The organism is Candidatus Eremiobacteraceae bacterium, from assembly GCA_035314825.1.
GTDB lineage: Bacteria > Vulcanimicrobiota > Vulcanimicrobiia > Eremiobacterales > Eremiobacteraceae > JAFAHD01.
Genome location: DATFYX010000002.1, coordinates 55335 through 112030, shown reverse-complemented (window position 1 = coordinate 112030; position 56696 = coordinate 55335). Strand labels below are relative to the sequence as shown.

At 66.5% G+C, this 56696-nt stretch carries 61 protein-coding genes (1 of these 61 only partly in view); 41 read left to right on the top strand and 20 right to left on the bottom strand.

All coding sequences use genetic code 11. From position 1 onward, the window contains the following. The 4 genes from VKF82_01550 to VKF82_01535 all read right to left on the bottom strand — a co-directional run. The coding region (locus VKF82_01550; GenBank protein HME80742.1) for a hypothetical protein at positions 1–1845 on the bottom strand (1845 nt) is incomplete at its 3' end. 78 nt (positions 1846–1923) lie between these two features. Beyond that, positions 1924–2304, bottom strand: coding sequence for a VOC family protein (locus VKF82_01545; GenBank protein HME80741.1), 381 nt, complete (start codon positions 2302–2304; stop codon positions 1924–1926). Beyond that, the gene (locus tag VKF82_01540) at positions 2301–3515 is read right to left on the bottom strand and encodes an acyltransferase (protein HME80740.1); all 1215 of its coding nucleotides are present in this window, start codon (positions 3513–3515) and stop codon (positions 2301–2303) included. The genes VKF82_01545 and VKF82_01540 overlap by 4 nt, the downstream gene beginning before the upstream one ends. Next, complete coding sequence (locus VKF82_01535; GenBank protein ID HME80739.1) at positions 3508–4719, bottom strand: acyltransferase; 1212 nt, start codon at positions 4717–4719, stop codon at positions 3508–3510. Before VKF82_01535 ends, VKF82_01540 begins: the two co-directional genes overlap by 8 nt. A gap of 179 nt (positions 4720–4898) precedes the next feature. Here VKF82_01535 and VKF82_01530 point away from each other — a divergent pair, with 179 nt between their 5' ends. From VKF82_01530 to VKF82_01510, 5 genes are read left to right on the top strand one after another with little or no spacing between them, the layout of a single operon-like run. Further along, entirely contained in the window at positions 4899–5168 is a 270-nt protein-coding gene (locus VKF82_01530) for a DUF4342 domain-containing protein (protein HME80738.1), read from the top strand. Between the two features lie 52 nt (positions 5169–5220). After that, the gene (gene rsmI, locus VKF82_01525) at positions 5221–6081 is read left to right on the top strand and encodes a 16S rRNA (cytidine(1402)-2'-O)-methyltransferase (protein HME80737.1); all 861 of its coding nucleotides are present in this window, start codon (positions 5221–5223) and stop codon (positions 6079–6081) included. A gap of 1 nt (position 6082) precedes the next feature. Continuing rightward, positions 6083–6847, top strand: coding sequence for a TSUP family transporter (locus VKF82_01520; protein ID HME80736.1), 765 nt, complete (start codon positions 6083–6085; stop codon positions 6845–6847). A gap of 21 nt (positions 6848–6868) precedes the next feature. Further along, positions 6869–8410 (top strand): methionine--tRNA ligase, encoded by a 1542-nt coding sequence (gene metG, locus VKF82_01515; protein ID HME80735.1) that lies wholly within the window; start codon positions 6869–6871, stop codon positions 8408–8410. Then, positions 8407–9192: a TatD family hydrolase gene (locus VKF82_01510; protein ID HME80734.1), complete on the top strand. Its 786-nt coding sequence runs from the start codon at positions 8407–8409 to the stop codon at positions 9190–9192. The genes metG and VKF82_01510 overlap by 4 nt, the downstream gene beginning before the upstream one ends. A 23-nt stretch (positions 9193–9215) precedes the next feature. Here VKF82_01510 and VKF82_01505 read toward each other — a convergent pair whose 3' ends face one another. The 3 genes from VKF82_01505 to VKF82_01495 form a co-directional block, all read right to left on the bottom strand. Continuing rightward, positions 9216–9374 (bottom strand): hypothetical protein, encoded by a 159-nt coding sequence (locus VKF82_01505; protein HME80733.1) that lies wholly within the window; start codon positions 9372–9374, stop codon positions 9216–9218. A gap of 139 nt (positions 9375–9513) precedes the next feature. Next, on the bottom strand, positions 9514–10218 hold the full coding sequence (locus VKF82_01500; GenBank protein HME80732.1) for a DUF4386 domain-containing protein: 705 nt from the start codon (positions 10216–10218) through the stop codon (positions 9514–9516). A gap of 35 nt (positions 10219–10253) precedes the next feature. Then, on the bottom strand, positions 10254–11159 hold the full coding sequence (locus VKF82_01495; protein HME80731.1) for a phospholipase D-like domain-containing protein: 906 nt from the start codon (positions 11157–11159) through the stop codon (positions 10254–10256). Between the two features lie 85 nt (positions 11160–11244). Between VKF82_01495 and VKF82_01490 the strand changes: the two genes are divergently transcribed. From VKF82_01490 to VKF82_01460, 7 genes are read left to right on the top strand one after another with little or no spacing between them, the layout of a single operon-like run. Next, positions 11245–11991, top strand: a complete 747-nt coding sequence (locus VKF82_01490) for a ubiquinone/menaquinone biosynthesis methyltransferase (GenBank protein HME80730.1) — start codon at positions 11245–11247, stop codon at positions 11989–11991. Then, positions 11988–12995 carry a polyprenyl synthetase family protein gene (locus VKF82_01485; protein ID HME80729.1) on the top strand — a complete coding sequence of 336 codons (1008 nt, stop codon included), beginning with the start codon at positions 11988–11990 and terminating at the stop codon, positions 12993–12995. Before VKF82_01490 ends, VKF82_01485 begins: the two co-directional genes overlap by 4 nt. A 55-nt stretch (positions 12996–13050) precedes the next feature. Then, on the top strand, positions 13051–13296 hold the full coding sequence (locus VKF82_01480; protein ID HME80728.1) for a twin-arginine translocase TatA/TatE family subunit: 246 nt from the start codon (positions 13051–13053) through the stop codon (positions 13294–13296). Between the two features lie 41 nt (positions 13297–13337). Further along, entirely contained in the window at positions 13338–14081 is a 744-nt protein-coding gene (tatC, locus tag VKF82_01475) for a twin-arginine translocase subunit TatC (protein HME80727.1), read from the top strand. Further along, positions 14078–15493, top strand: a complete 1416-nt coding sequence (locus tag VKF82_01470; protein ID HME80726.1) for a cytochrome c biogenesis protein ResB — start codon at positions 14078–14080, stop codon at positions 15491–15493. Before tatC ends, VKF82_01470 begins: the two co-directional genes overlap by 4 nt. Next, positions 15486–16436, top strand: a complete 951-nt coding sequence (ccsB, locus tag VKF82_01465; protein HME80725.1) for a c-type cytochrome biogenesis protein CcsB — start codon at positions 15486–15488, stop codon at positions 16434–16436. Before VKF82_01470 ends, ccsB begins: the two co-directional genes overlap by 8 nt. Before the next feature lie 6 nt (positions 16437–16442). After that, positions 16443–16724, top strand: a complete 282-nt coding sequence (locus tag VKF82_01460; GenBank protein HME80724.1) for a hypothetical protein — start codon at positions 16443–16445, stop codon at positions 16722–16724. 4 nt (positions 16725–16728) lie between these two features. On the opposite strand, the gene VKF82_01455 is transcribed toward VKF82_01460, so the two are convergent. Beyond that, positions 16729–18378: a glycosyltransferase family 39 protein gene (locus tag VKF82_01455; GenBank protein ID HME80723.1), complete on the bottom strand. Its 1650-nt coding sequence runs from the start codon at positions 18376–18378 to the stop codon at positions 16729–16731. Positions 18379–18480: 102 nt separating this feature from the next. Here VKF82_01455 and hemC point away from each other — a divergent pair, with 102 nt between their 5' ends. The 9 genes from hemC (at position 18481) to VKF82_01410 (ending at position 26691) form a co-directional block, all read left to right on the top strand. After that, entirely contained in the window at positions 18481–19431 is a 951-nt protein-coding gene (hemC, locus tag VKF82_01450; GenBank protein ID HME80722.1) for a hydroxymethylbilane synthase, read from the top strand. 8 nt (positions 19432–19439) lie between these two features. Further along, positions 19440–20459 carry a porphobilinogen synthase gene (hemB, locus tag VKF82_01445; GenBank protein ID HME80721.1) on the top strand — a complete coding sequence of 340 codons (1020 nt, stop codon included), beginning with the start codon at positions 19440–19442 and terminating at the stop codon, positions 20457–20459. Between the two features lie 14 nt (positions 20460–20473). Next, on the top strand, positions 20474–21091 hold the full coding sequence (locus VKF82_01440) for a molybdenum cofactor guanylyltransferase (protein HME80720.1): 618 nt from the start codon (positions 20474–20476) through the stop codon (positions 21089–21091). Continuing rightward, on the top strand, positions 21088–22374 hold the full coding sequence (gene hemL, locus VKF82_01435; protein ID HME80719.1) for a glutamate-1-semialdehyde 2,1-aminomutase: 1287 nt from the start codon (positions 21088–21090) through the stop codon (positions 22372–22374). The genes VKF82_01440 and hemL overlap by 4 nt, the downstream gene beginning before the upstream one ends. After that, on the top strand, positions 22358–23002 hold the full coding sequence (locus tag VKF82_01430; GenBank protein ID HME80718.1) for a redox-sensing transcriptional repressor Rex: 645 nt from the start codon (positions 22358–22360) through the stop codon (positions 23000–23002). The genes hemL and VKF82_01430 overlap by 17 nt, the downstream gene beginning before the upstream one ends. A gap of 4 nt (positions 23003–23006) precedes the next feature. Beyond that, the gene (locus tag VKF82_01425) at positions 23007–23477 is read left to right on the top strand and encodes a hypothetical protein (protein HME80717.1); all 471 of its coding nucleotides are present in this window, start codon (positions 23007–23009) and stop codon (positions 23475–23477) included. Positions 23478–23601: 124 nt separating this feature from the next. Further along, positions 23602–24930, top strand: a complete 1329-nt coding sequence (gene hemA, locus VKF82_01420) for a glutamyl-tRNA reductase (GenBank protein HME80716.1) — start codon at positions 23602–23604, stop codon at positions 24928–24930. Positions 24931–24939: 9 nt separating this feature from the next. Beyond that, positions 24940–25701, top strand: a complete 762-nt coding sequence (locus VKF82_01415; GenBank protein ID HME80715.1) for a uroporphyrinogen-III synthase — start codon at positions 24940–24942, stop codon at positions 25699–25701. A 132-nt stretch (positions 25702–25833) separates the two neighbouring features. After that, positions 25834–26691 (top strand): class I SAM-dependent methyltransferase, encoded by an 858-nt coding sequence (locus VKF82_01410; protein HME80714.1) that lies wholly within the window; start codon positions 25834–25836, stop codon positions 26689–26691. On the opposite strand, the gene VKF82_01405 is transcribed toward VKF82_01410, so the two are convergent. Genes VKF82_01405 through VKF82_01395 form a run of 3 tightly spaced genes read right to left on the bottom strand, consistent with a single transcriptional unit; the run spans position 26688 to position 30219 of the window. Next, positions 26688–27860, bottom strand: coding sequence for a branched-chain amino acid ABC transporter substrate-binding protein (locus VKF82_01405; GenBank protein HME80713.1), 1173 nt, complete (start codon positions 27858–27860; stop codon positions 26688–26690). The genes VKF82_01410 and VKF82_01405 overlap by 4 nt on opposite strands. Positions 27861–27874: 14 nt before the next feature. Beyond that, a complete protein-coding gene (locus VKF82_01400; protein ID HME80712.1) occupies positions 27875–28753 on the bottom strand; it encodes a UbiA-like polyprenyltransferase in 879 nt (292 codons plus the stop codon). Continuing rightward, positions 28750–30219, bottom strand: coding sequence for a menaquinone biosynthesis decarboxylase (locus VKF82_01395; protein ID HME80711.1), 1470 nt, complete (start codon positions 30217–30219; stop codon positions 28750–28752). Before VKF82_01395 ends, VKF82_01400 begins: the two co-directional genes overlap by 4 nt. Positions 30220–30503: 284 nt before the next feature. Between VKF82_01395 and VKF82_01390 the strand changes: the two genes are divergently transcribed. Both VKF82_01390 and VKF82_01385 read left to right on the top strand, forming a co-directional pair. Then, a complete protein-coding gene (locus VKF82_01390; protein ID HME80710.1) occupies positions 30504–30848 on the top strand; it encodes an STAS domain-containing protein in 345 nt (114 codons plus the stop codon). A gap of 105 nt (positions 30849–30953) precedes the next feature. After that, positions 30954–32330 (top strand): TolC family protein, encoded by a 1377-nt coding sequence (locus VKF82_01385; GenBank protein HME80709.1) that lies wholly within the window; start codon positions 30954–30956, stop codon positions 32328–32330. A 13-nt stretch (positions 32331–32343) separates the two neighbouring features. Here VKF82_01385 and VKF82_01380 read toward each other — a convergent pair whose 3' ends face one another. The 3 genes from VKF82_01380 to rpsO form a co-directional block, all read right to left on the bottom strand. Next, entirely contained in the window at positions 32344–32913 is a 570-nt protein-coding gene (locus tag VKF82_01380; GenBank protein ID HME80708.1) for a hypothetical protein, read from the bottom strand. A gap of 21 nt (positions 32914–32934) precedes the next feature. After that, the gene (gene pnp, locus VKF82_01375) at positions 32935–35055 is read right to left on the bottom strand and encodes a polyribonucleotide nucleotidyltransferase (protein ID HME80707.1); all 2121 of its coding nucleotides are present in this window, start codon (positions 35053–35055) and stop codon (positions 32935–32937) included. A 134-nt stretch (positions 35056–35189) separates the two neighbouring features. Then, the gene (gene rpsO, locus VKF82_01370; GenBank protein HME80706.1) at positions 35190–35459 is read right to left on the bottom strand and encodes a 30S ribosomal protein S15; all 270 of its coding nucleotides are present in this window, start codon (positions 35457–35459) and stop codon (positions 35190–35192) included. Positions 35460–35632: 173 nt separating this feature from the next. Between rpsO and VKF82_01365 the strand changes: the two genes are divergently transcribed. Further along, positions 35633–36499 (top strand): hypothetical protein, encoded by an 867-nt coding sequence (locus VKF82_01365; protein HME80705.1) that lies wholly within the window; start codon positions 35633–35635, stop codon positions 36497–36499. On the opposite strand, the gene VKF82_01360 is transcribed toward VKF82_01365, so the two are convergent. Together VKF82_01360 and VKF82_01355 are read right to left on the bottom strand one after the other, a co-directional pair. Beyond that, on the bottom strand, positions 36493–36933 hold the full coding sequence (locus VKF82_01360) for a universal stress protein (GenBank protein ID HME80704.1): 441 nt from the start codon (positions 36931–36933) through the stop codon (positions 36493–36495). The two genes, VKF82_01365 and VKF82_01360, sit on opposite strands and share 7 nt — an antisense overlap. Before the next feature lie 90 nt (positions 36934–37023). Further along, entirely contained in the window at positions 37024–37320 is a 297-nt protein-coding gene (locus tag VKF82_01355; GenBank protein HME80703.1) for a LysM peptidoglycan-binding domain-containing protein, read from the bottom strand. Between the two features lie 214 nt (positions 37321–37534). Here VKF82_01355 and lexA point away from each other — a divergent pair, with 214 nt between their 5' ends. From lexA to VKF82_01330, 5 genes are all read left to right on the top strand, one after another. Then, positions 37535–38149, top strand: coding sequence for a transcriptional repressor LexA (lexA, locus tag VKF82_01350; GenBank protein ID HME80702.1), 615 nt, complete (start codon positions 37535–37537; stop codon positions 38147–38149). Between the two features lie 112 nt (positions 38150–38261). After that, entirely contained in the window at positions 38262–39014 is a 753-nt protein-coding gene (locus VKF82_01345; GenBank protein ID HME80701.1) for a gamma-glutamyl-gamma-aminobutyrate hydrolase family protein, read from the top strand. A gap of 13 nt (positions 39015–39027) precedes the next feature. Next, complete coding sequence (locus VKF82_01340) at positions 39028–40335, top strand: PTS transporter subunit EIIC (GenBank protein HME80700.1); 1308 nt, start codon at positions 39028–39030, stop codon at positions 40333–40335. Then, positions 40332–41597, top strand: coding sequence for a methionine gamma-lyase family protein (locus VKF82_01335; protein ID HME80699.1), 1266 nt, complete (start codon positions 40332–40334; stop codon positions 41595–41597). The genes VKF82_01340 and VKF82_01335 overlap by 4 nt, the downstream gene beginning before the upstream one ends. A gap of 36 nt (positions 41598–41633) precedes the next feature. Next, complete coding sequence (locus VKF82_01330) at positions 41634–41984, top strand: PilZ domain-containing protein (GenBank protein HME80698.1); 351 nt, start codon at positions 41634–41636, stop codon at positions 41982–41984. On the opposite strand, the gene VKF82_01325 is transcribed toward VKF82_01330, so the two are convergent. Further along, positions 41970–42191 carry a hypothetical protein gene (locus VKF82_01325; protein ID HME80697.1) on the bottom strand — a complete coding sequence of 74 codons (222 nt, stop codon included), beginning with the start codon at positions 42189–42191 and terminating at the stop codon, positions 41970–41972. The genes VKF82_01330 and VKF82_01325 overlap by 15 nt on opposite strands. 166 nt (positions 42192–42357) lie before the next feature. On the opposite strand from VKF82_01325, the gene VKF82_01320 reads away from it, so the two are divergent. Genes VKF82_01320 through VKF82_01285 form a run of 8 tightly spaced genes read left to right on the top strand, consistent with a single transcriptional unit; the run spans position 42358 to position 49048 of the window. After that, positions 42358–42693, top strand: coding sequence for an FHA domain-containing protein (locus tag VKF82_01320; protein ID HME80696.1), 336 nt, complete (start codon positions 42358–42360; stop codon positions 42691–42693). A gap of 4 nt (positions 42694–42697) precedes the next feature. Next, entirely contained in the window at positions 42698–43540 is an 843-nt protein-coding gene (panC, locus tag VKF82_01315) for a pantoate--beta-alanine ligase (protein HME80695.1), read from the top strand. After that, positions 43537–44760, top strand: a complete 1224-nt coding sequence (coaBC, locus tag VKF82_01310; protein HME80694.1) for a bifunctional phosphopantothenoylcysteine decarboxylase/phosphopantothenate--cysteine ligase CoaBC — start codon at positions 43537–43539, stop codon at positions 44758–44760. Before panC ends, coaBC begins: the two co-directional genes overlap by 4 nt. 2 nt (positions 44761–44762) lie before the next feature. Next, a complete protein-coding gene (locus VKF82_01305; GenBank protein ID HME80693.1) occupies positions 44763–45557 on the top strand; it encodes a type III pantothenate kinase in 795 nt (264 codons plus the stop codon). A gap of 1 nt (position 45558) precedes the next feature. Continuing rightward, a complete protein-coding gene (locus VKF82_01300) occupies positions 45559–46122 on the top strand; it encodes an NAD(P)H-dependent oxidoreductase (protein ID HME80692.1) in 564 nt (187 codons plus the stop codon). Positions 46123–46138: 16 nt separating this feature from the next. Beyond that, complete coding sequence (locus VKF82_01295) at positions 46139–47053, top strand: dienelactone hydrolase family protein (GenBank protein HME80691.1); 915 nt, start codon at positions 46139–46141, stop codon at positions 47051–47053. A 13-nt stretch (positions 47054–47066) separates the two neighbouring features. Then, a complete protein-coding gene (locus tag VKF82_01290; GenBank protein ID HME80690.1) occupies positions 47067–48371 on the top strand; it encodes an FtsX-like permease family protein in 1305 nt (434 codons plus the stop codon). Then, entirely contained in the window at positions 48368–49048 is a 681-nt protein-coding gene (locus tag VKF82_01285) for an ABC transporter ATP-binding protein (GenBank protein HME80689.1), read from the top strand. The genes VKF82_01290 and VKF82_01285 overlap by 4 nt, the downstream gene beginning before the upstream one ends. Here the strand turns inward: VKF82_01285 and VKF82_01280 are convergent. Genes VKF82_01280 through VKF82_01270 form a run of 3 tightly spaced genes read right to left on the bottom strand, consistent with a single transcriptional unit; the run spans position 49045 to position 52161 of the window. Then, positions 49045–49809 (bottom strand): alpha/beta hydrolase, encoded by a 765-nt coding sequence (locus tag VKF82_01280; protein HME80688.1) that lies wholly within the window; start codon positions 49807–49809, stop codon positions 49045–49047. The genes VKF82_01285 and VKF82_01280 overlap by 4 nt on opposite strands. A 55-nt stretch (positions 49810–49864) precedes the next feature. Further along, positions 49865–51043, bottom strand: coding sequence for an amidohydrolase (locus VKF82_01275; protein ID HME80687.1), 1179 nt, complete (start codon positions 51041–51043; stop codon positions 49865–49867). Next, positions 51040–52161: a YCF48-related protein gene (locus VKF82_01270; GenBank protein HME80686.1), complete on the bottom strand. Its 1122-nt coding sequence runs from the start codon at positions 52159–52161 to the stop codon at positions 51040–51042. The genes VKF82_01275 and VKF82_01270 overlap by 4 nt, the downstream gene beginning before the upstream one ends. A 79-nt stretch (positions 52162–52240) precedes the next feature. Here VKF82_01270 and dusB point away from each other — a divergent pair, with 79 nt between their 5' ends. From dusB to VKF82_01250, 4 genes are all read left to right on the top strand, one after another. Continuing rightward, positions 52241–53269, top strand: coding sequence for a tRNA dihydrouridine synthase DusB (gene dusB, locus VKF82_01265; protein HME80685.1), 1029 nt, complete (start codon positions 52241–52243; stop codon positions 53267–53269). Between the two features lie 92 nt (positions 53270–53361). Next, positions 53362–53994, top strand: a complete 633-nt coding sequence (locus VKF82_01260; GenBank protein ID HME80684.1) for a hypothetical protein — start codon at positions 53362–53364, stop codon at positions 53992–53994. Positions 53995–54103: 109 nt separating this feature from the next. Beyond that, complete coding sequence (locus VKF82_01255; protein HME80683.1) at positions 54104–55177, top strand: SPFH domain-containing protein; 1074 nt, start codon at positions 54104–54106, stop codon at positions 55175–55177. A 43-nt stretch (positions 55178–55220) separates the two neighbouring features. Further along, positions 55221–56696, top strand: partial view of a PQQ-binding-like beta-propeller repeat protein gene (locus VKF82_01250; protein HME80682.1) — the 5' portion only. It continues 87 nt past the right edge of the window; 1476 of the gene's 1563 nt are visible here — the first part of the coding sequence; it begins with the start codon at positions 55221–55223; the stop codon falls past the right edge of the window.

Genomic DNA, 56696 nt, shown 5'->3' with positions numbered 1-56696 from the left:
GAAATCCGGCGGCGGGCCGCCCGCTTGGGAAGGCAGCCCGGTGAAGTTCGCATACCGCAATTGGACGAGCAGCGCGGCATGCGATGACTGCGCGATCTGCGCGCCGATGAACTCGATGTCTTGGCGATAGTCGACGTTGGTGAACGCGCCGAACGCCCACGAACCGCGCATGGCAAAACTGCCATAGCCGATATCCGCGACCGCGCCTTTGCCGAACGGATGCGCGTACGTGAACACCACTTGCGGCGCCTGATACGAGACCGCGTCTTGAGGATTGGCCGGCGTGAAGTCGCGGTGCTGGGTGTCGGCGACGTAGTCGAGCGTCAGGTCCCCGAAGGCCGGATGCCACGCCGTCCATAGCGCGTACTGATGGCCTTCGCCCAGCGTTCCTGAGTTGTCATACTGGGGCAAGAAGAATCCCTCGACAAAGCCCACCTGGTTGATGGTGCTGTACACCGCCGGCGTGATCTGCTGGAAGCGCGCGTACGCCGCGTGGATCTCGACGGGACCCCTGTCGAGCGAGTAGCGCATCCGGAAACCCTGGCGGTTCGAGCCGATCGTGGTGTTGTCGTTGAGCTGATAGGTGGACTTGAGCCACACGCCCGGCCACGACCAGGCGACGCTCCACACGTTCTCGGGCGCGCCGTACGGCAAGATCGCGCTCGCGTAACGCCCTTCGAAACGATACGCGTCCACGCCGACCGATGCGCGTCCGAAGGGGTGGTCAAGGCCGATATGATAATAACCGCCTGGCGCTTGCGTGCCGGGCTCGAGGACCTGTTGCGCATCGTACCAGGCACGGCCGATCGCGATCGTCGCGTCGAGTCCGTGCGCCGCATGAAATGCGCCGCGCACTCCCGCAATAGTCTGCTGCTGGCCGCCGAGCTGGCTTTGCGGCAACGGTCCTTGCGGGCCCGGGTTCGCGACGGCGCCCGCGCCGTACATCGTCGTAGTGGAGAGCATCACGCCGCCCGTGCTCGCGTGAAGCAGATCAGCCGACCAGCGCGTCCCTTCGCCGTGATCGAGCACGAGCGAGCCGAGCACGAGTCGCGCGGCAGTGCCCGGCAACGCCGGCAGCGACGCGTCGGTCAGCTCGAGCGTCGCGACGCCGCGGCGCGCGACCAGATCGAGACCGTCAAGCGGTAGGCCGGCCGGAGCCGAAGGCCACGAATCCAACGCGGCCGGGCCGTTGCCGAGCGATTCGGCGGGCTGCAGTCCGATGTTCGGCGTGACGTTCGTCAGCGGCGGCTGCACGAACACGAACTTGTCGTTCTGCACGAGGTCGAACCAGCCCGCGCGCAGGTTCAGCGCGCCGTCCGCCGTGCCGATGGAGCCGGACAACAACGAGATGCGCGCGGCGCTGCCGTCGTCGAAGCCGGCGTGGGTGGGAAACGCGATCTGATACGGCAGCGCCTGCGATCCGAGATGCGGATTGAGCGTTGGCATCAGATTCTCGGTCCAATACGCCGCGTTTTGAACGCTGCCGGTCGCGTATCCGGCGCCGAGCGTCGCCGATGCGAGGAACTTCGATGTCGAGTAATCGCCGCGCAGTTCGAATTGCGCGATACCCGCCACGCCCGGCGTGTTCGGCGCGCTCGAGAAGACGTCGTACGGAGTCATCGGCGAAAGCGGCGCGCCGGCGGCAAAGCCCGGCCCCTCGGGCGGCGTGAGACCCGGTCCATTCTGCGCCTGATCGATGAACGAGACGAACCCGTCGCCGCTCAGACGCAGGCCCGGCTGCGACGTGGGCGCCGGCGATGGGCTCGGCGTCGCCGCCGCGTCTGCGGGCACCGGCTGGATCGACCCGGCCGCAATCCACGCCAGCGCGAAGAGGACGAATCTCATCGGTCGACGTGGCACCCCCGCGCGCCGTGACACCAGAAGACCGCCGATGCTCCTCCCGCGCGAGCCGGCAACCCTTCTTTAGCGCCGGCAGCAGACCTCGAGCTTGTTGCCCTCTGGGTCTTCGAAGAACACCGCGTAATAGGGTTGGATGTAGTCCGGGCAGTCCTCTGGGCCCTCGATCGCGCGCGCGCCCGCCGAGTGGAGCAAGCCGCCGATACGGTCGACATCCGCGCGCGTCGCCGCCGCGAACGCGATGCGCGTCTCGCTCGGCTGATGATGCGCGATCTCGTCCAAGACGAAGAACTGGCTCGCCCGATCCGGACAGTAGTATTCGAACGAGCAGCCGCAATCTTCTGTCTGCGTGTAGCCTAGCGCCGGCATGAGCACGTCATAGAACGGCCGCACCGCTGCGAGGCTGCGGACACGATGATCGATGTGGTCCAGCGGAAAGCGGCTCACGTCTGCGTGCTTCGGCCGTTCGTCGGGGCGCTTGCGATCGGCGCGCGCCTCGAGAACAGCTCGGTGATAGGGCGAAAGCCGTTCTTGAGCAAGGGGCGTTCGAAGAGGTACGTGATGACCGACGCTACGGCGACCGAGATGACGACCGTGATCACGAGATACGTCCACTGCCAGAGGCGATCGTCCTGGAAATCCTGCGTACGCGGCAGCGGGAACGAGTGACGCGCCAGATACGTCGCGATGAGTTGATGCCACAGATACAGATTGTAGGAGATGACCGACAGGAACACCAGCAAGCGGTTGGCGAGCACCGCTCGCCACCACCCCGCCGCTAAGCACGACCCGACGGTCAGCAGCACGAAGGTCAGCCCGAGGAGCGTGAGATGGCTGTTGCCCCACACGTATTGCCAATTGGGCTCGATGCGGATCAGGAACAGGCCGTAGAGCAGCCAGCCGTAGAGCGCGAAGCCGGCGATCGCGAGCACGGTCCACAGATGTTGCCAGCGCGCAGGATCGGGCGTACGCGCGCGCAGCCACACGAAGAGCCATGCGGCGAGCATCCCGCTTCCGAAGAGGTCGAGGAATGCGGGCATCTGCGTCATCACCACGTAGTCGCCGATACAGCACGGCGAGTAGAACAGCCGATAGCCATTGGCGATCGCCAGCATGCCGGCGAACGTCGCCAGCGGCCAGCGCCGGAAGCACCAGCACAGCAGCGGGAAGACGACGTAGAACTGGACCTCCACCGCGAGCGTCCATAGCACGCCGTTGACCGTGCCGAACGTGTCGTGGAACCAGTTATGGATGAAGAGCAGATGGGTGACGTACACTTTGAGCAGCGTGATCCCCGAGAACGCTGCGACGATCCATGGCGTCAGGATCAGCAGTTGGAGGTAGTACGACGGCACGATCTTGATGAAGCGCCGGTATGCGAAATGCTCGATGGTCTGGAGGGGCTTGCCCTCGAACACGTGGCGCGCGTAGGGATAGAACAGCACGAAGCCGCTGATGAAATAGAAGAGGTCGACGCCGGTGAACCCGGTCTCCGGGATGACCTGCAGGTTGATCGTGTGCCCGAACAGGTGGAAACGCGAGTCGAGCCAGTTCCACTCCCAGACGTGATACCAGAGCACGACGAAGATCGCGATGCCGCGCAGTCCGTCGAGGACCGCGAGATGGGCTTGCGGCGACGCGCGCGGCGTCTCAACCATCGTTGACGACCGCCACGGGAGGGTGCTCGGCGACGGGTGCGCGGCGTTTGAAGAGGTCGCCGATCGCGCCGAAGCCTCTCTTGAGCAGCGGCCGCTCGATCGCATACGTGACGAAGATCGAGACCGCGAAGGTGATCGCGAGCGATGAGATCGTGTAGGCCCATTTCCAACGCTCGTCGGCGTGCGGATCGGCCGTGCTCGGTGCCGGGAAGCGGTGTTTGAGCATCCACAGCATGAGGACGTTGTGCCACAGATACATGTTGTACGAGATCACGCCCATGAACACGAAGAAGCGGTTTGCGATAATCGCATGGAGGGGGCGATACGAGAAGAGCGCGGCCACTGCGAAGACCGCGAGCAGACCGCCCCAGTACAAGCGGTTCGCGGCTTGCCAGGGCGCGTATTGGTTCGGCTCATACAAGTGCGTGAACATCGCGCCGAGCATCGCGCACAGGCCTGCGGCCGCGCCGACGGCGACGAGCGTCGCCAGCCACTCGAAGCGCTCGACGGGCAGGTGACTGCGCATCCACACGAATATCCACGCCGCCAGCATGCCGTCGGCGAAGAGATCGAGATAGGCCGGCATCTGGCCCATCAAGACGTAATTGCCTACATCGGTATGCGCGGCGAACAGCCGATAGCCGACCGCGATCGCGACCATCAACAGATACGTCATCATCGGCTGCCGGCGGAAGAGCCAGCACAGGGCGGGGAAGATCAGATAGAATTGGATCTCGACGCCTAAGCTCCACAGCACGCCGTTGACGCCGACCCAGGTGTCGACCCAGAAGATGTGGATGAAGAGCAGATGCGTCACCACCTGCCTGATGACGTCTTTGAACGTCGTGAATTCGCCGATCAGGATGGCCGCCGCCACGAGCGCGATGACGTAGGACGGCACGATCTTGATGAAGCGCCGGTACGCGAACTGCCTGACCGTCTGCAGCGGGCGGCCTTCGAACAAGTGCCGCGCGTATGGATAGAACAGCACGAACCCGCTGAGGAAGAAGAACAGCTCGACGCCCATCAATCCGGTGCCCGGCACCATGACGATCGGGATGTCGTGTCCGAAGAGCGTGAGGCGCGGCGTCAGCCACGAGAACAGCCAAAGATGCCACCACACCACCATAAGGATGGCGATGCCGCGGAGACCGTCGAGCACGTCGAGGCGCGCTTCGGATGGCAGACGGGCCGTTGAAGCCATGCTGTTAGTATCGGGCGATTTCGGCACGCGCCGCTGCGCGGCCTAGGCGCTCGCCGCCAAGCGACTTTCCGCGCACGCATCTCGGACTTTGCCCTCGCCTTTATCGACGCTTCACGCCGCCTTCCCGCAGCGCGGGTACGATGAGAACTGACATGATCGCTTTGACAAAGGAGACATCCATGGTAGACACGACGACAACCGAGAAAGCCGGTCCGTGCCGCGAGGAATGGAAGATCAGAGGCGAGGATCTGCTCAAGAAGATCAACGAGATCATCCGCGAGGGGAACGTGCGGCACATCTCGATCAAGGACAAGACCGGCAAGACGCTGGTGGATCTGCCTTTGACCGTCGGGGTGGTGGGCACGGCCCTCGCTCCGGTGCTAGCCGCGGTCGGCGCGATCGCCGCCCTCGTCAGCGAGTGCACGATCTCGGTTGAGCGGCAGGCGTAGCCGCACTCGACGCGCCGAGGGATGACCGGACACCCCCCGAAGTCCGCGTCAAGTGACGCATTCGACGCAGGCCGGCCGCCTTGTGCTGTGTCCGACGCCGCTCGGCAACCTTGAAGACATCACCGCGCGCACGCTGCGCGCGCTGAATGAGTGCGACGTCGTCGTGGCCGAGGACACGCGCGTCACGGGCGGGCTGCTGCGTCATTTCGACATACGCAAACCGCTCCGTTCGCTGCACGAACGGGTTGAAGCGCGACGGCTTGCGGAGGTGCGCGGACTGCTGGCGGCCGGCAAGACGGTCGCCTTCGCAAGCGACGCCGGCATGCCCGGCATCTCGGATCCGGGGGCAGCGCTCGTCGCGTGCGCGCGCGCGGTGGGCGCCGCGATCGAGGCCTTGCCCGGCCCGACCGCATTCGTCGGCGCGCTCGTCCTCAGCGGTTTCGACATCAGCAGGTTCAGATTCGACGGCTTCCCGCCGCGCAAGAGCTCCGAGCGGCGTGCCTATCTGCGTTCGCTGCGCGACGTCGAGTATGCCGTCGCGTGGTATGAAGCGCCGACGCGCGTCATCGCGCTGCTCGACGACGTCGGACGCGAGTTGCCTCAGCGTCGCGTATTCGCGTTGCGCGAATATACCAAGATGTTCGAGCAGCAGGCGCTGGGATCGGCGGCGCAGGTGCGCGCGCAGATCGAACAGCCGCCGCGCGGCGAGTTCACGATCGTGCTCGAGGGCGCGCGCATTGAGCGCGTGCCGGCCGGCGCGCGAGCTATCCCGGATGAGGTTCGCGACGCGCTGCTGCGCTTGATCGAGCGCGGCACCGGCGCTCGCGATGCGGCCGAAGCGATTGCCGGGGCGACCGGCCTGCCCAAGAACGCTTTGTACAAACTCGCATTGCAGCGCGCTCAGCGGCGTTAGCGTGCACGTCGAACCATGGGTGCTGGTCGCGCTCGGCGCGACCGCGTTCGTCGCCGCCGCCGTCGATGCGGTGGTCGGTGGCGGCGGGCTCATCAATCTGCCGGCGCTGCTGCTCACCGGCATGCCGGTCTCGCTGGCGCTGGGCACCAACAAGCTGTCAGGTATCGCCGGCACGGCGACGGCGACCGCCACCTTCGCGGCCGCGCGCCAGATCCGTTGGCCGATCGTCACGGCAAGCGCGCTTGCGGCGTTCGCCGGCGCGCTGCTGGGCGCACGCACCGTGCTGCTGCTCGACCCAAAACTGCTGCGCGTCATCGTGTCGGCGCTGCTGCTCGTCGTCTCGGCGGTCGTCGCGCTGCGGCCGCAACTTGGAGCGCGGTTTACTGGCGCGGTGGTTCAGCGCTCGGTGTGGCGTTCCGGGGCGATCGGTTTGGCCACCGGATACTACGACGGCTTCTTCGGGCCCGGCGCGGGCGTGTTCATGATCTTTCTTTTCGTCGCGTGGCTGGGCGTCGATTTCTTGGCAGCCTCGGGCCTGGCCAAAGCGACCAACTTCGCGTCGAATCTCGGCGCCATCATCGTCTTCGCGCTGGCCGGCACCATCGATTATCAAATCGGCGTGGTCATGGCCGTCTGCGCGGTCGCGGGCAGCTTCACCGGTTCGCGTCTGGCGATCGTCCGCGGCGCAGTCTTTGTCCGGTTCGTCTTCCTGGCCGTGGCATGGATGGTCGCGGCGCGGCTGCTCTGGCAGGCGCTCCACCGCTAGCGCGCAAACAACCGCTGATATATGGCCAAAGACACGTTCTATCTCACGACGCCGCTGTACTACACCAACAGCACGCCGCATATCGGGCACGGCTACACGACCATCGCGGCCGACGTCCTCGCGCGCCTTCATCGCGTGACCGGCGACGGACGCGCATGGTTTCTGACCGGGACGGACGAGCACGCGCAGAAGATCGCCGACGCGGCTGCGGCGCAGGGCAAAACCCCCAAGCAGTTCGTCGACGAGATCGTCGAGCGCTGGAAGGCGCAGTGGCGCGAACTGAACATCAGCTACGACCAGTTCATCCGCACCACCGATCCCGAGCACGAGAAAGCGGTGCAGCGCATCTTCACCGTGCTGCGAGACCGCCGCGATATCGAGCCCGGCAAGTACGAAGGCTGGTATTGCCGTACCGATGAGACCTTCTGGGTCGAAAGCAAGCTCATCGACGGGCGCTGCCCCAATCCCGAATGCGGGCGGCCGGTGGAATGGGTGTCCGAAGACGCATGGTTCTTCCGGCTCTCCGCCTATCGCGATCGCTTGATCGAGCATTATCGCGCGAATCCGCATTGGGTGCGCCCGCAAAGCGCCTACAACGAGATGATGGCGATCCTGCAGGGCGGGCTTGAGGATCTGTGCGTGTCGCGCCAAAGCGTCGAGTGGGCGATCTCGATGCCCGGCAGCGCGGGCACGACGATCTACGTCTGGTTCGACGCGATCTGCAACTACATCACCGCGGCCGGCTATCCGCACGACATGGCCAAGTTCGAGCACCTATGGCCCGCCGACGTGCAGCTCATCGGCAAAGAGATCGCGCGCTTCCACACGATCATCTGGCCGGCGATCCTGATGGCGCTCGATCTGCCGCTGCCGCGCCACGTATTCGCCAACGGCTGGATCACGATGGAAGGCACGAAGATAAGCAAGAGCCTCGGCAACATCGTGACGGCAGACGAGCTCATCGCGCAGTACGGCGTGGACGGCGTGCGCTATCTGCTGTTCGCCCAAGCGGCCTTCGGCACCGATTTCAGCCTGAGCCCAGAAGGCTTGCAGCGCCGCTATAACGCCGATCTCGCGAACGACCTCGGCAATCTCGTGCAGCGCACGTTGTCCATGCTCGGGCGCTATCGCGCTGGCACGGTTCCCGCCGCGCACACGCGCTCGTCGCTTGCGGCTGGCTTTGAGTCGGCGCGCGACTCTGTGATCGCCGCGATGAGCGAACTGGACTACCGCGGAGCGCTTGGCGCGATCTGGGAGCGCGTCGGCGCATTGAACTTGCACGTCGAGCAGAGCAAGCCGTGGGAGCTGGCCAAGCGCGATGACGGCGCAGCGCTCGACGACGTGCTTTACGAACTGTGCGAAGGAGTGCGCTGGATCGCGGCGTTCATCTATCCGTTCATGCCGGCCACGGCGCAGACCGCGTGGCGTGCTCTTGGACAAGACGGCGTTCCCGGACAACGCTGGGAAGAGCAATTGCAATGGGGCAAGCTTGCGCCGGGCACGGCGACGAGCGTGCCGCCACCGCTCTTCCCTCGCCTTGAGGCGCACGACGCGACGTCGTGACCCTTGCTGACACGCACGCTCACCTCGACGGTCCGGAGTTCAGCGCCGATCTGCAGGACGTGCTCGCGCGTGCCGATGCCGCGGGCGTGCGTGCGGTCGTCTCGGCAGGCCAAGACGAGGCGACGAGCCGGGCGACGCTCGCACTAGCTGGAGCGAACCCGGCGATCGCGCCCGCGGTCGGCGTGCATCCGCACCTCGCGAAAGACGCAGGCGACATGCGCTGGCTCGAAACGCTGCTCGACGATCCGCGCGTCGTCGCCGTCGGCGAGATGGGCCTTGACTATCACTACGATCATTCGCCGCGCGACGTCCAGCGCGAGGTCTTACGACGCCAGCTCGACATGGCGGCGCGGCGCGATCTTCCGGTCATCCTCCACTGTCGCGAGGCAGAAGACGATCTCGCAGCGGTCTTGCGCGAGCATTTCGCTCGTGGCCGGCTCGGCGTCGTGCACTGCTTCACGGGCACATACGAGTGGGGGATTCGGCTCATCGACGAGTTCGGCGTGTTCCTCGGAATCGGCGGCGCGGTGACGTTCAAGAACGCGGTGGAGCTGCACGACGCGGCAGCGCGCTTGCCGCTCGAATCGCTCGTGCTCGAGACCGACTGTCCGTTCATGGCGCCCGCGCCTAACCGCGGCAAACGCAACGAGCCCGCCAATATCGCGCTCACCTGCGCGCGGCTTGCCGAACTGCGCGGCGTCGATCCGGCACGGATCGCCACCGCGACGACCGCCAACGCGCGGCGCCTCTTCCCGAAGCTGGACGACCGGCTGGGCGGCTGACCCGAGCCGGTCGCCGTTCTACTTCAGTTCGCGCGTGCCGCTGAAGCGGTGACGTTGTGCACGTGGGCGGTGGCGTTCGTCTGCGGCTGGTATATCTGCGTGACGAGCAGCGGAACGACCAGCACCGCGATGCCGATCACCGCACAGGCGGCGTCGATGATGAGTTGTGTTGAGAAGCGCATGGTCCAAACCTCCCTGAGAGCGAGTGATGACACTCGTATGGTAGCTCAGGGGCTGGACTCCGGGCTTCGTGGGAAACACCGAAAGAGTGTACGCGGCGGTACGGATATTAGTGCGGGACGCCGGTCAGGGACGTATGCCTCACGATGACATAGGCGGAGTCACGACGGGTCGTTCTTTTGCTCCCATGACGATCAGCCATATCACGATCGCAACTTCGCCGAGCTGGAACGGGAACGCGACGTTACCCACAGCATCCGCATACCGCGGCAGCAGTACGCCGGCAAAATTCTGAGCGAGGTAGGCGAAGCCGTTCAAAACAAGCCACACGCCGAGAATGCGCGGAAGAAAACCCGACTTGTAGACGAGGATACCGAACGGCAGTAACCAGAGCCCCCAAAACACTTCGTTGACGACAACCCCATAGTCGTGCAGATTGAGATACTGCATGACCATCGCGTATTGCTGTGTTTGCCCGAATGCCGACAAGAAATCCCCTCCGCGCGCGAATAGCAGCGCCCCGAAGTCGTTCAATGTGTTGACGAAGTAGATCGGAACGTCAGCGATGCCCAAGATGACCATGGTCGTAGCGAGAGTCCGGTCAACACCATTGAGCAATCGGTAAAGCGCAAGCATGACGAAGATCTCCATCGTCGCCGACAGTAGATCCGTATAGATGCCGATGCGGAATAGGTGTTCGTGCGAAGCGATGTTGTGCGCTGTAGCGGCCGCGTCTCCCGTCACGAATAACACGCTCGGGATGTATTTCAAACGAACGGGCCCAAGCAGGACCACCGCTAGATACAGGAGTCCGGCGATTCTCGCGTTCCTGCTGAGCGAACTCACACGGCCTACTTAGCGAATCGTGGCAGCGCGCCTCTTCAGAGCGGCTGCGCCGAACGCCACATGCTCGCGAACTCCGCCCGCAGCGCGGCGCCGCCGTCGTCGAAATCAGATGTCTTTGCGATGATGCCGATCTCGCGCGCTTCATCGAGTCCGTTCCTCGTGAGGTTCGCTGAGCCGATGTAGAGCCGGTCGCCCGCGTCGATGTACTTGGCGTGCAGGTATGCGCCCGGCAATGTGCGCACCGCGACGCCCGCCGCGGTCAGCTCCTGGATGCAATCCATCCGCGTGCGTCGCTCGCGCTTGACGAGCACTTCATCGTGTCGCCCATGCTTGGCACGCGCCTCCAACGCATCGAGGATCAGCGGATCGGACAGATCCTCGATCGCGATGCGTTCATCCACCGGCGCGTCCAGCAACGCGGCGATGCGCGCGCGCTGACCTGGGTCTGGACCGTTGACGATCCGACCGGTCTGCGCGTCGCGGTCAAAGATCGCGCGCCTGACCGCTGCGACATCCGCCGGCAGGTCGTCCTCGACGAGGAAGTCGCCTGGCTCACCGAAGCCCGCTCGATTCGGATTCGCCGTGGCGATGAAGGCGCGCCGATCGTCGACCACAGCGGCCTTCGCGTGCTCGAGCACCAGCGGGTCATCTTCGACGACGACATGGATGCGTTTATCCAGCATGCGGGCGTAGCGCGCGAACGACACTCGACCAGGGTCGTCCCTGGGCCGCTCTGAGCGCTTGCGGTCGTAGCGGTGCACGTCGCCCTCGAGATGTAATGTCACGTCGACGCCGCGCGCGGCCGCAGCATTGAGCGCGGCAACCACATCGGCATCGCCAAGGCTGTGGAACTGCGCGCGGATCGAGCTGCGAGCGGCCGCAAATGCGTCGCACAACACGCTGCGCGATGCGCTGCCGATGCTGACATGCAGATCTGCCACGGTGTGACTAATCACGCGGTTGCGCGCGCGCGTCTAGCGCCGTGCCAGGAAAGCCCGGAAAGCCGTCCGAAGCGCACATCGTTTCATGAGCATAAATAAAGGAAGCGTCGTGCGCGAGCTGTTCGACCGTATCGCAGCCCGCTACGACCGCGCCAACACGGCCATGACCGGCGGCCTCGACGAGCTGTGGCGCATGCTGGCCGTCAACCAGCTCCACGTGGCCGATGACGGCCACCTGCTCGACCTGTGCTGTGGCACCGGCGCCCTGGCCCGGATGATCGCCCGGCGCGTTCCAGAGGGCCTGGTCGACGCGATCGACTTCAGCCCGCGCATGCTCGACGTCGCCAGAGCGCACGCGACGCCCGCGAACATCACCTACCATGAAGGCGACGTCCTCGCGCTGCCGTTCGACACCGGCGTCTTCGACGGCGCCGCGATGGGCTACTCGATGCGCAACATCGTGGACATCGGCGCCTGCCTGCGCGAGGTCGCGCGCGTGCTCAAACCCGGCGCCTCGTTCGTCAACCTCGAGATCAGCAAGCCGCCCAACCCGCTGTGGCGGCGGCTGTTCTATCTCTACTTCTATAATATGCTGCCGGTGATCGGGCGGGTCGCCGGGGGAGACGCGGCCGCGTACCGCTATCTGCCCCAATCGCTGGTCAACTTCCCGGACGCCGACGGCCTGGCCGCGCTGTTCCAAGGCAGCGGCTTCGCGCACGTGCGCTATATCCGGCTGATGGGCGGCGCCGTCGCGCTCCACATCGGGACCAAAGAACGCGTGCGGGCGAACGCCTCTGCCGAGGTCCCTCTGACCGCGGACCTGCTCGCATGATCGAGGAATCGAGATCGCCGATCCATGCGGTGGTCGAACAGTTCGTGCGCGAAGAGCTGTCGCAGGAGAACGCGCACATCGCCGGCGCCGTCTGGAGCATGCTCGATGCCGGCGGCAAGCGCTTGCGCCCGCGCATCACCATGCTGGCCGGCCGAGCGGTCAACGCGTCGGCGCCCGACGATCCGGTGCTCGCGTCCTACATGGAGCTGATCCACGTCGCCACGCTGATCCACGACGACGTGCTCGACAACGCCGACACGCGGCGCGGACGAGAATCCACCAATCGCGCCTTCGGCAACCGCTTCTCGGTGCTCGCGGGCGACTATCTGTTCTCGTGGGTGTTCAAGAAGATCACGCTCGGATACGCGCCGCCCGTGCCGACCATCCTCGCGGCGATGCTGGCCGAGATCTGCAACGGCGAGGTCAAACAGCTGCGCGCAGCCGGCGATCTGGCGATGACGCCCCAGCGCTATCTCGAGATCATCGGCAAGAAGACGGCCGAGCTGTTCGGCTCGTGCGCCGAGGTCGGCGCCATCAACGCGCTGCTGCATGCGGGGCGGACCCCTGGGGCCGCGCTGCGCGAGGATCCGCAGGTGCACGCGCTGCGCGAGTTCGGACGGCTGTTCGGTCTCGCATTCCAGATCCGCGACGACTTGTACGATGCGATCGCCGATGAGAAGCAGCTGGGCAAACCGGCGGGCAGCGATCTGCGCGAGAAGAAGATGACCCTGCCGCTGATCAACGCATTAGCAAACGGGGGCACGCAGGCGCGCGAGCGCGTCGAGGCGCTGTTCGCCTTCGAAGACGCGGGGTCGGCCGCAGCCCGGCCGGCGCTCGAGCGCGTGGTCGAGCTGTTGCGCGAACGCAGCGTGATCGACCAGACCACCGCGCCCATGCGCCGTTACGCCGACGAGGCGCTCGCCGCCCTGGGGCCGCTGCCGCCCTCAGCCGCCCGCGACGAACTGGCAGGCATGGCCCGCACTCTTAGCGCCTTTTCATCCTAAGCGCGGGGGACGGTTTTCGCGCTTCGCGAACCTGTCCCACGGAAGGAGTCCTACCATGTCGCCCGTTTATGCAATCATCGACGCGCCCATCATCGCCGTCATCATCGGCGCCGCCATCATCCTGTTCGGCGCAGACCAGATACCGAAGCTGGCGCGCTCGATGGGCCAGGCCAAGAAAGAGTTCGACGCCGCGGTATCCGCCAAGAACCCGCCGGACGCACCGGTGCAGGACGCGTCGGTGCCGCCGAAACCGGCCGCGCCGCCGGCTTCCGATCCGTCCGCCGCAGCGCCGCCGCAATAGCGCCACTCATTCAGACGTCGCAGCAAGACGCTTCGCCGATCGTGCGCCGGTCCGACGACGCGGAGATGACGTTCACGGAGCACCTCGGGGAGCTCCGCACGCGTCTGATCATCTCGATCGCGACGGTCGGCGTCGTCTCGCTGGTCGCGTTTCCGCTCATGCCAAAACTGCTCGTATTGCTCGAGCGTTTTTTCATCCCCGGCATCCAGCTGCACGTGTTCTCGCCCGCTGAGATCATCCGCGTGTATATCAAGCTGTCGCTGCTGGTCGGGCTGGTGGTCGGTTTTCCGGTCGTGCTCTACGAGCTGTACGCGTTCGTCGCGCCCGCGCTGGATCGCCGGCTGCGCTCGCGCGTCGTGTGGTATGCGGTTCCGTCATTGCTGATGTCGCTCTTGGGCATCGCGTTCTGCGGCTTGATCGTCTTGCCGCTCGTGCTGCGCGCACTGCTCAATCTCACGCAAAGCTCCGGCCTCATCGGCACGTATCAGCTCGATCCGACGATCGGATTCATCGTCATCCTGCTGGGCATCTTCGCGGTGATGTTCCAATTGCCGATCGTGCTGTCGGTGCTGGCCAGCGTCGGCATCGTCAACTCCAAACTGCTGGCGGATAAGTGGCGGCACGCCATGATCGCCATCCTCATCTTGGCAGGCATCGGCGCACCGGACGGCAATCCACTCACAATGCTGCTCCTCGCCGCACCGCTCGCCGGACTGTACCTGCTCAGCATCATCGTGGTGCGGCTGACGGAGCCGAGGATCGTGCCTGAGGGCAGCCCGGCATGAGCCCGGCCGCGAACGCAGGCGCGCTCCGCGAGCGCAGCCTCTACGATCAAACGCTCGACGTGCTCTCGAACGTCATGTTCCCCGTCGTCGTGTTCGGCATTTGGGCGGTGCTGACGATCGTCGGCACCAGCGTCGATCAGAACCAGCCGCCGGAGCGCTACTACATCGAGTACGGCGCGCCGATGGCCAACGCGATCCTGCGCCTGCATCTCACGAACATCTTCCATTCCTGGCCGTACATCACGCTGGTGCTGTTGCTGCTGATCTCCATGTCGGTGTGCACGTTCCGCCGCGTGATCCCCAGACGGTTTCCGAAAGACCGCCCGGTGGCGGTCGAGAACTTCGGGCTGCACGCGCAGCGCCGCTCAACGCTCGACTACGACGCGACCTGCCGCGCCGTCGACGACTACGCGCGCCGGCGGGGTTTCTCGGTACGCACGCAAGACCTTGACGGCACGCATTGGCTGTTCGCGGACAAACAGAAATGGGCGCGCTACGGCGTGCTGGTCGCGCACGTGGGGTTCGCCGTCATCGCCATCGGGGTGTTCGCCGGCTGGCTGTGGGGGTATCGCGGCCAGCTGCAGATCTTCTCCGGCCAAACGGCGAGCGTGCCGCAGGCCGGCTTGAACGTCACGTTGTCGCGCTTCATCGGCCGCTTCGAGCCCGTGCAGACCAAAGAAGGGTTGATGTATCAAGCATCGCGCTTCCAGTCGGACGTGCACGTGGCCGGCGGCGACACCGACGCGGACGCAAGCATCCTCGTCAACCATCCCTTCGTCACCGCCGACCACGTCTATCTCTATCAAGCCTCGTACGGTTTCGGCGGGAACCTCCAGATATTGCGCCAGGGCAAGCCGCTCGCATTGGAAGGCATCGACGGCAGGCTTGGGCCGCAAGACGTCGTCTATCTGCCTGGAACCAGCCGGGTCATCGAGTACGGCACCATGCTCGGCCCGTCAGACCCCTCGCAAGCGCCGATGGGCGTGCCGCTGCCCAGGGTCGACACCTACGCGCTGTGGGTCTTCCACGATCAGATCCCGATCACGCAAAAACCGATCTTGCTGCCGGTCGGCGCCAGCTTTGACGCCGGCGACGGCTACACGATCAAAGCGCTGCCGCCGGTCGCCTGGTCCGGCTTGACCTACCGGTACGATCCGGGCGAGCTGTGGGTCGGCGCTGGCGCGCTGATCCTCTCCGCCGGCTTTGTGATGGCGCTGTTCTTCATGCCGATCAAGCTGTATGCGCGCGTGATCAGCGATTCGGGCGTGCCTGTGGTCGATATCGCAGCGACGACCACCAAAGGCAACGCGATGTATGAGGATGACTTCAACGCATTGGTGAACGGGCTTGCGGAGCGACTGGCGCCGCCCGCCGGCGGCATGGTCGCCGAAACGGTGAATGCGTATGCCTGATTCCTATTCGCAGTACAACACCAACGCGGCGTCGCTCATCGACGCGCACGTCGCGGCGTACATGTCGTGGTACGAGGCCGCGGTCGTGCTGTATCTCATCGCCGCGCTGGTCTTCGCCGGATACTGGTTTTTCCGCAGTTGGACGCCGATCGGCGCGGGCATCGTCTTCGCCTCGCTCGGCATCGTCGCGCAAACCATCAGCCTCGGCGTCCGCTGGCACTACAGCGGGCACGTGCCGTGGAACGATCTGTACGGCTCGCTCTCCGTCGTCTCGCTGTTCACCGCAGTACTGTTCCTGATCTTCGGCGCGCGCTACCGCATCTGGTTCGCAGCGCCGCTGGCGTTCATCTTCTCCGATGCCCTGCTCGCGTATGCCAAAGGGTGGAACAAGGGGCTCGAACCGCTCGTCCCCTCCTTGCAGAGCAGCTGGATCTACATCCACGTGCCGGTCGTGCTCGCGTCGTACGCCGCGTTTCTCATCGGCTGCGTGCTCAGCATCATGTACTTGTTCAAGAAAGCCGACGAAGACCGCATGCTGGTCGTGGCGGGCCGGTCGGTCGGCGCAGCGGTGTCGGCGCAGACGGCCGATCTCGGCCTGGTGCGGCCCTGGTGGCTGAGGTGGGTGGAAGTGGTTCCGCCCTCGAGCAAGCTCGACGTCGCGGCGTATCGCGTCAATTCGGTCGGCGAGATCCTGCTCACCGTCGGCATCATCCTCGGCGCGCTGTGGGCGCACGTCTCATGGGGCAGCTACTGGCAATGGGATCCGAAGGAGACGGCCGCGCTCACCAACTGGATCGTCTACGCGATGTACGTCCATCTCCATACCAGACCGTCGATGCGCGGCACGGTCACCGCATGGATCTCGATCATCGGTTTCCTGACGGTGCTGTTCAGCTACTTCGCGGTGAATATCGTGATCAGCGGCCTGCATTCATACAAGTGATCTGAGATGGACTCGCGCCGCGCGCTCGCATTGATCGCTTACGCGGCGGGCTTCGCCATCGTGGGAGCGCTCGCGATCGGCGCCGTCGCCGTCGGAACGGCAGCCGTGGGGTCGCTTGCGATGGGCGCGCTCGCGGTCGGACGCGCAGCGGTGCGCCGCGCGAACGTGGACCGCGCGCGGCTCGGCACGCTCGAGATCGACGAACTGGTCGTGCGCACATTGCGCGTGGACGAGCTCTCGGTGACGAAAACGCTCGCTCTTCCCGAACTCCCGCCCAACGACGACTAAGCCATCAGCGATTCGTTATCAGCCACATGGTGGGCCGGCGCAGCAATATGCGGGGGTGGATGCCGTGCGCCTCTAGGTCCTCGTATTCATATGGCACGATCAGCGCGTAGACGCGCGCGCCGCCTTGGAGCAAGGCGTCGGCATTGGCTTTGTCGGTCTCGGTGCGCAAGAAACTGATCGGTCCTGCGTCGGTGTAGAACAGCAGCGAGAAGCCGCCGTGCACGCCGGTGATCGCGATCTTGTCGCCCGGCCGCCACAGCGTTTGGATGTACTGCGCCATGCCCTTCATCGGCTTGCGCGCCTCGAGCCCCGGAAGGATTCCAAGCACGAGGGCCGCGACGACGCCGGCCATCATGAGCGAGAGCCCAAGCGGCGCGATCCATGCCCGGCGCAACGCGAGCGTCAACCCAAAGGTCGCGATCGCCGAAGGCACCACGATCCAGCCGAGCAGCGCCAGCGGCGCGACCAATTGTGCGGTCTCTCCCAAGTGCTGCGTCTGCACGTAGAGCACGATCGCGACCGCGAGCAGACCCAGCGCCAGCGGCAGCATCAACAACGCGCCGCGCAGGCTGCGCAGATCGTTGCGCTCGATCGCGCGCCCGACCAGCCCGCCGACGAGGATCGCAAGCGCGGGGAAGATGATGCCGAGGTAATTGGGCAGTTTGGTCTGCGCCAAAGAGAAGAACGCAAACGGCACGCCGGCCGCACACAAGAGGAAGACCTCGTCGCTGCCGCGTCGCAGCCACGCTTCCTTGATCGCCTTCGGCAGAAATGCGACATACGGGAAAAAGCCGAGCAGCAGCAGCGGTATGTAATAGTAGATCGGGCCTGGCTGGTTTTCGAACGGCGCGAGATAACGGCCGAATGTCGAGCGCCCGATGTATTCGTCGACGAACGGAGCGCCGTGCAGGACGGCTTGCGAGACGAACCACGAGCCGCCGAGGATCGCGAACAGCACGACGCCGCCGAGCCACGGCAGCCGGGTGACGGCCGAGGCGTCGAAGCCCTCCGAGGCCGCACCGGCACGCGAGCGATGCCGCCACCGCTCGATCAGATACCAGGCGCCTAGCGAGATGAGCGGCAGGACCACGGCCACCGGTCCCTTGGTCATCGTGCCAAGCGCGGTCGCGACGACCGCGATCCAAAACGCATGGCGATCTCCGTCGCGCAGCGCGAAGTAGCCCCACAACGTCGCGATCGCGATGAAACAGATCAGCATCGTGTCGAGGATCGCCAGGCGGGCGAGCACGATGTACTCGAGGCTCGTGCCCAGCGCCAAGCCGCTCACGATGCCGGCCGCTTCGCCGTACAAGCGGCGCCCGGCGAGATAGGTCGCGATCGCGCCGAAGACTCCGAACAGCGCGCTTGGCAGGCGCACGGCGAACTCGTTGAGGCCGAACGCGAACACCGCGGCGCCCGCCGTCCACATCCACAGCGGCGGGTGGATGTACCACGGCGCGAAATTGTAATGCATCGAGAGCCAGTCGCCGGTCAGGAACATCTCTTTGACGACTTCGCCGTAGGTCGGTTCGCTGTTATCCCACAGGCTGCCGTTCCCCAAGCCGAGGAAATACAACGCCGCCACCAACGTCAACGCGCCCGCGCGGATGCCTGCGATGGCTGGTGCCGCACCGCGCGGCTGCGACGTCATCATCTCCGCGACAGGTTGCGGCGCGCGCCGCCGTCTTCTCCTTTCCCGGTTCCGACGTGCCTCCCAAAGGAGGCCCTTTTTGGGCCCTTGAACCCGCACAAGCTCATGCCTACTGTTACGACGGTGCGCGTCGCCACACGTCCAAGCGCGCTCGCGCTCAAACAGGCACAGGCCGTGATGGACATGCTCGCCCGACAGCACGGCGAGCTCGCATTCGAAATCGTGAAGATCAGCACGCGTGGCGACGACGACCAAGACCGCTCGCTCTCGTCGATCGGCGGCGACGGCATATTCGTCAAAGAGCTCGAATCGGCGCTGCTCGGCAATCGCGCCGACATCGCCGTGCATTCGATGAAGGACTTGCCGACCGAGCTGCCTGCAGGCGTGCGCGCCGGCGTCGTGCCGATGCGTGAGGATGCGCGCGACGTGCTGATCTCGCGCGACAACCAGCACAAGACCATCTTCGGGCTGCCCAACAAAGCGATCGTCGGCACCAGCTCGCTGCGCCGCGCGGCGCAAGTGCACGCGATCAAGCCGCTCGTCGAGGTCAAAGAGCTGCGCGGCAACATCGACACCCGCATCAAGAAGATGCTCGACGGGCACTACGACGCCATCATACTCGCGCTCGCCGGGGTGCAACGTCTCGGGCTGCCGCCCGACGTGGGCGAGGGCTCGCCGATCCCGATCGATGAGATGGTCCCCGCCGTCGGCCAGGGCGCTCTGTTCGTGCAGTGCCGCGAAGCGGACACCGCGATGCAAGAGCTGATCGCGCCGCTCGGTGAGCCGCTCAGCTCGATGGGCGTCGCGATCGAGCGCGCCTTTCTCAAGCGGATGGGCGGCGGCTGCGCGGTGCCGGCGGGCGCGAACGCGAGCGTGTTCGGCGACCGCTGGCTGTTCCACGCCTTCGTCGGCAGCGTGGACGGGAAACACGCGATGCGGCGCGATGCGGAGGGCATCGCCCGCGATGAAGCCGATGCGACGGCGGCCGTCGAAGACATCGCCGATGAGATGCTCGAATCGGGAGCGCGCTGGGTGATCGCGCAGTACAAGAGATGAGGGACGCAATGCGCCGGATCGTGCCGACTCCCGCTCCGCAAACGGCGGGGCCCATTCCAGTGGAACGTCCGCGCCGGTTGCGGCGCAGCGCCGCGCTGCGCGGGCTCGTGGCAGAGCATGCGCTGCGCGTGGAAGATCTGGTCGAGCCGATGTTCGTCGTGCCTGGCAGCGGCGTGCGCACCGCGATCACGACGATGCCCGGCATCTACCATCAGTCGGTCGACCGGCTCGTCGAAGACGCGAAGGCCGCTCACGCGCTGGGCATCCCCGCCGTGATCCTGTTCGGCATCCCCGAGCACAAGGACAGCGCCGCTTCGGCGCTGGCCGATCCGCGCGGCCCGGTGCCGCTTGCGGCCGCCGCGCTCAAACGCGCGCTGCCCGATCTGGTCGTCATCGCGGATCTGTGCGCGTGCGAGTACACGGATCACGGACATTGCGGGCTGCTCGACGCCGCGGGCGACATCGACAACGACAGCACGCTGGCGCTGCTCGCGACCGGAGCGCTCGCGTATGCGCATGCCGGTATCGACGTCGTCGCGCCGTCGGACATGATGGACGGCCGGGTGCGGGCGATCCGCCACGCGCTTGACACGGACGGCTTCACCGGCACGGCGATCCTATCGTACGCCGTCAAGTACGCGTCCGCGTTCTACGGACCGTTCCGCGAGGCGGCGTGCTCGACGCCCGCGTTCGGCGATCGCCGCACGCATCAGATGGACCCGCCCAACGCGCGCGAGGCGGTGCGCGAGGCGCTGCTCGATGTGGCCGAAGGCGCCGATGCGGTCATGGTCAAGCCCGCGTTGAGCTATCTCGATGTCGTGCTGCGCGTTCGCGAAGCGGTCAACGTGCCGCTGGCCGTGTACAACACGAGCGCCGAGTACTCGATGATCAAAGCGGGCGCGGCCGCGGGCTGGTTGGACGAGGCGCGCGCGGTCGACGAGCTGCTCGTGTCGTGCAAACGCGCAGGCGCCGACTTCATCCTCACGTATTTCGCGCGCGCAGCCGCCGGGCGCATGGCCGCGCGCTGAAAGCCGGCCGGCCTTTGCGCGCGGACGCTCGCACCACCATCATCTTGCTCGCAGGCGGTCCAGCCACGCGCTTGCCCGGCAAACTCGCGCTTGACGTCGACGGCGAGCCGATGGTGGTCCGCTCGTACCGCCGCTTGACCGCGCTGCATTGGCCGTGCATCGTCTCCGCGCGGACCGCGCTCGCCCCCGCGCTTGCTGGCGCGCTGTGCGATGCTGAGGTCGCCCTCGACGAGATCGCCGACGGAGGGCCGCTCGCCGGCTTGTACAGCGCCGCGCGGTCGACGCGCACGCCGTTGTTCTTCGCCGCCGCCGCCGATCTGCCGAACATCTCGGTGGACTTCGCCCGTGCGCTGCTCGCCGCATATGACGCAGCTCCAGAACCGAAACCGTCTGCAGTATTGCCGACGTGGCCGGACGGCCATGTCGAGCCGCTCGCCGCGCTCTATGAGCGCGACGCCTTCGTGCGCGGCGCCGGCGCGGCGCTCGAAGCGGGCAAACGCAAAGTGACCGCGGCGCTCGACGGTGTGCGCGTGCTCGCGTATCGCGTGGAGGCGAAGGACGCTTCGATCTTGCTCAACGTGAACACGCCGGCGGATTTCGAGACGCTGCGGCGGACGGGCGCAGCATCATGAATGTCAAACGCTCGCAGGCGCTCTACGAAGCCGCGTCGCGCGTCATCCCCGGCGGCGTCAACTCGCCGGTGCGCGCGTTCCGCTCGGTCGGCGGCACGCCGCTGTTCATCGCCCGCGGCGAGGGCTCGCGCATCTTCGATGCCGACGGCCACGAGTTCATCGACTACGTCGGCTCGTGGGGCCCGCTGATCTTCGGCCATGCGTTTCCGCCGGTCGTCGCGGCGATCGAACGTGCCGCGCGCATGGGCACGTCGTTCGGCGCGTCGACCGCGCTGGAGATCGAGCTGGCCGAGCTGATCGTCGAGGCGATGCCCTCGGTCGAGCAGGTGCGCTTCGTGAACTCAGGCACCGAGGCGTGCATGAGCGCGCTGCGCCTCGCGCGCGCGTTCACCAGACGCGACAAGATCGTCAAGTGCTCGGGCTGCTATCACGGCCACGCCGACAGCATGCTGGTGTCGGCGGGCTCGGGCGCGCTCACCCTGGGCGTGCCCGATTCGCCCGGCGTGCCGGCGGCGGTCGCGGCGGACACGATCGTCGTGCCCTATAACCATCCGATCGCGCTCGAGAAGGCGTTCGACGACGCCGAGGACATCGCGGCTGTGATCGTCGAGCCGGTCGCCGGCAACATGGGCGTGGTCGCGCCGTTGCCCGGTTTCTTGGGGGCCGCGCGCGATCTCACGACGCGCCACGGCGCGCTGCTGATCTTCGACGAGGTGATGACGGGTTTTCGCGTCGGCTACGGCGGCGCGCAGGCGCGCTACGACATCCAGCCGGATCTGACGTGCCTGGGCAAGATCATCGGCGGCGGCTTGCCGGTCGGCGCGTTCGGCGGCCGGGCGGACATCATGCAGCATCTCGCGCCGGCAGGCGACGTCTACCAAGCAGGGACGCTGTCGGGCAATCCGCTGGCGATGTCGGCGGGCATCGCACAGCTGCGCGCGCTCAAGGGCAGCGACGTCTACGACCGGCTCGAGAGCAGCGGCGTCGCGCTCGAGGCCGGCTTGACGCGCACGCTGAGCGAACGCGGCGTCGCGGCGCGCATCGCGCGCGTCGGATCGATGTGGACGCTGTTCTTCACCCGCGACCCGGTCGTCGATCTCGATAGTGCGAAACTCTCCGACACGGCCGCCTACGCGCGCTTCTTCCACGCTATGCTCGAACGCGGCATCTATCTGCCGCCGTCGCAATTCGAGGCCGCGTTCATCAGCTTGGCGCACAGCAAAGCCGACATCGAGCAGACGGTGGCCGCTGCGCGCGAGTCGCTCGATGCCGCGGCGGCCTAGACCCAAGAACTCGCAGGCGCTGTCGCTGCCGCGCCTGTTCCTGTACCATCGCGCGCTTGAAGACGCGTTGCGCGAGGGCACGTCGGTCGTCACCTCCGACGATCTCGCGGTCCGCGTCGGGCGCGACATCTCGTCGGCGCAGATCCGCAAGGACCTGTCGTACCTGGGCACGTTCGGGCGCCGCGGCCAAGGATACGACGTCGTGATGCTGGTGAGGAAACTCGCGCGCGTGCTCGGGCTGGACCGCGATTGGCGCATCGCGATCGTCGGCTTCGGCTATCTCGGCCATGCGCTCGCGACGTTCTTGGAGTATCGCGAAGAGAAATTCCACATCGCCGCCATCTTCGACGTCGCCAAGGCGCTGGTCGGCACGCGCTGGCACGGCGTGCGCATCAGCCACGTCGACGATCTCGAGAAGGTCCTGCCGGTGCTCGACTGCGGCATCGGCATCGTCACCGTGCCGGCGGCGGAAGCGCAGACGGTCGCCCAACGCCTCGTGCGCTGCGGGCTCGGGGCGATCCTCAACTTCGCACCGACGACGCTACGGCTGCCGCCGCGCATCGCCGTTCGCTCGATCGACTTGGCGTCGGAGCTGTCGATCCTCACCCACCATCTCGGAAGGATGTGACTGCATGGCAATGCCCCGAAAGGCGAGGCGCAGCGTCGACGTCGTGGCCACCGCGATCGTCGCCGGCATCATCGGCGGCGCCTTGCTCGAATTGTATCTCTTCATCTTCATGCATTACACGCTGCTCGGGCACTGGCAGTTCGTCGCCTCGACGCTTGTCGGACGCGATGCGGCGCGGAACTACACCTGGCTCGGCGGCCTCGTCCACTACGGCGTCAGCATCGGGTGGGCGCTGATCTACGTGCTGCTCGCGCAGCGCTGGTCCGCGCTGTGGCGCAACCCGTGGCTGTGGGGCGTGCTCTACGGCGTGGTCGTGATGATCTGCATGACGTCGATCCTGATCGTCAGGCACGCAGGGGGCGTGCCATCGGGCCTGATGCTGCTCAATAGCGTCACCTCGCACACGCTGTTCTTCGCCCTGCCGATCGCGCTGTACGCGAGCGCCGCCTTCCGTTACGCCTCGGGCGAGCGATAGGCCGCCGGTCTTCACCGCTTCTTCATAGCGGACTCCGACGCTCGCGCTACGCTGTCGGCTATGGTCTGCGGCGGCCTGCGCGAGGCGCCAGGGAAGCTCTTCATCGGACGAAAAGCGAGGGCATGTGCCGATCGTCGTCATCGGGTTAAGCCACAAGACCGCACCGGATGAGGTGCGCAACCGCCACGCGTTCCCGGCCGAGCGCATCGGCCAAGCGCTCGCCGCGCTGCGCGACTACAGCGCGGTGCGCGAAGCGGCTATCGTGTCCACCTGCAATCGCTTGGAGATCTACGCCGACGTCGCGGACTTCGAGGTCGGCGTCGAGCAGATCAAAGATTTTCTGACGACCTACCGCAGCATGCGGGTCGACGATTTCGACAAGTACCTGTACACGCTGCTGGGCGCGCAAGCGGTCGAGCAGTTGTTGCGCGTCGCCTGCGGTCTGGATTCGATGCTCGTCGGCGAGGAGCAGATCGTCGGCCAGGTCAAGGACGCGCTGACGGCGGCGCAGCGCTCGGGCTCGGCGGGAGCGCATCTCCACAAGCTGTTCCGCACCGCGCTGGAGGCCGGCAAACGCGCGCGCAGCGAGACGGGCATCGGACGCGACGTCGTGTCGCTTGGTGCCGCTGCGGTCGAGCTGGCGGCGCGCCACTGTTCCATCGCGGACGCGCGAGCCGTGGTCGTCGGCGCCGGCAAGATGGGGACGATCGTGGCTAAGCATCTGCACGCGCGCGGCGTCGCAGCGCTCACCATCGTCAATCGCACGCCCGCGCGCGCCGAACGGCTGGCGCGCTCCATCGGCGCCAGCGCCGCTGCTCCCGACGCGCTCGGCCGTCTCTTGTCGGACGCGGATCTTGCGATCACGGCGACCGGCGGCGGCGTGCACGTGATCACCGCCCCCATGGTGCGCGCGGCGATGGCCGCACGGCACAAGCCGCTCCTGCTCGTCGACATCGCGGTGCCATGCGACGTCGAACCCAGCGTCGCCGCGCTGCCCGGCGTGACGCTATACGAGATCGGCGATTTGCGCCAGGTTGTGGACGACACGCTCGACGAGCGCCGCGCCGAGATCCCCGCCGTCGAAACGATCGTGGCAGAACGCTCGCGCGGCTACATGCGCTGGTATCAATCGCGCGCCGCCGCGCCGCTCATCGCCACCCTGCGCACCAAAGCTGAGACGATCCGGCGCGCGGAGATCGACCGGCTGTTCTCACGCCTGCCCGAGCTCGATGAGCGGCAACGCCAATTGATCGCCGGCATGAGCGTCTCGATCCTCAACCGGCTGCTGCATGCGCCGGTGACGAAGCTGCGCGAGACCGCTGCGGAGGGCGAGCAGGTCTCGGACTCCGATCTTGCGGACCGGCTCGCGGACCTTGCCGGGCTGGGCGAGCAGCTCGAGGCGCAACTCGCCGACGCGCTGCGCCCGCCCGCGCCGCAGGCAAGCGACCGCTAGGCCTCTTCGATGGAGCGCCCGCTCGCGGGCATCCGCGTCATGGTCACACGCCCGGCGCTCGCATCCGACGAGCTCGCCGCGCTGTTGCGCGCCGAAGGCGCGATCGTCGATTGCGCGCCGCTCGTCGAGATCGGCCCGCCGCCTGACGAACGCGCACTGCAAGCCGCGGTCGACGACGCCGACGACGCGGACTGGATCGTCTTCACCAGCATCAATGGCGTTGACGCATTTGCGAGCCGCCGCCGCGCGCCGCTTGCGGCCGCGATCCGCATCGCCGCCGTCGGCGCGGCGACGGCGCGCGCCGTGAACGCATCCTTGGATCGCGAGCCGGACGTCGTACCCGCACGCTTCGAGGCGCAAGCGCTGGCCGATGCGATCGCCGCCCGGGCCAGCAAAGGGGCGCTCGTCGCGGTCTTCGCTGCGCAAAACGCCCGGCCGGCACTTCGCCGCCGGCTGCTCGACGCCGGCGCGCGCGTGCAGGTCACCGAGGCGTATTCGACGCGCGAGGCGCCGCCCGCCGACATCGTGCGGCGCGTCTCGGACGCCGACATCATCGTGCTCACTTCGGGTTCGGGCGCGCGCTCGCTCGTGGCCGGGCTCGCCGGAAAAGCGGGCCGCGCCCTGTCCGCCACGGCGCTCGTCTGCATCGGCCCCGTCACCGCGCGCGAGGCTCGCAGGCTGGGCCTCGACGTGGCCGCCATCGCGCACGACGCGACGGCACAAGGGCTTGCGGCCGCCGTCGCGCGCGCAGCCCACGCACGCCGGCGCTGACAAACTCGACTGAGAGCGAACATACGTGCGCATCGCCGATGTGTCGGCGGTGCAGTCGAACGCACGCCCGATGGCAAATACCATTCCTCCGCGCGACGCACATCACGCTCGTCAGTTCGAGGAGCCTCCTTCATGGCCGTTGACGCCCAGCCGATCGCCGCACCGCCGAACGCATTCGATGAACTCATCCGCGCCGTCGGCGACCGGCGCGAACAACCGCGACCGTGGCTCGACGCCGCGACGTATCCGTGGGCGGAGGAAGATTTCTCGTCGCGCTACGTGCGGCGCGCCAATTACCAAGCGCTGTACGGCATGCAAGAGACGGGCGACGAAGTCGAGGAGATCATCAACGCGTTGCGGCCGCCCGCCAAAGCGCGGCTGCTCGACCTGTGCGCCGGCAACGGACGCCACGCCATCGCGATGGCGCTGCGCGGGTATAAGATGACCGGCATCGACCTCGGTCCGGGCGCGGTCTCGCTCGCGCGCGACACGGCGCGCAATCTCGGCCTGGGCATCGACTTCCGCCAGCTCGACGTCTTGCACATCTCGTTCGAGGAGACGTTCGACGGCGCATACCTGACCTGCGCGGGCGTCTCCGACTTCAGCCCGGCCGATGCGCGCGTCATCTTGCAGCTCACCGAGCGCGCGCTCGTCCCTGGCGGCCTGTTCGTCGGCGAGTACTGCGAGCCGGAGACGCAGCGTCGCGGCGAGGCGCGCGGCTGGCAGTTCGTGCAGGCCGACTCATCGCTGTTCCTCGACGTGCCGCACCTCCAGCTCGACGAGCGCTTCTACGACCCGGCCACGTCGGCCCAAGTCGAACGCGCTTACGTCGTGCCGACCGACGGACGCACGCGCGAATTCACGCGCTGCCGGCAGTACTACACGGAAGCGGGCATCCGCGATCTGCTCGAGTCGGCGCGCTTCGAAGTGGTCACGCTGGCGCCGGGCAGTGCACCCGGGCTGCGCAAGGTCGTCGGCAAGAAGTCCTAACGCGTCACCAGCGGGTTGGGATACGACGAGTTCAGATACTTGAACTCGCCGCCGCCGTACTGGTAGAAGTACAGGATCGGGTTGGCGACGTCGCCGCCGCGCACGAAGCTGTAGCTGCCCAGAATCGTCTGGAACGAGCCGATCTGCAATTGGCGCATGATCGCGAGTTTGTCGCCGCTGTGCGCCTGCTGGCTGGCGCCGATCGCGATCTGCGCCGCGACGTAGCCCATCAGCGCGAACGAGGTGACGCGCCCATAGTGCGCTTGGTATTCGCGCACGAACAGCGTGGCCGACGGCACGAATTGGATCGGCGGCACGCACGAGCTGACGATGAGCGATTCGGCGGCAGGGCCCGCCGCCTTGACGGCGCGGTCGTCGTACAGCGCTTGGGTGCCCAGCACCGGCGCCGTCACGCCGGCGGTGCGCAGGGCAGCCAGGACAGTGCCCATGTCGGCGCCGTTGCCGGTCAGGTAGACGACGTCCGGCGCGTACGCGACCACGTCGGCGACGACTGCCTTCACGTTCTTGAGATCCGCTTGGACGGAGAAATCCTTGGCGGCGAGCTGCTTGCCGGCCGACGCGTAGTCGACGAAGCCGCCGCCGGCATCGATGCCGTAGTCCGTCTGCTCGTATAGGACCGCGGCTTTCTTGGCGTGGAGGGTGCGTTCGGCATAGCGCGCGGCTTGCTGGCCTTCGACGATGTCGGTCGGGCACAGGCGGAAGACGTTTTCGTCGCCCGTGCGGGTGAGCTGCGCGAGCGGTGACGTGGGGATGATGAGCGGCATATCCTTTTCGTGGTAGATCGGCAGCGAGAGGAACGTCTCTTCCGCGCCGACGTGACCCACGACGACAGCCGTCTGCGGGTCCACCATCGAGAAGTCAGCCTGCTGCTGCGCCACGCCCGGATCGCCCTGGTCGTCGAACGAATGGAAGACGTAGCCGAAGTCGGCTAAGTTGCGCTTTTCGTTCCATAGATCGATCGCGAGGTTCATGCCGTTGGAGAGCTGCAGCCCGTAGGCTTTTTGGTCGCCGGAGAGCGGCGCGACGAGCGCGATGCCGACGACCTTGGCGTACGGCGGAAAATCCGCCAGCGCGGGTCCCTTGACGAGGCCTGCGGCGAAAGCGGCGAGAGCTGCGGCGGCGAGACGCCTGAGGAAGACGTGGCGCATCGGATCCTTTTCTATCACGAGGAGCCTGGCGGCAGCTGCGCGAGCACGAGCGATGCGAGCGTCGTCACCAGGAAGATGACCGAGAAGGTCATGTTGGCGTTGAAAACCGCCGCGTTGAGGGCGAATACGTCGCCGCTGCGGCGGTCGATGAGGAAGACTTCGTAGCCGACCAGCACGATTCCGGCGGCCAGCCCGAACCAGTACAGCGGATGGGCGTGCACCGCGAAGCCCAGCCAAGCGAGCAGCACGAGCATGATGCCGTGCAGCACGAGCGGCAAGCGGCGTCCTGTGTGCGTGCCGAAGCGAGCGGGGATCGAGCGGATGCCCTCGCGCACGTCGAAATCATAATCCATCAGCGCGTACAAGATGTCGAAGCCCGCGACCCAGAGCGTCACCGCCAAGAACAGGATCAAGGCCTGCCACTCGAACCGGCCGGTGACGGCCAACCAGGCGCCCAGCGGCGCGAGCGCGTCAACCGCGCCGAGCAAGAAATGCACGCCCCACGAGAAGCGCTTGACCAGCGGATAGGCGACCAGCGCCAGCGCGCCCAGCGGCACGAGCGACAGGCACAGCGGATTGAGCTGCCATGCGGCGAGCGTGAGCAGGGCGACGCCGATGACCGTCGCCCAGATCATCGTGGCCGGGCGCAGCTCGCCGGTCGCCAGCGGGCGAGCGGCCGTGCGCGGGTTGCGCGCGTCGATGCGCGCGTCGAGCAGGCGATTCGCGGCCATCGCCGCGGTGCGCGCGCCCAACACGGCCAGCGTGATCCACGCCAGCGTGCGCAGTGACGGTATGCCGCCTTGCGCCAAAAGCGCGCCGGCATACGCGAAGGGCAGCGCGAACAGCGTGTGTTCGGGTTTGATGTCGCGCACGAAGGCGCGCAGCCTGTTCATGTGCGCGGCTCCGGTGCGGACAGGCCATACTCGGCCCAGCGTCGCGTGACGAGCGCTTTCACATCGTCCGACATGATGATGTCGGGCGGCCACTGCCGCATGTAGCCTTCGTCAGCGCCTTTGCGGGTGGCGTCGATGCCGAGCTTCGTGCCAAGCGACGGCAGCGGCGCGGCGTGATCGAGCGCGTCCACGGGACCGGGCGCGAAGACCAGATCGCGACCGGCATCGACGTTGTTGAGGGTCACCCAGGCGACGTCGCGGACGTTCTGCACGTCGACGTCGGCGTCGACGACGATGACGTTGCGCGTCAACATCATCATGTGGCCCAACCCCCACAGCGCGTACATCACCTTCTTGGCCTGGCCGGGATAGCGCTTGCGGATCGACACGATCACGAGGTTTTGGAAGCCGCCCTCGACCGGCAGATTGTAGTCGACGACCTCGGGCAGCATCTGTTTGAGAATCGGTAAGAATAGCCGCTCCGTCGCCTTGCCCAGCCACGCATCCTCCATCGGCGGCTTGCCGACGATCGTGGTCACATAGATGGGATCGCGCCGGCGGGTCATGCAGGTGACATGGAAGACCGGATAGTCCTCGGCGAGCGAATACACGCCGGTGTGGTCGCCGAAGGGACCTTCGCGGCGCAATTCGTCGTTGTCGACGTAGCCTTCGAGCACGAAGTCGGCATCGGCCGGCACGCGCAGATCGACGGTCTTGCAGGCGACCATCGGCACCGCCCGGCCGCGCAAGAAACCGGCGAGCAGCATCTCGTCCAGGCCTGACGGCAGCGGAGCGCTCGCCGCGTACGTCAACGCGGGGTCACCGCCGAGCGCGACCGCGACCGGCATGCGCCGGCCCGGCCCGGCCGCATCTTGATGTTCGCGCCCGTGTTTGTGGCGCTGCCAGTGCATGCCGGTGGTGCGGGCGTCGTACACCTGCATGCGATACATCCCGACGTTCTGCTCGCCGGTCTGCTCGTTCTTCGTGAAGACGAGCGGCAGCGTGATGTACGGACCGCCGTCCATCGGCCAGCACGTCAGCACCGGCAGCTCGCGCAGGTCTACCTCCTCGTCCTGCGCGACGACCTCTTGGCAAGCGCCCGAGCGCACCGTCTTGGGCGCGATACCCAGCAGCTCGCGCGCCTCGAAGAGTTTGGAGAGCGCCCCGGACGAACCACCGGGCTTGACGAGCTCGAGCAGCTTGCCGACTTTCGCGCCCAATTCGTCCAGCGTGCCGACGCCGAGCGCGCGCGCCATGCGTGCCGGCGACCCGAAGGCGTTGATCAGCAGCGGAAAGCGCGATCCCTTGACGTCGGAGAACAACAGCGCCGGACCGCCATCGTCTCGCTTCATACAGCGGTCCGCGATCTCGGTGATCTCGAGGTGCGGATCGACCTGGGCCTGGATCTCGCGCAGCTCGCCCGCGGCGCGCAGGGCGTCGACGAACGATCGAAGGGTGTCGAACACAGCACCGCTTGTTCTTATCACGCACCGCGAAACACTTCGGCCGCGACGAAACGCTTCGCGATAGGTCGCAGTGCAAGCGCATAAGGATGTCGTCCGGAGGCCTCCCTTATTCGTCTAAGAGCTGAACCGGTATGACAGCGTTTTGGACCGCAATATGGGACACAGATATGCCTTGGGAAACTGTCTTGCAATTTACTGTCAGCCGGGTTATGATTAGCCGGTAAACAGTACGGTGGCCTACAAAACAACCGTGCGTACCCATTTCAATCAGGGGCCTAGACCAGATGCTTCAAGTAAAACTAACCGACCTCGGCAATGAGACCGCAGCGCGCGTCGCTTTGGTCGGCGACCTCGACGACGCGGGCGGCAAGCTCGCGCGCCGGCAATTGGCGCGCGCCGTCCAGGGTGGGCGGATCAATCTCACCATCGACCTCGATAAGGTGGGCGCGCTCAACTCGGGCGGCCTCGCGGCGCTGATCGCCACGCTGCGCCTCGCCCGCAACCGCGGCGGCGACGTCCGCGTCCAAGCTTCGCAGCCGCACATCCGGCGCGTCATGGAGCTCACCGGTTTGTCCCGTGTGTTCCAGCTGGCGTCAGCCCCCGCGATGGCGAGTGCATCGGCAGCCTAAGCGGGATCTCCACGCGTGCGGGAAGCGGCCTCCAATGACCGCTTCCCTTCGTTTTTTCCGGGCAAATTAGGAATCATGACAGTCAGAGCGAAACGACACCGGTCTGTGAACGCTATCATCAGAATGGCGGCCAGCGCGACGGCCGCGACGCTCATCGCGCTCGCGATCGCGGGGGTTTCACCGTCGCGCGCCGCTGCGGCGCCAACGCCGACCCCGACTCCGTCGCCCAGCGCGTCGCTCCTGCCCCTGGGCCTGCAAGACGCGATCTCGATGGCGCTGGCCAACAATTTGACCTATCAAGCCGCCGCACAAGACGTCAAGATCGCACAGGCCCAGCTCATCCAAGCGCGCGGCAACGCGTTTCCGTCGGTCTCCGCCGGCTATTCCTACGTGCACACGCAGGATCCGGCGTTTTTCTTCATCCCCGTGCCGCAGCCGAGCGGCCCGCCGGTGCTGCAGAAGAGCCTGTTCTCAGCCACCAACACGAACAACGTCAATGCGACGCTGCAGTACGCGATCTACACCGGCGGCGCGGTGCAGGCCGCGATCGGAGCGGCTGCGGCCAACTACTCCGGCGCGCAGAGCGAATACGCCGCGGCGCGCGACGACGTCATCACGCAGACGACGGACGCCTACTTCGCGCTCGCGCTGGCGCAGCGCAACGCGACGATCAGCGACGAAGCGGTGGTGCTCGGCCAGCAGAACCTGACGACGTCGCAGCAGCTGTTCGCCGCAGGAACGGCGGCCAAGGCGGACGTGCTGCGCCAAGAGGTCGCGCTGGCAAACGCGCAAGTCGCAGCGGTGCGCGCCCACAACTCGGCCGACCTCGCCAATGCGACGCTCGCCAACGTCTTGAACATCGATCTGGGCAGCAGCATCAACCCGACGCAAAAGCTCGAGATCAACCCGCCTGCGTACAAGCTCGCAGACCTGCTGCATGACGGCCAGACGCGCCGCCCAGAGATCGCAGCCGCGATCGACGCGGTCACCATCGCCGAACGTTCGGTGCAGGAGGCGCGCTCGGGAGCCCTCCCGATCGTCTCGCTCGGCATCTCCGAGGCTTCGAGCAAGCCAAACTTCATCAACGTGCCGCAGCCGCAGCTTTCCGAGACGCTCGCCGCCACCTGGAAGCTGTTCGACGGCGGCCTCACGCACGGCAAAGTCGCGCAGGCCAACGCCGACGTGGACAAGGCGAAGATCAACCTTCAGGAGCTGCGTAACAACGTGGATCTGCAGGTGCGCCAGGCGTATTTCAACTACGTCGCCGCGCAAGCCGCGGTCGGCGCAGCCAACTCCGGCCAGGTCTCAGCGGCCGAAAGCCTGCGTGTGACGCAGCTGCGCTATCGTTCCGGTGTGGGAACCGCGCTCGATCTCACCGATTCGCTGCTCGCCTTCGCGCAGACGCAGGTGCAATACGCGACCGCGCTGGCCGATCAGAGCACCGCGTTGGTCGAGCTGCAGCGAGCCGCAGGCCTGCTCTAGGAAGCGACCGGGGTTAGGGCACCGACAGCGATCGCGTCAGCTGGACGCCGACCGGCGATCCCGCGGGCACGTGGAAGTCCGACTTGTTGTTGGAGCTGAGCAGAAAGCCGGTGGCCGCGCCGACCGCGCCGCCTGCGCTCCCGCCGAACAGCGCTTTGCCCGCCCAGTTGCCCAAGAACATGCCGCCGGCCGTGCCGAGCAGCACGCGGCCCCTCTTATCCTTCTGCGGATCGAGGTGGTTGACGACTGCGCCCAGAGATTCGGACGAGCCGTTCGAGAATCTGATCTTGTCCAAGATGATGGACAGTTGCGGATTCGTGCCGCGCCCGCCGGGAACGACGCTGCCGACGTGACCGTAGACGGTCGCGCCTGCAAGCGCTGAGATCCCGTTCGGGTACGGTCCGACTACCGTGATCGAGACCGGCTGGCCCGCGTACGAGCTTTTCGTGTCGAGCGCGACGTTGAGACTGCCGTTGAGCCCGGAGCCCGACGGCACCGTCTGGCTCGCGAGCGCAGCCATCGGGCCTGCGAGCGCGAGAGCGACCAACGCCGCCACAACTCCGCTCGATCTGTATGGCAGCATTGGTCTTCCCTCCCGAAGGATCTAGTGCTTGGCCGTTTCTGCCGCGTGTTTGCGCGTCAGGTTGATGCGGCCCTTTTCGTCGATCTCGCGCACCTGGACCACGACCTCGTCGCCGATGTTGACTTCATCTTCGACGCGATTGACGCGATGCGGCGCGAGCTGCGAGATGTGCACCAGGCCTTCTTTGCCCGGCAATATCTGCACGAAGGCGCCGAAGTTCATGATGCGCTTGACCACGCCGGTGTAGACCTCGCCGATCTCGACGTCCTTGACGATGTCCTCGACCATGCGGCGCGCTTTCTCCGCCGACGCCGCATCCGGCGAGGCGAGGAACACGCGGCCGTCGTCTTCGATGTCGATCTTGGCGCCGGTCTCGGCGACGATCTTGTTGATGATCTTGCCGCCGGGGCCGATCACGTCTTTGATCTTGTCGGGATGGATCTCGAGCACGATCATGCGCGGCGCGTACTTGGACAGTCCGCGGCGAGGTGTCGCGATCGCCTCCTTGAGCTTGCCGATGATGAACAGCCGGCTCTCGTGCGCCTGCGCCATCGCCTTGCGCATGATGTCGATCGTGACGCCCTGCACCTTGATGTCCATCTGCATGGCGGTGATGCCGTCGACGGTGCCGGCGACCTTGAAGTCCATCTCGCCCAGCGCATCTTCAAGACCTTGGATGTCGGTGAGGATGCCGGGGCGGCCGTCCTTGAGGATGAGTCCCATGGCGACGCCGCCGACGTGCTTGGCAAGCGGCACGCCCGCGTCCATCAGCGCCAGCGTGCTCGCGCACACCGAGCCCATCGACGACGAGCCGTTGCTCTCAAGCGTTTCTGAGACCAGGCGCAGCGTGTACGGGAAGGCCTCAGGCGGAGGCAGCATCGGCGCGATCGAGCGCTCAGCGAGGCTGCCGTGCCCGATCTCGCGCCGGCCGGGTCCGCGCATCGGGCGCGTCTCGCCGACCGAGTACGGCGGGAAGTTGTAGTGGTGCATGAAGCGCTTGAACGACATCGGCGCAAGACCGTCGATGCGCTGCTCGTCCGAGAGCGATCCCAACGTCGCGGCGGTGAAGATCTGGGTCTCGCCGCGCGTGAACAGCCCCGATCCGTGCGTGCGCGGCACGACGCTGGTGCGACAGCTGATCGGGCGCACTTCGTCGAGCTTGCGGCCGTCGGGGCGCAGGCCCTCGTCGACGACCATCGTGCGCAGTTCGTCCTCTTCGCGCGCTTTCACGCACTTGTCGAAGTCGCGGTTCTTCGGATCCTCGAGCATCGGCCGGACGTGCGGCTCGAGCTTATGACCCGCGACGCGCGCCAGCGCTTCGGCGCGGGTGATCGCGTCGAACGCGCGGCTGCGTTCTTGTTTGCTGGTGATGCGCATCGCGCGCGCGATATCGGCGCCGAACACGCTGTCGACGAACTGGTGCATTTCGGCCGAGGGAAGGAACACGGGGAACTCGCGCTTGGGCTTGCCCGCTTTTGCGGCGAGCTGGCGCACGATGCCGAGGATCTCGACGACGCGCGCGTGCCCGAACTCGACTGCGCCGAGGAACGTCTCTTCCGAGACCTCCTTGCCGCTGCCCTCGACCATCATGACGGCGTTGACCGTGCCGGCGACGATGACGTCGACGATGCTCTTCTCAAGCTGCGCGGGCGTCGGATTGACGACGTACTCGCCGTCGACCATGCCGACGCGCACGCCCGCCACCGGCTGCTCGAACGGGATGTCCGAAACCGCAAGCGCGGCACCGGCCGCGACGAGCGCGACGACGTCGGGATCCACTTCCGGATCCACGGACAGCGTGGTGATGATGATGTGGATGTCGTTGCGGAAACCGTCGGGGAACAGCGGGCGGATCGGCCGATCGATCAGGCGCGCGGTGAGCGTCGCCTTCTCTGAGGGCCGGCCTTCGCGCTTGATGAAACCGCCCGGGATCTTGCCGGCGGCATACATGCGCTCTTCGTAATCGACCGTGAGGGGGAAGAATTCGATACCCTCGCGGGGGTTGGGGCTTGCGGTGACGGCTGCGAGCACGCAGGTGTCTCCGTACCGCACAAATGCGGAGCCGCTGGCCTGGCGCGCGAGCTCACCGGTTTCGATGGTAAGCGTGCGCCCGCCCAGCTCCATGCTGACGGACTCTGGCAAAGGGAACTCCTTTTAGTTTGCCCGCGCTCACAGGCGCGAGCGTTGTGTGAAACGCTTTTGATATGACGCTTTGCTATTTCTTAATGTTCGCCGGATATCCCTGGGCAGGGCATCCGAGCGGACCGAGGCCTGCGCTAGTGACGCAGGCCCAATTCGTTGACGATCTTGCGGTAGCGTTCCAGATCGGAGCCCTCGAGATAGCGCAGCAAGCGGCGCCGTTTGCCGACCTTCATGAGCAGGCCGCGCCGGCTGGCGTGGTCTTTCTTGTGCGTCTTGAGATGCTCGGTGAGGTCGTTGATCGATTCGGTCAAAAGGGCGATCTGGACTTCGGGCGACCCGGTATCGTTGTCTTTGCGCTTGTGCTTATCGATGACCGAGGTCTTATGTTCTTTTTTCAATGCCATGCTGTGATGGGCTCCTTGCACTCACATTCGCCCGCGGATCAGCTCTTGTCTTGGTCGCATTTCATCCGACCGCGCCGACACCGGGGTACAGCGCACAGGATACCATATCGCGCAAAGCCCCGTCAAACAAAGGCCTGAAGGAACGGGACGTCGCGGGTAACAATGCGCGCCTCATGAGACGAAGCGCGCTCATCGCGGTCCTGCTCGGCTTGCTTTTAGTCGCACCGGCGCACGCCCAACCGAGCAGCGGTCAAAACGGGTACTATCCGTATCCCAGCTATCCCAGCTATGCGCTGCTCCAGGCGTTGACGGCGGTCCAAAACCTTGGGGCCGGTGAAGTCGGCCAAGTGCAAGCGTGGGTCCGCCAAGGCGGGTTCCAACCTCCCAATCCGGTCTTCACCAACGTCGATCAAGTCGAGGCGCAGATCGCAGCGATGTCGCCGCCCGATCGCAATGCGATCGCCACGTGGCTCAACGGCGGCGGCCGCGGCGCGCTCTACGCGCGCAACGTCACCGACGCTCAGATCGGTCCGTGCAAATTCCCGATCGATCCGCCGAGCTGCTCGTCGGGATCGCCATCCGGCCCGACGCCGAGCCCCGACTGGCGCAACATCCCGTTCGCGCTGGCACCGGGCGCCAATGACGCGAGCGGCATCGCCATCGACGGCGGATTCTCCGTCGTGAAGAACGACGGCACGGGTGAGGTGCACTGTCTGACGTTCCGCAACACCGCGCAGAGGACGGCCGTGAACGTCACCTTCGTCTATCAGATCTACGGCACGTCGGACAATCTGCTCAACAACGGCGTCAACATGCGCTCGGGCACGTTCTCGTCGGGCATCACGATCGCCGGACCGGCGGCGTTCTCCGACTATCAGACGCTGCGCGGCGGCGTCGGCAATAAAGATGCGTTGCAGAACTGCTGGTCGCAGACCTCAGGGCTCGCGAGCATCGCGTTCTTGCAGGCGAATTACATGACGATCCAGGTCAACGCCGTCAAGTACGACGACGGAACGTCGTGGCCGGCGGCGCATCAGTGATGCGTCACGACAAGCACGGGCACGGCGGCGCTTCGTAGCACTCCCTCGGCGGTGCTGCCAAGGAACGCATGCGCGATGCCGCTGCGCCCGTGCGTGCCCATGACGATCAGATCCACTGCCTCGGCTCTGGCTTGCGCCACGATGAATGGCACGGCGTCATCTTCTGCGCTCATGCCGGTGGCCGCGACGCCCGCGTCCTTTGCGACCGTCATGGCGGCCTCGAGAAGTGCCGCCACGCGTTGGCTCGCTTGCGCCACCGCCGGGCCGGTGTCGATCGCCGGCTGCTCGGCGGCGTGAAGGAGCGCGACGGTCTCGAGCGCATGGCAGAAGACGATGCTGGCGCGCTGGTCCTTCGCGACGGAGACGGCCAGGCGCACGGCGGCGCGCGACGGCTCCGAACCGTCGATAGGCACCAATAGTTTGGCGAAGATCATGTCCTCCCCGACTTCGCGCCAAAAAAAAGAAGCCCCGCGCCATGTGGCTTGCGGGGTCCCGTGTAGCGGTCGAATTTATTCGACCGACGACTAGTTACGCGGTAGCAGGAGCACCTGGCCAGGGCGGATGCGATCGCCGGCCTTGAGGTGGTTGAGGCTCATGACGTTGTAGGCCAGCTCGTTGACGTCGCTGCCGCTGGAGGCCCGCTTGGCCACCAGGCTCCAAACCGTATCGCCGTGGCCGACCACCACCTTGTCGTAGTGCGCCGGGCTCGACGTATAGACCTGAGACGCCCACACCACCGGCAGGGCGAACACCAGAACGAGGGAGAGAAGTTGTATGAAGGGAACGAGCGTGACCCGCGTCTTGCGGCGATAAGTATGCATCAGAGCTGTCCTCCGAGCCAGCTTGGCTCGAACATATGTTCTAGTGCCATATTACCGCCCTGCGAAGTATAGTGTCAAGGTTTTTTCGAACAAACGTTTGCATTCGCGCCGCGGGGTATGCTAGAATCCGGTTACCGTCGTTCGGGTGAGCCTTCGACGGATGTCTTTGTCGCCTATTGTCCCGCAAGGCGGCTGATCAGGGAAAGGGCTTCTCGTGGATCGCAAGACGACACCGCGTCAACAGGCCATCCTGGACGTCATCAAAGAGTTCCAGCGCGAGCACGGCTACCCGCCGTCGGTCCGGGAGATCGGCGAGCGCGTCGGCCTCTCCAGCAGCTCCACCGTCCAAAGCCACCTGCGGACGCTGCAGCGCAAAGGCCTCATCCACCGCGACGCCACCAAGCCGCGCGCGCTGGTCACCGGCAGCGAGGTGTCGCGCGACGTCGTGACCTTGCCGCTCGTCGGCCGCATCGCCGCCGGCCCGGTCGCCACCGCGAACCAAGACGTCGAAACCGAGATCGTGCTGCCTTCCAACCTTGCCGCCAAGTCTGGTTCGTTCATGTTGCGCGTCAAGGGCGACTCGATGGTGGACGCGGCGATTCTCGACGGCGATCTCATCGTGGTTCAGCCGCAACAGGTCGCGGACAACGGCGACATCGTGGTCGCGATGGTCGAAGGTCCCGGCACCGAGGGCGAAGCCACCGTCAAGACATTCTATAAGGAAGCGAATCGCGTCAGGCTTCAGCCGGCCAACAAATACATGGAGCCGATCTACTCGGACAACGTCCAGGTCATCGGCAAGGTCTCGGCGGTCATCCGCAAGCTGTAAATCGGTCGCCGGTCGTCGGTCGAATAAATTCGACCGCTGCATAGCTGTCGTAAACGGTGGTCTGCCTCACAAGGCAGGCCATCTCGCATTTGTACGGTGAAAGACAGACCGCATGAAGCCCAGGATCGCGATCGCGGTCAGCGCGTCTGAGGTCGACGCGCCCGACGCACGGGCCAAGTATCGCTTTGCGATCGAGCAAGCCGGGGGCCAGCCCGAGCTTGTCGCCCCGCCGCATTTCATCGCCTCGGTGCCCGATCTCATCGAGCGCTTTGACGGCGTGCTGCTGCCCGGCGGTGCGGATGTCGCGCCGGCGCTCTACGGCAGCCGCGAACATCCGTCCGTCCAGCCGGCGCCCGAAGGCACCGATGAGTTCCAACTCGAGGTGGCGCGCGCGGCCAAACGCGCGGGCATCCCGCTGTTTGGCATCTGTCGCGGCATGCAGGTCATGAACGTCGCCTTCGGCGGCACGCTGTACGAAGACATCGACGACCAATACGCGGCGCCGAACAGCTTGCGGCTGCGCCATAGCCAAACCCCCGATCACGCGCGTGACGAGACGACACATGTGGTCGAGATCGTCGCCGGATCAGCGCTGGCGGAGCTGGTCGGCACGACCACGATGGCCACCAATTCGCTGCACCATCAAGCGGTGCGCCGCGTTCCCGCCGGCTTGCGTGCGGTCGCGGCCACGCGCGACGGCATCGTCGAAGCGGTCGAAGCGACCGATGCGCGGGCGATGTGCATCGGCGTCCAATGGCACCCTGAAGAGCTCGTGCGGCGCGACGAGCCGAGCCGCGCCCTGTTTCGAGGCTTTATCGCGGGGGCCGCACAGCGGGCGGCGCGCCGGGCCGAGCGCGCATCGTAACGGGCCGCGGCAGGTGAAGACCTCCGCGCTGCGCGGACTCGACGCCGCCATCGCCGCGCTTGAAGCGCGCATGCTACCGCGCCTGCAGCGCGCGGCGGACGAGCCGCACTTCGCGGCGGTGCGTGCCGCCATCCAGCCGGCGTTTTGGGTCATGGCAGCGGCCACGATCGGGGCCTACTTCTGGATACCGCCGCACCCGATGCAGTGGCACGAGGCCGAACTCTTCGCGCGCTTTCTCGATGCCTATCATATCGGCTTCGGCGCGATGGGCGTCGCGCTCGCGTTGCTGCTGGCCAACAACTTGGCGCTGCGCTTTCGATACGACCGCATCCCGGCCGTCATCCTCACCGCCCTTGCGTTCGTGCTGTCGCTGCCCCGGCCGGTGCCCCTCTCGCCCATCGTGCTGCTGGGCACGCTGTCCGCCAGCAGCCTCTTCCTGGCGATCATCGTGGCCAGTATCAGCGGCGAAGTGATGCGTTTGATCTATCGTGCGGTGACCAGCCGTCCGATCGCGGCGGCGCTCTCCGGCTTGGTGGTCGTCGCGATCTTCGCCGGCATCGCCGTTGTGCTGGCGCCGTCGCACCAGAGCATGGCAGACGTGCTCTTGGCGTCGGTGAAGCCGCTCATCGGAGTCGGGGACACGCTGCCGGCCCTGTTGCTCGTCGTGTTCTTGCAGGTGCTGCTGTGGACCGCGGGCGTGCACGGTCCGGGCTTTCTCGCCGCGTTGACAACGCCGGTCTTTCTCGGCGCGATCGACGCCAACAGCCAAGCCGTGCTCCATCACCAAGCGCCGCCGCACATCGTGACGATCACGCTGTTCCTGTTCTTTTTCCCGGGCGGCTCCGGCGCGACGCTGTCGCTCAACCTGCTGATGCTGTTCTCGCGCATCCCTCGCATCCGCAGGCTGGGATTCGCATCGCTCCTGCCGAGCATGATCAACGTCAACGAGCCGCTCATCTTCGGATTGCCGCTGGTGATGAACCCCAGCCTGACCATCCCGTTCATCGGCGTACCGCTCATCCTGGCGACGGTGACCTATCTGGCGATGTACTTCGGGCTGGTCGCCAAGACGGTCGTCTTCCTGCCGAGCGCGATCCCGGCGCCCATCGGCGCCTGGCTCACGACCAGCGGCGACTGGCGCGCCGTCATCCTGGTGCTGGTGAACATCGCGATCTCGCTTTTGCTCTACGTACCGTTCTACCGCGCGTTCGAAGAGACGCTGCGCGCCAAGCCTGAAGAAGAAGCGCAGCTCGTCCAGGCCGCCGAGGCCATCCGCGAGCATGAGCTCGAGCTCGAGCGGCATCCGGAGAGCGCGCCGTGAGACGCGCGCTGGCCGAAGCGGCAGGCAGGCTCGACATCCCCGAGCCTATCATCGAAGCAGGAGAGGCTGCGCTCGACGACGTCGCAGGCGCATGGCGCGAGCGCGAAGCGCGCGGGCTGGCGGTCGGCGCTAAGGTCATCGCCGCGTTCATGCGCGCCGGCATCGACGATTCGCATCTGGCCGGCAGCACCGGATACGCGTACCACGATCGCGGCCGCGAGGCGTACGAAGCGCTGCTCGCCGACGTGTTGGACGCTCCGGCAGCGCTCGCGCGATTGCAGCTTGTCAGCGCGACGCACGCGATCATCGCGACGCTGCGCGCGCTGCTGCCGCGCGGCGGCACGTTGTGCTCGCTCACCGGCAGGCCGTATGACACGTTGCGTCTGGCGATCTCCGACCACCCAGAGGGATTGGAGCGTGCCGGCGGCGTCCAGTACCTTGAGGCGGCGTGGACGACAGGCGGCACGCCGCGCGCCGAAGACGTCGCCGACGCGTTGCGCCGCGCACCCGACGTCGCGTTTATCCAACGCTCGCGCGGCTACGCCGTGCGCCCGTCGCTTTCGGTCGCGCAGATCGGCGCGCTCGTCGAGCTGGTGCGCTCGCATGCGCCGGGCACGACCGTCGTCGTCGACAACTGCTATGGCGAACTGGTCGAGCTCGAAGAGCCGACCGCCGTGGGCGCCGACGTCATCATCGGTTCGTTGATCAAGAATCCGGGCGGCGGCGTCGCGACGACGGGGGCGTACGTAGCCGGACGCGCAGACATCGTCGAGCGAGTCGCAAACCACGTCTTTGCGCCGGGCCTCGGAGATGCGGTCGGCCCGACGCTGGATACCGCGCGCTGGTTTTTCGCCGGCCTGCACCGCGCTCCGCGCGCCGTCGTCGAGAGCCTCAAGACCCTCGATTTCGCGGCGGCGCTGTTCGCGCGGCTAGGCTTTGCCGTGGATCCGCTGCCGGGCGCGCCGCGGACCGACATCGTCCAAGCGATCCGGCTCGGCAATGCCGCGCGTCTGGAGGGCTTCGCGCGCGGCTTGCAGCGGATGCTGCCGGTCAACGCGCGTGCCACGCCGCAACCGGGAGCGGTGCCCGGGTATGCGGATCCGGTGATCATGGCGGGCGGCGCATTCATCTCGGGGTCGACCCTCGAGCTGTCGTGCGATGCGCCGCTGCGCGAACCGTATGAAGTCTATCTGCAGGGCGGCATCGACGCCTCGCACGGCGTCCTCGCGACCATGAGCGCGGCTGCGGGCGCGCTCGCATAAGAGGCCTTGCGCCACCACGAACGAGAATATGCCCGCATGACCGGTGACCTGCATAGGCGCCAATACGTCCGCGTTCCGGTGTCGCTGCCGGTCGAGTTCTCGCTCGAGGGCGACGCGACGGCGCGCTCTGGCTCAGTGTTGGATCTCGGCGCGGGCGGGATGCGTCTGGTGGCGCCGACCGACGTGCCGCCACGCGCGACGCTTGACATCAAGTTCCGTCTTCCCGGGCACGACAGCGCCATCCGCCTGCGCGGACGCGCAGTGCTAAGCGCGTTCTTGGGCGCCGAGAAGACCTTCCATCATGGGATCGCGTTCACGTCCATAGATCCAGAAGACCGGCGAGCGATCGCCGACTTCGTGGACGCCAACGTCCTACCGAAGACCTGATTCGCCTAAAAAGCCGTAGAAATAGTACTCGGTGCCGTCCGTCATGGTGAGGACGACGCGCGTCTCTTCATAGGAAGCCCGTGCCACGGACTTCCCAGGCATCGTGTCCAGGATGCCTTGCGCGAACACGCGCTCCGCTTCACGCAGAGCGTCCGCGTCTATGTCGACCAGCTCCGATTGCAGATTCTTCACGCCTGAGTTGTCCACTCCAAGATTGCTCCGGCTGTAGAGTCGGTGCCGGCTGCCGCCTGCTCTCTCGGCGGCGCCTTCATATATGTATCATCGGCCGTCCGCAGGGGGCACTTGAGCCGTCAAAGCGTCATATCTTCGGTGTGACGACCCAGGCGGCGCGCCTGTTCGGCGCGGGAGAGGCATGCCAAACCCTCGAAAAGCGGGCGCCGGCATGTACGCGATCGAGGCGATGAACGGTCCGCTCGACGGCCGCCAATGGCGATTCGAGCAGCGCATAAGTATCGGCAGAGATGCCGACGCGGTTCAGGCCGTCGTGCCCACGGACCGCACAATTTCACGTACCCATGCCGAAGTGTGCGCTGACGTCACGGGCTTGCGCCTCACCGATCTGGGCAGCAGCAACGGCACGTTCATCGACGGACGGGCGATCGACGCAGGCGTGATGATCTCGGCCGGGCAGCCGTTTGTGGTCGGGCGCACAATGCTGCGCGTCCTCGAATTACCAGACCCTCGCTGACCGCGTGCACACGGCCGCAAACGTAGCGGACCTGCGCCGGATGCGCCGCGGCATGCCCGCGCCGGTCGGATTCGTGCCGACGATGGGCGCGCTGCACGCCGGCCACGTCTCGCTCGTCGAGCGGGCGCGGCGCGAATGCGCATCGGTGATCGTATCCATTTTCGTCAATCCGCTCCAGTTCGGCCCCGCCGAGGATTTCGACCGCTATCCGCGCACGCCGGAACGAGACGGCGCCGTGCTGGACCGCGCCGGCACCGACCTCGTGTTCGCGCCGTCGCACGACGAGATGTATCCGCCGGGATCGCAGTTCACGGTGACGCCCGGCGCGCTGGCCGCGCGCTTGGAAGGCGAACGCCGGCCCGGCTTTTTCGGCGGCGTGGCGACCGTCGTCCTCAAGCTGTTCAACATCGTCGCGCCCGACGTCGCGTACTTCGGTCAAAAAGATGCGCAGCAGCTTGCGGTGGTGTCGCGCATGGTCCGCGATCTCGACCTGCCGGTGCGCATCACCGCCTGCGCGACGGTGCGCGAAGCCGACGGGCTGGCGCTGTCCTCGCGCAATGCGTATCTAGACGCCGGGCAGCGCGCTGCCGCGCCGCGGCTTTACGCCGCGCTGACGCAGGTCGCGCGATCGCTGGAAGCGGGCGAACGCGACGTCGAGCGCGCCGTGGCACAGGCGGAGGCGACGCTGCCGCCCTTGAAGATGGACTACCTGGCCGTCGTCGATCCGGCGGTCTTCGAGCCCTTGCGCACGGCGCCGCAAGACGCCGGTCTGCTCGTGGTCGGAGCGGCCTTCGCCGGCCCGACCCGCTTGATCGACAACATGGAAGTGCACACGCCCGCACGATGAGCCGAACACCTTCGAACGACCTTGCCGGCACCACGCTCCTCGTGGGCGTGTGCGGCGGTATCGCGGCCTACAAGTGCGCGGGCGTCGTCAGCGCGCTGCGCCAGGCGGGCGCCGACGTGCACGTCATCATGACGCAGTCCGCGACCAAGTTCGTCGCGCCGCTGACCTTCCAAGCGCTGTCGAACCACGACGTGCACACCGACATGTTCGCGCAGGACGCGAGCTGGGACATCGCCCACATCGGCTTGGTACGCAAGAGCGCCCTCATGCTCGTGCTCAACGCGACCGCCAACACCCTCGCGAAACTCGCGCACGGTGCGGCAGACAATCTGCTCACGACGGCCGTCCTCGCCACGCGCCGGCCGGTGCTTATCGCGCCTGCGATGAACACCGCGATGCTCGAAGCGGCACCGACGCAGGCGAACATCGCCGCTCTGCAGGCTCGCGGCATGGAGTTCATCGAGCCGGGCGCAGGATTCTTGGCGTGCGGCGAGGTCGGCAGCGGACGCTTGGCCGACGACGGTGAGATCATCGAAGCCGTGCGGCGCGTTCTTGCGCGCACCCGCCAGCTCGAGGGCCAGCGCGCGCTCATCACCGCCGGTCCAACGCGCGAGTTCGCCGATCCGGCGCGCTTCTTGTCCAATCCGTCGAGCGGTCGCATGGGGTATGCGCTCGCCGCCGAGGCGGCTGCGCGCGGCGCACGCGTGACGCTGGTCAGCGGTCCGACCGAGCTGCGCGAGCCGGCCGGTGTCGAGCTGATCCGCGTGACGAGCGCCCGCGAGATGCATAACGTCGTGCTCGAGCATCTGCCCGGAACGACGCTGTTCATCGGCGCCGCCGCCGTCGCCGATTTCCGCCCCGAATTCGTCGCCGCGCACAAAGCGAAGAAGGATGCCGCCGAAGCGGTGATCCGTTTGCAACGCAATCCGGATATCATCGCTGACGTCACTGCCGCGCGCCCGGCCGGCTGCATGGTCGTCGGCTTCGCCGCTGAGTCGGAGCGCCTCGAAGAGAACGCACGCGAGAAACTGGCGCGCAAGCATCTCGACCTCATCGTGGCCAACCGGATCGACGGTCCTGGCGGCGCGTTCGGCGCGGCCGACAGCGAAGCGACGATGCTGTGGGGTGCGGACGGGCGCGAGCGGTTGGCGCGCGCGCCGAAGGCCTCGCTCGCCGCCGCGATCCTCGACCGCATCGACGCGCTGCGGAGCGCGACCTGACGATGCTGCTCGCCGTGGAAGTCGGCAACACGAACATCAAGTTCGGGTTGTTCGAGCTCGATGGCGGCGCCTCGGGCACGCTCGTGCATAGCTGGCGGTCGGTCACCAACCGGCGCCAGACCGGCGACGACCTCGCGGGGCAGGTCGATTCGATGCTCCGGTTGCACAGCGTGAGCCGCTCATCCATCAAGCGCGTCGCCGTCGCCAGCGTCGTGCCGCCGCTGTATCGCGCGCTCTCCGAGATGGCGCAACGCTATTTCGGCGTGCGTCCGGAGTTCTTGTCGGCCGCGCGCCAGACGATCGTGCCGGTGAAGACGCGCCATGCGGCGGAGCTCGGCGCGGATCTCATCGGCGGAGCGATCGGCGCCGTCGCAAAATATGGCCCGCCGCTCATCGTGGTGCAGTTCGGCACCGCGACGACGTTCGCGGCCGTCTCAGGGCGCGGAGATTATCTGGGCACCGCGATCGCGCCGGGCATCGAGGTGTCGGTCGACGCGCTTATCGGTCGCGCCGCCAAGCTCATGGACGTGCCGCTCGTCAAACCGCCGACCGCCATCGGCACCGACACGCCGACCGCGCTTCAGTCCGGCGTCATCTTGGGTTTCGTCGGCCAGGTCGAATACTTGGTCGGCCAGATTGCGGCCGAGATGGGCGAGAAGCCCCACGTCGTCGCCACCGGCGGACTCGCGGATCTCATCGCGCCGCACAGTGCGGTATTCGACATCGTGGACGAGCGGCTCGTGCTCGACGGCCTCTACGTGTGGGCGTCCAAGACGCGCGCACGGACGCGCGTCTGAAATGGCGCAAGACCAGATCGTCATCGCCGGCTTCGCCGGCAGCTTGCGCGCCGGCTCGTACAACAGGCTGCTGCTGCGCAGCGCGGTCAAACTCGCGCCGGCCGACGGGCGGCTGGTCGAGATCGACATCAGCGAGATCCCGCTGTACAACACCGACAAGGAAGATCCGCCGCCGCCCGCGGTGGCGCGCATGCGCGACGCGATCCGCAGCGCCGATGCGCTGCTCATCGTGACGCCCGAATACAATTGGTCCATGTCCGGCGTGACCAAGAACGTGATCGATTGGGCGTCGCGGCCGCCCGACGATTCATGCTTGAACGACAAGCCGGTCGGACTCGCCGGCTGCTCGACCGGCTACTTCGGCACGGCGCGCGCCAAACTCGCGCTGCTGCCGGCGTTCGTGTTCAACGGCATGCACGTGCTCGATGACCCGATGGTGCACGTGGGGCGCGCGCAGACGAAGTTCGACGCGTCCGGCGAGCTGACCGATGACGAAGTCCGCACCGAGTTACGCGAATTGCTGGCCGGGCTCGCCGCGTTCGCCCGGCGCATGAGCAAGAAATGACCTCGAGGAAATCGCCATGAACGACCAGATCGATCCCGTCACATCCACCGCGTTGGATCTCAATCGCAAGGCGTTCATCGGTCTGTCGGCCGGTGCGGCGGCGGCCTCGTCCATCGCGACGGCGTTGGCCGCGGATGAAACGCTCGGCCAGCCGCATCCCCCGATCGTCTCCGAACGCGATCCCTCCATCAATACCGCGCGCGTGATGCTGCCGCGTTCTGATCAGCCGATCCCGGCATATGCGGCGTATCCCAAGAGCGCCACGCCCGCCACGCCGGGCGTCGTGGTCTGTCAAGCCATCTGGGGCGTGGACGCGCAGCTACGCGACACCGTGCGCCGCCTCGCCAAGTCGGGCTACGTCGCGATCGCACCCGAGCTGTACGGGCGCTTCCCGAACGTGCCGTCGGGAGATGGCGCCACCGACTATAAGCCGTTCTCCGATCTCGCAGCACAGCTGGTCGACGCGACAGTGGATGGCGACGTCGCCGCGGGCGCGACCTGGATCCGCCGGCGCGTCAACGCAGCCGAGCAGCAGCGCCCGCCGAAGGTCGGCGTCATGGGCTTTTGCATGGGCGGCAGCATCGCGCTGCGCGCCGCCGTCGACGACGCCACCTTCGACGCGGCCGTCATCTTCTACGGCAAGGTGCGCTGGGGTCAGAGCAACGACGGCCCGATCACCGACATGGCGCTCGCTTACACCGATAAGGTGCGCGTGCCCCTCATGGGCAACTACGGCGCGCGCGACACCGGCATCTTGCCCGACGACGTGCGCGCGATGGCGCAGCGTCTGACCATCCCCAACGACGTGAAGATCTACGACGAGGCCGGCCACGCGTTCTTCGACGATACGCGGCCTTCGTACGTCGCATCGGCCGCCAGCGACGCGTGGACGCGCACGCTCGCGTGGTTCGACAAGTACTTGAAGAGCTGAGCGGTTCGTGCCGATGGTGCCGCTCGGGCGCAAGACGCTCTTCGAGGACATGCCGCGCTTCCTGGTGGCGCAAGCCGGCGTGGCCTTCGCCGTCGGGCTGATCGCCATCGAAGCCGGGATCTATTTCGGGTTCCTGAAATCCGCGGTGCTCTCGATCCAAGAATCACATGCTGACGTCTGGGTCGCGGCGCGTGAAACTCCCTACTTCGAGCTCGCCTTTCCGATGAGGTACGACTCGCTTGCCAAGGTCCGAAGCGTGACGGGCGTCCGCGCGGCCGAGGCGCTGCTCATCAAGACCTCGGTCTGGCGCGGACCGATCCACAAGCTCGAGTACATCCGCGTGTTCGGCTTCGATCCGCACGGGCAGCTGTGGTCGCCGGGCGCCATTCCCGCGCAGACGCTCGACGAGCTGGGGGTTCCGGACACCGCGCTGGTCGACGCTGCCAAGGTCGACGCGCTCAATATCGATGGCGTCGGCGGGACCGGCAAGATCGGCCAGCACGACGTGCGCATCGTCGGATTGGTCCGCGGCACGCAGCCGATCATCTCGGCGACCTTCATCTATACATCGCTGGGCAACGCGACCGCGTACGCCGCTCCGCCGACGCCGTCACCGCAAGCGCTCGCTGCCCGCATACGTGCCGCGATGCCGCCCTCTCCCGACCCGGCGCTGCTCGCGCGCTACGTCGCCGTCGGGCTGATCCCAATGCCCAAGCCGGCGCCGGCCGCCACGCCAACACCGGCGCCGACGCCGACGCCCGATCCTGGGAAGCTTAGCCCCGCCGACGACATCAGCTACATCCTCGTGCGCGCGGCGCCGGGGGTGGATCTTGAGGCGTTGAAGGGACGTCTGACCAGCGCGGTGCCTGACACCCGAGCGTATACCCAAGCGGAGATGGCCCGACAGACCGATTCGTATTGGGTCGGGCGCACCGGCATCGGATTCATCCTCGGGCTGATCGCCGTGGTCGGTCTCGTCGTCGGCGTGACGGTCGCCGGACAGATCCTGTACACCTCGATCGTCGAGCACATCAAAGAGTACGGCACATTGCGGGCGATGGGTGCGCCGGATTCGCTGTTCTACGCGGTGGTCGCCGAACAGGCGCTGCTGATGGCGCTGCTCGGTTTCGTGCCCGGCATCGCGCTGAGCCTCGTCATCGCTGCGTGGTCTCAGGCGCATAAAGGCATTCTTATCCTCATCACCCCGACAAGCGCGTTGCTCACGCTGGCGGTGATCGCGGTCATGTGTGTCGCGTCGGGCATCTTCGCAGTGCAGCGGGCCTTGCGCGTCGATCCCGCGATAGTGTTCAAGGCATGAGCGATCCGGTCGCGGTCGCCGCGCGCGATCTGTACATGACCTACCACAACGGCGGATCGGACGTCCATGCGCTGCGCGGAGTGACGCTCGACGTCATGCCGGGCGAGTTCTTGCTGCTCATGGGTCCCTCGGGCTCGGGCAAGACGACGCTGGTGTCGATCCTTGGAGGGATCCTCACGCCGACGAAGGGCGCCGTCATGGCTTGCGGCTTCCAGCTCACCTCGTTGCGCTCGCGCGCGCTCGCGCGCTTCCGCCTCCTGCACGTCGGCTTCATCTTCCAAGGCTTCAATCTGTTCGGCGCGCTGACCGCGCGAGAAAACGTCGAGCTTGCGCTGGCGCTCAAGGGTGCGGGCAAAACGGACTCGCGTGCGCAGGCCCTGGCGTTGCTCGATGAAGTCGGCTTGGGCGACAAGTCGAATCGCAAACCGCATGATCTCTCGGCGGGCGAGAAGCAGCGCGTCGCGATCGCGCGCGCGCTGGCCGGTTCGCCGCCGCTCATCATGGCAGACGAACCGACCGCGTCGCTCGACGCGGAGAACGGCCGGCACGTCACGGAATTGCTGCGGGCGCTTACCAAGTCGCGCGGCGCGGCCGTCTTGACGGTGACGCACGACCCGCGCATCGTTCACTTCGCCGATCGCATCGTGCGCCTCGAAGACGGAGTGTTACAAGCCTAGGAGAGCGCGGGTTGCAGACGGTCGAGCAGCAGCGCGTTGAAGATCCGTGGGCGCTCGATCATCGGCACGTGGCCGCAGCGTTCGATGCGGAAGAACGACCCGCGCCGCGCGCTGGGCGCCAGATCGCGCTGCCAGGTCTCGCACGGGCTTATCTGATCGTACGCTCCCCAGATCATCAGCACCGCTGGATCGATGCGCGCGAGCGCGCTCGCATAATCGAAGCCGCTGCACTCTTTCATAAGGCGCATCGCGTTGACCGTCCGCCGCGTATCTCTGAAGAGCCGTATCATCGCCTCTATCTCCGCCTCGTCGACGTGGCGGCGGTCGTAGAAGATCTTGTCGACGAGGAACAGGCAGAACGCGCGCGTCGCCTTGCCCTGAAATCCGACGCCGAGCTGCGTGGTCGTGACAGAACCTGGCGCGCCTGAGAGCGCGAGCATGTCGACGCGCTTTGGGAATTTCAATGCGCAGTCGATCGCGATGCGCGAGCCGAACGAGCCGCCCACCATCACCGCCGACGCGATCCCGCAACGGTCCATGAGATCGATCACGCCGTGCGTGATCGGTTCGACCGAATCGTGCTCTCCGGCGAGCGGGTGCTCGAGCGTGAGGAACCCGTAGCCGTTTGCCGCCAGCGCCTGGAGCGTCGGCTCCCACATCCACCGGCCGGCGACCAGACCCGGCAACAGCACGACGTGCGGACGCGAACCGCTGGGCGGCCGGTAGACGAAATCCGTGTCGATCGAGAGCGCTCGCGCCACCTAGCGTTGTTCGAACCCTGCTCCCAAACGCCTTGCTCGTCCGAGCGTGTGTGACCTATGCGCGCTGCGGCGCGTCGAGCGCGAGCGCGACCATCATCTGGACGCCGGCAGGCAAGCAGGCCTCGTCGATCGCGAAGCGCGCGTTGTGGTGGGCGACGGCGGTGCTCTCGCCCGACTGCGATCCGACGAAGAAGAAGCAGCCCGGCCGGCGCAGCAGCATGAACGAGAAGTCCTCCGCGCCCATGGTCTGCGCCAGCTGCCCCAGACGCGTGGCGCCGACCGTGCGCTCGGCCAGATCGCGCACGTACGCTGCCTCGGCCGCGTCGTTGACCGTGACCGGATAGCGGTTGATGTAACGGTACTCATATGAGGCGCCCTGCGCTGCGCAGCAGCCCGCCAGCACGCGCTCGATGCGCGGTTTCATCTCCTCCCGCTCCGGTTCGGAGAAGGCGCGCACGGTGCCGAGCAGCTCGACGGCGTCGGGTATGACGTTGTGGATCGTGCCGCCGTGGATCGCGCCGACCGTGACGACCGCCGGTTCTATCGGGTCGACGTTGCGGCTGACCACCGATTGTAATTGAGACACGAAATATGCAGACGTGAGAATCGGATCCACGGTTTGGTGCGGCGCTGCGCCGTGACCGCCGCGCCCGCGGATGGTCACTTCGATCGAGTCGCTCGAAGCCATGACCGGCCCCGGACGCACGAGCACCTGGCCGGTCGGATACAATGACGTCAGATGAAGGCCGTAGACGCGATCGACGTGCGGGTCGTCGAGCACGCCGTCCTCTATCATCGCGCGCGCGCCACCCTTACCTTCCTCGGCCGGTTGGAAGCACAAAACGATCGTGCCGTGGATGACATCGCGCCGCTCCATGATCATCTGCGCCGCGCCCAGCAGCATCGCGGTGTGGCCGTCGTGTCCGCACGCGTGCATCTTGCCCGCCGCCTGCGAGGAGAACTCGACCCCGCTGCGCTCCTGGATCGGCAAGCAGTCCATGTCGGCGCGCAGTAAGATCGTCTTGCCCGGCCGCTTCGTACGCAAGATGCCGACGACGCCGGTCTGCCCGATCCCGGTGCGCACTTCATAACCCAACGACTTGAGCCGTCCCGCGACGATACCGGCGGTGCGCACTTCTTCGAAGCCGAGCTCGGGATGCACGTGGAAATCGCGGCGCAACGCGATGACGTCGCGCACGACGGGCTCCGGAACCGTCAACAGGTCGAGGCTCATCGCGCGCCCTGTTCCGTCCAGGTGATGCCGCCGTCGGCGCTGGCAGCGATGACCGGCGCGCCGCTGGCCGACGTACCGACGACCCAGCCGTGCTGCGAATCGGGAAATGATACCGCGACGGGCCCGGCGAGCGTCACATCAGGAACGGTCGAGATAGATTGCCAGGTCTTCCCGCCGTCGTTGGTGCCGATGACGGAGACGGCGCCATGCGAACCGCACTGCGGGCACGCACCCAGGAAGAACGCGCTGTTCGCGTCCACGACGGAGAACGGTCCAGGCCACGGTCCCGGTCCGTCGGCCGGTGCGCCCTCGAGATGCGGATAGGCGTCGGGTGTGCGTTTGTTCGCGAGCACCGTCAGCCAATGCAGACCGGCGTCGCTGGTCCGGAACACCACGTACGCGCGCTGCTCGCCCGTCGCGACACCGGCGAACTGCACCCACGCCACGTCTGCGCCGGCGCACTCGATCGTCGCGTACCATACGCGCTTGGTGTCGATCATCGGAGAGAAGACGTTGGAGAACGAGTCGCCGGCATCGTCCGAGCGCAGCACCGCGGCCTGATACGCCGCCCACATATGCTGCGTGTTCGAGGCGCAGGTCGAATCGACGAGCATCGGCGCGTCGAGCACGTGCCACGAGCGCCCGCCGTCGGCCGTCGCGGCGAGCCTGCCGCCGAAGAATGGCGGAATGCGTTCGGTAGCGCCGCTGGCCTGAAGCGGCGAGCCGCCCGCCATCGCAAAGCCGACGAGCGCGCTCGCGAAACTGATCTGGCGCGCCGGACTGTGCGGCTCGCCGAGCGGCGACCACGTATGCCCGCCGTCGCGCGTGCCGAGCAGCACGCCGGTTCCCGGGATCGGATCGACGCCTGCCGCCCAACCGACCGCCGGACTGATGAAGCTCAGCGCCGATATCTGCGCGCGACCGCTGTACTGGCGCTGCCACGTCTTGCCGCCGTCGGTCGTGGCGAGGATCGTGCCGTCGCCGCCGACCCACCCGGTGGTCGACGAGACGAACGCGACCGCGCGCAGTGCAGCGGATGCCGGTGCGGGCGCGGCGATGAAAGCGAAACATGCGGTCGCGATGACGGCGCAAGCGACCGCAGTACGATATGTGCCCATGCGTCCACGTTCAGGAGCGGATCGGCGACGCCCTACCGCGTCGAGGCGCCGCGCGCGGCCGAGTCGAACACATGTCTTGATGGCAGCCGTGCGTCCCCTCACGATCGGCGGAATCGAGATGTTCCCGCCGCTGGCGCTCGCGCCGATGGCGGGCGTGACCAACGCGCTGTTCCGGCGGCTGTTCAAACCGTTCGGCCTGGGCTTGACGGTGAGCGAATTCGTGTCGGCGCAGTCGCTCGTGCGCATGAACGCGCGCACGCTCGAGATGATCGACGTGTACGCGCAGGAGCGCCCGACCGCGGTCCAGCTGCACGGCAGCGATCCCGACGTCATGGCCCGCGCGGCGCGCTTCGTCGAAGAGTGCGGCGCGGACATCGTCGACATCAACTTCGGCTGTCCGGCGCCTAAGATCGTCAAAGGCGGCGACGGCGCGGCGGTTCTGCGCGATCCGGATCTGGCGGTGAGCATCTGCGCAGCGGTGCGCAAAGCGGTCCTCAAGGTGCCGGTCACGGTGAAGATGCGTTTGGGATGGGAGTCGGACAACTTCACCCATCTCGATATCGCAAAACGCGCGGAGGCCGTGGGCATCGACGCGTTCACGCTGCACGGGCGTTACGGCAAACAGTTCTATAAAGGAAGCGCCGATTGGTCCTACATCGCGCGCCTCAAGGAAGCGCTGCACGTTCCCGTCATCGGCAACGGCGATATCGCGAGCGCCGCGGATGCGATGCGCCGGCTGCGCGAGACGGGCGTCGACGCGATCATGGTGGGCCGCGCGACGCTTGGCGACCCATGGCTCATCGCCGAGATAGCGGCTGCGATGCGCGGCGAGCCGCCGCCCCCGCCGCCGAGCGTGCAAGAGCGCGTCGACTTCGCGCGCGCGCACCTCGATGCGATGGTCGAGCGCTACGGCGAGAAGTCCGGCGTGCTGCAGATGCGCAAGCACCTCGGTTGGTATCTCAAAGGCGTGCGCGACGCGTCGACGCTTCGCGAACGCATCAATCACGCGCCCTCGGCCGATGACGTGCGCGCGATCCTCGAGGAGGCGCGCTCGCGCGACCTCGAGCCCGTCGGCGACGCCGATTGCGAGGAAGCGCTCGCGGGCTGAAACGGGACATCCCGGAAACCTTTCGACGGGTATGCCGATATAGTAGGCGGAACGTCGGCCGCACGAGCCAGCCGATAAGGAGCCACCGTTACATGCCTGACCAGAACGCGCCTCAGACCCCTGCGACCATTACGCCCGCAACCCCGGCCGCCGTGCCCGCGCAAGAGCAAGCGCCCGCACAGGCGTCTGCCGCTACGAGCGCCGGCCTGCATCTGCCGCCGGTCGGCGAAGCGTTGGCCAACCTGGCTCACTTGATCCCGGGGTTTGCCGGCTACAAAGCGGTTGAGGACCGGCGCATCGCCGACAAGCAACTGCGCGCGGTCATCGGCGAGCGGCTGACCGGCGTGCAAGAGCGGCTTGACGCGGTCGTCGACGCTGCCTCGCGCTCGGGCAGTCTGGATGGTCTCGCGCTGATCGATCAGAGCAAACGGCGCCTCGGCCGGCTCATCGACCGCATGCGCTTCGCCGACTACGGGTACTCAGCGGTGTTCGACCGCGTGCAGCTCGGCGAGCCGGAGCTCGCGCGTCTGTATCAGTACGATACCGGCATCATGAACGAGCTGCCGTCGTTCGATTCAGCCGTCGCCGGCGTCGAAGGTGCGGCGGGCGATCCGACCAAGCTCGCGCAGGCGCTGCAGAGCTTCGATGCGCTCACCGCCGAGTTCGACAGGCGCTTCGAAGCGCGCCAGCATCTGTTCGACCCGCTCACCGCGCCGCAGACCTAACGCCCGCGGGACGCGGGACAACAACTCCGAACCCTTGAAACACCAGCCGACGCTACTAGGTAGAACCCGTTGTACTCAAACGGCGTGAGCGCGAGGTAGGTATCTAGTCATGGCACTCGGTCTTTCCGTCATCGAATTCTTCGACGACAGCGGGCAGCAGATCGTGCATCGCTGGCCCGAAGCCGGCTCCACCGACATCAAGTGGGGCAGCCAGCTGATCGTCCAGGAGAGCCAGGCCGCGGTGTTCTTCCGCGACGGCCGCGCGCTCGACACGTTCACGCCCGGCCGCTACACGCTGTCGACGCAGAACATGCCGGTCCTGACGAAGTTCCTGTCGATCCCGTTCGGTGGCACGTCGCCGTTCCAATCGCAGGTCTACTTCGTGAGCATGAACGTGTTCACCAACCTGCACTGGGGCACGGCCGAGCCGATCCTGTTCCGCGACGCCGAGTTCTCGATGGTCCGCCTGCGCGCGTACGGCATCTTCAGCGTGCGCGTGAACGACGCGCAGCTGTTCGTGAACAAGATCGTCGGCACGCAGAACGTCTACACGCAAGAGTCGCTGCAGGACTTCTTCCGCAACATCATCGTCTCGCGCCTGAACAACCTGTTGGGTGAGACGGTCAAGAGCCTGCTCGACCTGGCCAAGTACTACGACGCGCTCGACGCGGCAGCCAAGACGCGCGTCAAGGACGATTTCGCGCAGTACGGCGTGGAGCTGATCGACTTCCTCATCAATGCGATCACGCCGCCGGACGACGTGCAGAAGGTCATCGACGAGCGCACCGGCATGGGCGTCGTCGGCAACATGAACCAGTACATGCAGTTCAAAGCGGCCAAGTCGCTCGAGGACGCTGCGCAGAATCCGGGCGGCGCCGCGGGTGCGGCCGCCGGCATCGGCATGGGCGCGGGACTCGGCTTCGCCGTGCCGGGCATGATCAACGCCGCGATGCAGCAGCAGGCGCAGGCGAACGCCGCCAACACGGCGGCCGCCGGCGCCACCGCGGGCGCAACGGTGGCGATGATCGCCTGTCCGAATTGTCAGGCCAAAATCCCGGCAGGTTCGAAGTTCTGTCCGGAATGCGGCAAGGCGGTGGCGCAAACGGTCGAGTGTCCGAGCTGCCATCAGCAGAATCCGGCCGGCGCGAAGTTCTGCGGGAACTGCGGTACCAAACTAGCCTAAGCGCAGCCTAGGATGCGTGCGCGCGGGTGGCCAAGGCGGCACCATGCGTGCACCTCGCGCTGTCGTGCTCGCGTCCGCGTTGGCGATCGGCGCGTCCGCGTGCTCGGCGCCGCAATCACCCGTCGGCGCGCCCCTCTCGTCATCAGCCGATTGGCCGACCTATAACCGCACTCTGACCGGCGAGCGCTTCTCAGCGCTGTCGGAGATCACGGCGAAGAACGTCGCCGGCCTCAAGCCGTTGTGCCACTACGCGACCGGTGAGGCAGGCGCGTTCCAGGCCGGCATCGTGATAGCCGCCGGCGTGATGTATTTCACGACGCCGGACAACACGTACGCCGTCAACGCCAAGACGTGCGAGCTGCTCTGGAAGAACGAATATCAGCCGGTGGGCAAAGTGCTCACGCCGGTGAATCGCGGCGTCGCCTACGACGGCGTCAATGTCTACCGCGGCACACCCGACGCGCACTTCATCGCCATCAACGCCAAAACGGGCAAGACGATCTGGGATGTCAAAGTCGCGAATTCTTCGTTCGGCGCGTTCTTGAGCGCTGCGCCGATCGTCTGGGACGGCCTCGCCTACATCGGTCTGGCCGGCGCCGAGTTCGGCGTGCGCGGCAAGATGTTCGCGTTCGACACCGCCACCGGCCACGTGGTGTGGACATTCGATCCGATCCCAGGGCCGCACGACGTCGGCGGCAACACATGGGCCAACGCGCAAGAAGCGGCCACCGGCGGCGGCTCCACCTGGACCTCGTACACGCTCGATTCTTCGACCGGCGAGCTGTTCGTGCCGGTTGGCAATCCGGGCCCTGATTTCTCGGGGGATTACCGGCCCGGCGCCAATCTCTTCACCGATTCTCTCGTGGTGCTCGATGCGAAGACCGGCAAGCTCAAATGGTGGTACCAGCTCGTGCCGCACGACGTCTTCGATTACGATCTCGGTGCGCCGGCTGCGCTCGTCACGACCTCGGGCGGCAAGAACCTGGCCGTCGTTGCGGGCAAGAACGGATATCTCTACGGCATCGATCGCCTGACGCACAAGCCGCTCTACAAAGTGGCGGTCACGACGATCGTCAATCAGAGCGCGGCGCCGACGCCGCAAGGCACGCACGTGTGCCCGACGTGGACCGGCGGTGTCGAATGGAACGGCCCGGCGTACGACGCCGCGAACGATCAGCTGCTCGTCAATTCCGACGATTGGTGCGGGAAATACGTGCTGACGCCGGGCCGCTACGTCGCCGGTCGGCTGTTCTTGGGCGGAGCGGTAATCCCCGATCCGTTCTCGTCGGCGCGCGGTTGGCTCTACGCCATCGATGCGGACACCGGCAAGGTCAACTGGCGCTATCACAGCGGCGGCCCGCTCGTCGCGGCGATCACGCCGACCGCCGGAGGGCTGGTGTTCACCGGCGACATGACGGGCCAGCTGCTCGTCTTCGATGCCAAGTCGGGCGCGTTGCTCTTCAAGTACAAGACGCCCGGCAGCCTCGCGGGCGGGGTCGTGACGTACACGGTTGATGGC

What these genes read in the sequence shown, in the direction of transcription:
- VKF82_01295 (HME80691.1), top strand. Translation starts at nt 46,139, where the DNA reads ATGAACGACCAGATCGATCCCGTCACATCCACCGCGTTGGATCTCAAT.
- VKF82_01430 (HME80718.1), top strand. Translation starts at nt 22,358, where the DNA reads ATGCCGCGGCGGCCTAGACCCAAGAACTCGCAGGCGCTGTCGCTGCCG.
- VKF82_01410 (HME80714.1), top strand. Translation starts at nt 25,834, where the DNA reads ATGGCCGTTGACGCCCAGCCGATCGCCGCACCGCCGAACGCATTCGAT.
- VKF82_01400 (HME80712.1), bottom strand. Translation starts at nt 28,753, where the DNA reads ATGAACAGGCTGCGCGCCTTCGTGCGCGACATCAAACCCGAACACACG.
- VKF82_01260 (HME80684.1), top strand. Translation starts at nt 53,362, where the DNA reads ATGCCTGACCAGAACGCGCCTCAGACCCCTGCGACCATTACGCCCGCA.
- VKF82_01270 (HME80686.1), bottom strand. Translation starts at nt 52,161, where the DNA reads ATGGGCACATATCGTACTGCGGTCGCTTGCGCCGTCATCGCGACCGCA.
- VKF82_01470 (HME80726.1), top strand. Translation starts at nt 14,078, where the DNA reads ATGAGCCCGGCCGCGAACGCAGGCGCGCTCCGCGAGCGCAGCCTCTAC.
- VKF82_01535 (HME80739.1), bottom strand. Translation starts at nt 4,719, where the DNA reads ATGGCTTCAACGGCCCGTCTGCCATCCGAAGCGCGCCTCGACGTGCTC.
- VKF82_01360 (HME80704.1), bottom strand. Translation starts at nt 36,933, where the DNA reads ATGATCTTCGCCAAACTATTGGTGCCTATCGACGGTTCGGAGCCGTCG.
- VKF82_01405 (HME80713.1), bottom strand. Translation starts at nt 27,860, where the DNA reads ATGCGCCACGTCTTCCTCAGGCGTCTCGCCGCCGCAGCTCTCGCCGCT.
- coaBC (HME80694.1), top strand. Translation starts at nt 43,537, where the DNA reads ATGAGCCGAACACCTTCGAACGACCTTGCCGGCACCACGCTCCTCGTG.
- hemB (HME80721.1), top strand. Translation starts at nt 19,440, where the DNA reads ATGCGCCGGATCGTGCCGACTCCCGCTCCGCAAACGGCGGGGCCCATT.
- ccsB (HME80725.1), top strand. Translation starts at nt 15,486, where the DNA reads ATGCCTGATTCCTATTCGCAGTACAACACCAACGCGGCGTCGCTCATC.
- rpsO (HME80706.1), bottom strand. Translation starts at nt 35,459, where the DNA reads ATGGCATTGAAAAAAGAACATAAGACCTCGGTCATCGATAAGCACAAG.
- VKF82_01485 (HME80729.1), top strand. Translation starts at nt 11,988, where the DNA reads ATGATCGAGGAATCGAGATCGCCGATCCATGCGGTGGTCGAACAGTTC.
- VKF82_01530 (HME80738.1), top strand. Translation starts at nt 4,899, where the DNA reads ATGGTAGACACGACGACAACCGAGAAAGCCGGTCCGTGCCGCGAGGAA.
- VKF82_01305 (HME80693.1), top strand. Translation starts at nt 44,763, where the DNA reads ATGCTGCTCGCCGTGGAAGTCGGCAACACGAACATCAAGTTCGGGTTG.
- VKF82_01425 (HME80717.1), top strand. Translation starts at nt 23,007, where the DNA reads ATGGCAATGCCCCGAAAGGCGAGGCGCAGCGTCGACGTCGTGGCCACC.
- hemC (HME80722.1), top strand. Translation starts at nt 18,481, where the DNA reads ATGCCTACTGTTACGACGGTGCGCGTCGCCACACGTCCAAGCGCGCTC.
- hemL (HME80719.1), top strand. Translation starts at nt 21,088, where the DNA reads ATGAATGTCAAACGCTCGCAGGCGCTCTACGAAGCCGCGTCGCGCGTC.
- VKF82_01460 (HME80724.1), top strand. Translation starts at nt 16,443, where the DNA reads ATGGACTCGCGCCGCGCGCTCGCATTGATCGCTTACGCGGCGGGCTTC.
- dusB (HME80685.1), top strand. Translation starts at nt 52,241, where the DNA reads ATGGCAGCCGTGCGTCCCCTCACGATCGGCGGAATCGAGATGTTCCCG.
- VKF82_01455 (HME80723.1), bottom strand. Translation starts at nt 18,378, where the DNA reads ATGATGACGTCGCAGCCGCGCGGTGCGGCACCAGCCATCGCAGGCATC.
- VKF82_01480 (HME80728.1), top strand. Translation starts at nt 13,051, where the DNA reads ATGTCGCCCGTTTATGCAATCATCGACGCGCCCATCATCGCCGTCATC.
- VKF82_01505 (HME80733.1), bottom strand. Translation starts at nt 9,374, where the DNA reads ATGCGCTTCTCAACACAACTCATCATCGACGCCGCCTGTGCGGTGATC.
- VKF82_01380 (HME80708.1), bottom strand. Translation starts at nt 32,913, where the DNA reads ATGCTGCCATACAGATCGAGCGGAGTTGTGGCGGCGTTGGTCGCTCTC.
- VKF82_01290 (HME80690.1), top strand. Translation starts at nt 47,067, where the DNA reads ATGGTGCCGCTCGGGCGCAAGACGCTCTTCGAGGACATGCCGCGCTTC.
- VKF82_01345 (HME80701.1), top strand. Translation starts at nt 38,262, where the DNA reads ATGAAGCCCAGGATCGCGATCGCGGTCAGCGCGTCTGAGGTCGACGCG.
- VKF82_01330 (HME80698.1), top strand. Translation starts at nt 41,634, where the DNA reads ATGACCGGTGACCTGCATAGGCGCCAATACGTCCGCGTTCCGGTGTCG.
- VKF82_01285 (HME80689.1), top strand. Translation starts at nt 48,368, where the DNA reads ATGAGCGATCCGGTCGCGGTCGCCGCGCGCGATCTGTACATGACCTAC.
- VKF82_01415 (HME80715.1), top strand. Translation starts at nt 24,940, where the DNA reads ATGGAGCGCCCGCTCGCGGGCATCCGCGTCATGGTCACACGCCCGGCG.
- VKF82_01320 (HME80696.1), top strand. Translation starts at nt 42,358, where the DNA reads ATGCCAAACCCTCGAAAAGCGGGCGCCGGCATGTACGCGATCGAGGCG.
- VKF82_01390 (HME80710.1), top strand. Translation starts at nt 30,504, where the DNA reads ATGCTTCAAGTAAAACTAACCGACCTCGGCAATGAGACCGCAGCGCGC.
- VKF82_01540 (HME80740.1), bottom strand. Translation starts at nt 3,515, where the DNA reads ATGGTTGAGACGCCGCGCGCGTCGCCGCAAGCCCATCTCGCGGTCCTC.
- VKF82_01490 (HME80730.1), top strand. Translation starts at nt 11,245, where the DNA reads ATGAGCATAAATAAAGGAAGCGTCGTGCGCGAGCTGTTCGACCGTATC.
- VKF82_01255 (HME80683.1), top strand. Translation starts at nt 54,104, where the DNA reads ATGGCACTCGGTCTTTCCGTCATCGAATTCTTCGACGACAGCGGGCAG.
- VKF82_01355 (HME80703.1), bottom strand. Translation starts at nt 37,320, where the DNA reads ATGCATACTTATCGCCGCAAGACGCGGGTCACGCTCGTTCCCTTCATA.
- VKF82_01300 (HME80692.1), top strand. Translation starts at nt 45,559, where the DNA reads ATGGCGCAAGACCAGATCGTCATCGCCGGCTTCGCCGGCAGCTTGCGC.
- VKF82_01365 (HME80705.1), top strand. Translation starts at nt 35,633, where the DNA reads ATGAGACGAAGCGCGCTCATCGCGGTCCTGCTCGGCTTGCTTTTAGTC.
- VKF82_01275 (HME80687.1), bottom strand. Translation starts at nt 51,043, where the DNA reads ATGAGCCTCGACCTGTTGACGGTTCCGGAGCCCGTCGTGCGCGACGTC.
- metG (HME80735.1), top strand. Translation starts at nt 6,869, where the DNA reads ATGGCCAAAGACACGTTCTATCTCACGACGCCGCTGTACTACACCAAC.